Here is a 51762-nt window from a genome sequence, read left to right as displayed (position 1 = left end):
GTAAAGTCCAAAAGGTCTTATTCAAATACTACCTCCTAGGAGGTTTCAAATCTCAAGAAGGCGCACTCAAAAGCCAACAAACAGCTGATGGAGTCGCTAAGATCTTAAATGGCAAGGCTGTCCAAGCCCTCTTAAGGGAGATTAAGTAGAAAGAAAGATCCTCCCCACATTTGAGGGGGGGGGATTTAATGAGATAAGTTGAAATGAGTTGAAATTCCCTTTCTACAAATGGGAGGGGGGTTCAATAAAATTTAGGAGTTTAGAAATATCTTGATATTTAGGGATTTATGAGTTTAAGTATTGTAATCTTTGTTATTTTTATTGTTTTTGTGAGTCTGATGATCCTTTCAGAATCTTAAACCCATCAAGACTCACAAGTAGTTTTGCTCCCCGTTAATACCCAAAAATCCTTTTGAAACCCGTTTACTTGTTTTTCGTAGGGGAGGGGAGCATTTCTTTCTATCTTTTAAGGCGTATTGATTTTAGCCCAATCCTATCCAACCAAAATCAAACAAATCATTAAAATCCAATCCATCAGATATAATCTTATTTGCTAACTATATTGTGCTAAGCAAGGCATATTAAAGCTTAGGCATTGCGTGCTATGAACTTTGTAATCTTTTTACTTTTTTGATAATCTCTCTATTTTTGCTATCTCATCTATCTCATGATTCAATCGCCCTAACCACTCGCACCACTCTTTTATTTCTATACGCCTTGAAAGCCCCCTATGAAAAAAAAGGGGGGGGGGTTCAAGCCCCTCCATATAAAAACCGATGAGCTTTAAAGAGCTTTTAAAGGCTATTTTTTTGTGATAAAAGTATCTTTTTCTACATCATAGATTTTCCCATCGGCAAGATTGATACGATAAATCTCTCTCAAGACATTACCCAAAAATCCGAGCTCTACGATAGACACACTATCAAAATCCACCTTGATGGGCGTTGTAAATGTCGCATTGAAGTCATTTTGCAGTGCTTGCATTGCAGCGATGGTATCGTTTTTGAGTGCGCTATCGCTATAGATGAGCGTTACATGGGGACGATAGAAATTCTCTTTTTTGCCATTTTTGATACGATTGAGCCCGCTAGTCCCGAGGTCTTGGATCTGAGATTTTGCAGCGCTTGAGGAGTCTTGATAGACAAAGCCTGTAGCTCTAGGCACGGGCGTAGCTCGCAAGGGCGCGATGGCTTTTGTGGCTTCAAGGTTATAGGCATTGATGGCTGCATAGCCCAAGGTTTTATCCACGCCAATATCAAACCACCACGGATAGACTGCGTTGGGGCTTGCAGGGGCAAACAAGAAATGTGTGAGGTGTAGGCTAAAGGGCTTAGGGAAGCTTTTGAGCGCAGAGAGCATTTTTTGAGGTGTGGTGGGGTCGGGGTTGTGGATATGGAGCACGGTGATATGGGGGATATTATAGGTCAAGGCTTCTTTGAATAGATTGTGTTTGAGGAGCGTTTCGCGTATGAGGCCTTTGGTGCGTGCGTTGATTTCTTGGACTTTGTCTTTGGGGAGGATAAAGACTAGGCCATAGGTTTTTTGGTGTTTGAGGAGTGTTGTGCTGTTTAGAGATGTATTGTCTATGGCTAAAGAGAGTGAGGGGAGCGTTAAGAATAGCCCTAGGAGAAGACCAAAGATATTTTTAGAAAACCCTTTTTTGATGAATTTTTGGGAGTTTGCTTGTGTTTTGATTTCCATATGTAATTCCTTCATTTTAGATTTTAAAGCGCTAAAAGCTTAAGGTGATGGGGTTACAAATTGATTGCAAAAAGTGCGTGTTTTGTCATCAAGATGTTATAGGGATTTTTTAAGATGTTTGCGTTTAATCTAACCACAAGGAGTTTTTATGAAAAGTTACCTGTCTGTGACACTCATCGCTTTCATCTTTGCAGTAGGGGCAAATGGAGCGCCTGCATATGAGCGGGGTGCTAAGGGGGATATTCGGGATTTTGGCGGGGCTAGGCGCTTTGTGGGGGATCAGACCCAAGCGCTGAAAAATTTTATCAATGACGCGCCTGTGAAAAATGTGATTTTACTCATAGGCGATGGCATGGGGGATTCTGAAATCACGATTGCGCGCAACTACCATAAAGGCGCGGGGGGATTTTTAGAGGGGATTGACGCACTGCCATTTAGCGGGCAATATACGCATTATTCGTTGGATAAAAAGACCCAAAAGCCCGATTATGTTACAGATTCTGCTGCTTCAGCGACTGCGTGGAGCTCAGGTGTGAAGACTTATAACGGGGCTTTGGGGATTGATGTGTATGGCAAGGCACACAAAACAATCATCGAGCTAGCCAAGAGTGCAGGCAAAGCAACAGGCAATGTCAGCACAGCTGAAGTCCAAGACGCAACGCCTGCAGCACAGATGGCGCATATCAATTCTCGCAAATGCTATGGCCCCATAGAAACTGCAGAGCTTTGCTCGAGCTATGCGAAAGAAAATGGCGGTCTGGGCTCAATCAGTGAGCAGATACTCCAAGTGCGCGCTGATGTGATGTTAGGAGGTGGGGGCAGGGCTTTTGAGCAGAAAGTCAGTAGTGGCGCATATGCAGGTGTGCCATTGATCCAAGTGGCTAAAAAGCAAGATTATCAGATTGTAACCAATCTCAAAGAACTCCAAAAGATCCAAACAGCCAATCAAAAACGCCCACTTTTGGGGCTTTTTGCCTCGGGGAATATGCCTGTGCGTTATTTAGGAGAAAAGGCCAGCTACCACGGCAATCTCAAAAACCCTCCAATCCAATGCACGCCCAATCCCAAACGCACCCAATCTATGCCAACACTCGCACAAATGACCCAAAAGGCGCTTGACTTGCTTGAGGGCAATGAAAATGGATTTTTCTTGCAAGTAGAGGGCGCGAGTATCGATAAGCAAGACCATTTAGCCAATCCTTGCGGGCAGATCGGAGAGAGCATTGACTTAGATGAAGCTGTGAAAGTGGCTCTTGATTTTGCTAGCAAGCGCGGGGATACGCTTGTGATCGTTACAGCTGATCACGCCCACTCCAGCCAGATCATCGACCCCAAAGCCAAAGCCCCTGGCCTCACAGCTACGCTCATCACAGAAGATGGCGCATTGATGGGGATCAGCTATGGCAATTCAGAAACAGACTCACAAGGGCATACCGGCGCTCAGTTGCGTATCGCAGCATATGGGCCAGCTGCTCTGAACTTCACAGGGCTTTTGGACCAGACAGATGTGTTTTTTATCATCACACAAGCCTTAGGACTCACACAAGCCAAATAAGGCTACTAAGACTGCCAAGGATACTAAGTTTGCTAAGGTCGCATTGATGTGATGGGGGAGGCTTGCGCGTTTGGATTTAGTTTTGCAGTGGTTTGGATTTGACTTGATTGTGTAAATGTTTTAAGATTGTGTTTAAAACATCATCGTCATCTTTGCTCGGCGCGCTTAGTCTTTCTTGATGGGTTTGGGTGTAAGAGATTGCGATATTTTGCGCGAAATTAGAGATGGTTTTAATTTTTAGGGCATTAGCTAGGATTTTAATCGTGATGATCTGGAGGAATTGCGCGCTCATTGGATCGAGTTTGCCAAATCTGTCTTCGATTTCACTCTCGATTGTATGGACTTGTGTGATTTCTTGACACAAAGATAAGCGCCGATAAAGCTCAAGGCGCAAGCGATCGCTAGGGATAAGCTCGGGGTTGAGATAGCCGCTGACACTGAGTTTTAGCTCTGTGGTGTGCGTGCTGTTTTGGACGTTGTTTTGCGTGCTAGTGAGTTGGTTGATCGCATCTTCTAGCATTTTTAAATACAGACCATAGCCGATATTTTTGATATGCCCGCTTTGGTCTTGCCCGATGAGATTCCCACCACCGCGGATTTCAAGATCGTGATAAGCGATCGCTGCGCCACTGCCAAGATAAGAGTTGCGCTCGAGTGCGAGCAGTCGTTTGCTTGCTTGTGGTGTGATGGAGCTTTTGTCTTGGATCAAAAAATAGCAAAATCCCTCTTTGCTCCCTCGGCCTACGCGCCCTCTGAGCTGGTGCAAATCAGCAAGTCCAAATTTATCTGCGCCATCGATGATGATGGTATTGGCGTTGGGGAGATGGATACCTGATTCGATGATAGAGGTGCATAGGAGCATTTGGTATTTGCCTTGCGCAAAATCGATCATAATATCTTCGCTGGCTTTGGAGTCGATTTGAGAGTGCAAAATCGCAATGTTGAGCTGAGGGAGAAGCTCTTGGATGGCTTGCTTGGCCTCTTCGATGGTCGCGATATTGTTATGGATATAAAATATTTGGCCATTGCGGCGCAATTCTCTGTATATGATTTCTTTGAGTAGGGCAGGGGTCTTTTCTTTTAAAAAGGTTTTGTTAGGCATGCGCTCAATGGGCGCGCTCAAGAGGCTACTCATACCTTTGATTTGTGAGAGTGCCATATTGAGCGTGCGCGGAATAGGCGTAGCAGACATACTCAAAAAATGCAGGTCTTTACTCAAGGCTTTGATACTTTCTTTTTGCTTGACACCAAATTTATGCTCTTCATCAACAACCATCAATGCGAGATTTTTAAACTGCGCATTCAAGAGTGCGTGCGTCCCGATGACTACATCAATGCTCCCATCGAGCAGTCCTTTTTGTATCTGCGCCTTTTGGGTGCCCTTGCTGAAGCGATCGAGTTTGGCGACTCTGAGCCCTAGGGGGGTAAAGCGGGCTTTGAGTGTGTTGAAATGTTGGTTGCATAAAAGTGTTGTTGGGACAATGAGTGCAGATTGATAGCCGTTTTTATAAACAGCAAAGATTGCATTGATCGCTACTTCTGTCTTGCCAAAGCCCACATCTCCGCTCAAAAGTCTATCCATCACCTTGCCACTGGAGAGATCAGCAAAAATCTCAGCAATGGCCTTGTCTTGATCGGGGGTGAGAGTGAAGCCACAGAGGTTTTTGAACGCAACGATTTCTGCGAGGTCGGTGTTGATGGTCTTTCCCTCAAGCAAGTTGCGCTCAGCAGCTAGTTTGATGATCCCCTCAGCGATTTCAAATAGCTTGGTCTTGACCTTTTCTTTGAGCTTAGCAAAGCTCCCTTTGCCGAGCCGATCCACAAGGGGCACGCCCTCAGAGGCAGCGATATAGCGCCCGATGAGATGGAGATTTTCTACAGGGAGCAAAAGCCTGTCTTCGCCTTGATAATCGATACGGATAAAATCCCGCACACTCCCTAAGACACTCACTTGTGTGATACCTCTGAATATGCCGATACCATAGTCATTATGCACGATATATTCACCCATAGCCAGCTCATCGATACCGAGCTGGGATTTTTGATGTTTTTTGGGCTTGGAGTGCGTGTTGAGCGAGATGATAAGCTCTTTTGGAGTGGCGATATTGATGACACAATCAGAAATCTCACAGCGCACATTTTGCGCTTGCGTGTTGATGGTTTTTAGGAGGGCTTGGTTTCTGGCTAAAATCGTGATTTTTTTATGGCTATTGAGCGTGATGAGCGTGTCGATATTTTTTGTATGCACATCAATATCAACACTGCCATCTTTTGGGCTTTCTAGCACCTTGAGGGCTTCAAAATCAGAGAGCTTGATAGGGAGAGAGTCTGCAAAGCTATAGATTTCTTGCACTTCTTTGAGGGCTTCTGGCGTGATTTGCGCTCCATAAGTGCCGATAAAAGGCACACCATATGCGCCCAAATACCAAAATCCTAACGAAGCAATGTCTTTACTGAAAGCTTCAAACTCACCTTGGGTAATGCGCTCTTCAATCATATGATGGGTTTGTGTATCAAGGCTAAAGAGCGCAGGGGGGATTTCTAGGCCCTCAAGTTCTTCTTGGGAGCTTAGCTGCGTGCTAGGGTCAAAGGCGCGGATACTCTCGCATTCTGTGTCAAAAAAGCTTATGCGATAGGGCTTATCAAAGGGGATAAAAATATCGATAATATCCCCCCGAAAGCTCACCTCGCCCTCCATCTCGACAATATCAACGCTCTCATAGCCATAATAAAAAAGCTGTGTTTTGAGTGCTTCAAGGTCATAATGCGCTCCTTTGGCTAGCACAAAGGTTTTTAAAAGCTCTGCTTGGGGCATGGGATAGAGGAGCGTGGCAATCGGGGAGATTAAAAGCGGGTTTGACGTGGCATAAAATATTCTTAATTTGGCTAAAAGCTCACTGAATTCGCTCGAAAATGAACGCATATCATCGCCCATTTTTGCGCGCAATTCAGGCAATAAAATAGGCGTATGGGTTTTGGCAAAAAACTTAGCAGCTTCATAAGCCCCTAGGGCTTCTTTAGCGTCTTTGGTGAGTAGGAGCGTGCTTTTGAACCCTTGCGCAAAGGCAGCATAAAGGCTAGATTGTATCATTGTGCTTGGAGTTTTGGTGTTTGGGATTTTGGACTTTGGGGCTTAGTGTCTTGTGTGTCTTGGGCTTGATGGGAGATGGGGGCGTGATGGGCGAGGGGGGTTGTGGGGCTTTTGTCTTGCTTGATTTTGCTCTCGCCAATAAAAATACCCTTGCGTTCAATCACAAGCTCAGAGCTGATGATTTTTCCATTGATATGCCCTAGGGGGAGGATTTCTACAACTTCACATTCAATCAGTCCTGAGAGTTTGCCACTGACAATGAGTTTTTGCGCATAGATGTTGCCACTGACAAGCCCGCTTTTGCCAATCATCACGGTGTTTTTAGAATAGATATTGCCCTCAAATTCTCCATCAATGTGTAGATGGCAATCGCTGTGGATATCGCCTTTTAGCTTGGTCCCAACAGCGATAATTGTGGCTGGTCCTGTTTTTCCTGCCCCATTAGGTTGTTTATTGTCGTGAGTAAAGAGTGCCATGCGATTGTCCTTTCTTTTTCAAATATAGAGTTAAAATTTTTCATATCCCATCGCACGAAATGGATTGGGTTGAGTGGTTGGTTCAAAAATCTTACTTCATAGTGCAGATGTGGGCCAGTGCTGACCCCAGAGTTGCCGCTATAGGCGATGATTTGCCCTTTTTTGACAAATTCGCCATTTTTGACAGCAATGGTATTGAGATGGGCATAATAAGTCTTAAAGCCAAAAGAATGCGCGATTTTCACAAGCTTGCCATAGCCCCCGTTCCAGCCATTAGCAGCAAAATCGACCACGCCATCAGCTGTGGCATAAATGGGCGTGTTGATTTCTGTGCTAAAATCAAGCCCTGTGTGCTTGTGTAAGATATGCAAGATAGGGTGCATGCGATTGCCAAAGCCTGCTGATATTCTGCGAAAATGGCTCAAAGGGTGTCCATTGGGGATAAACTTCATCACAAAGGCCTTTTGCGCCCCTGTGATACTGGCTAGGTCAATGCGTGTGAGGAGGTCGTCATTGTTTGTGAGCTCATCTTCTTTATTGACCCCCACAACGCCCTCTAAATCATTGACTCGATCGCCTGCAAGCGTGATTTCTTCAAGTCTTTGACTGATTTGGTCGTTGAGATAGAGGTTTTTTTTGAGCATTTTTTGGTATTGTTTTTCAATCAAGATGGTTTTGGTATTGATGTCTTTGATTTCGGTATTAAAAGCGCTGATAGAGATACCCACAAACAGCACAATAGCCAAGATAAAAAGCAAAAAATACAAGCTCAGCTGGCGAAAAATCATACTGACATTGATATGGAAACTGCCATTTTGGTCTGTCACCATCAAGACAAGTCGTTTATCTCCCATCATTGCGCTATCCCAATCATTGTGTTATCCCTGTTTGTGCTTGCGTGTTGGTCTGATAGCTGAGCTTATAGCCTTGCAGCTCGATAATATCGCCAATCGCCCAAAAAAGGCTCTCCCAATCAATCGAGCTATCGCTTTTAAAGACTTCTTGAAAGTTTTGCGCGCTCCAAGCCACATAGATATTGGGGTCTAAGACCTTGCCTAAAAATCTGACTTCATAATAAAGCTTATCGCCATCTGAATCCCCACTATGACCGCTATAGCCGATGATTTGCCCCTTTTGGACAAAGTCGCCTTTTTTCACAAGGGATTTTTCTAAATGCGCATACAAAGAGCTGAAGCCAAAAGAGTGCGTGATTTTGATGAGATTGCCATAGCCGCTTTTGGGGTTGTTACGCACAAGGTCGATGACTCCATCGGCTGTGGCAAATACAGGTGCTCCATTGGGCGTGCTAAAATCAAGCCCTGCGGGGATACCTTTGACTTGTTTTAAGGGGTGGGATCTTTGCGCGCTGGGTGTTTTGGAGGTATATGTTTTTAGAGGTTCGCCATTGGGTATTAAGCTTAAGATAAGATTTTTTTGTGGGAGGGAGAGGCTGTCTAGGTCGATTGGATTTTCTGAAGTATTTTTGTCGGTATTTTTCTTAAAATCAACGATATTTTCTAAGTCTTCGATTTTTTGACTTACGATAGCTAGTTCTTGACCTTTTTGCTTGATTTGGTCTTTGAGGGAGTTGTTTTTTTGGTGGATATATTTGTATTCAGAGAGGGCGATATTTTTTTCAAAAGCAATCGTATCGATCTTTTGCATTAAAAATCGCATCAATAAAATACTTGCGATCATCACTAAAGCTAGGGCAACACAAGAGATGATAATGATTTTTTTGATACTTTTGGGGAGCAAAAACTGCTTAGAGCCCGATTCATCTACGATAGTTACAACGAGTTTTTCTTGCACAGCCTCTCCTCTAAAAATTGCTTGATGACACTAAAAGACCCAAAGACCAAATACTCTTCTTGCGGCATAAGATTTTCCCAACAAAAATCATCAAATGCTATGCCTAAGGTTGCAATGATACTTTTGAGCTTACTTGTTTCTATGATCCTTTCATTTTGCACAGCGATAATAGAGATCTTTTTGGTGATGGGCGCTAAGATCTTGAGTATAGAAAGGACATCCTTTTGCTTGTAGGTATTATACACTAGGTTTATTTTTTTATTGCTAAAAGCTTGGAGCAGACTTTGCGCAGCTTGTGCGTTATGTCCCACATCGATAGTGATATTTGGGGCGATTTTTTGACACCTACCGATTAAATCAAGCATAGGGAGGGACTTTGGGTCAATGGGGCAGTCTAGGTATTCTAAGACACAAAGGGCATTTTGGAAATTTTGTGCTAAAAACTCTGGGAGATGGTGTTTGCTTGCATAAATGGCTGCTTTTTTGGAGCGCTTGGGGCTGATGGGGTAGAGCTTGGCGTTATACTCGTGGGCGATTTGGAGGGCGAGTTCTTTGATGATGGGGTCGTATTGAGGGGCTAAAAATGCGATGGGTGCGATGGCTTTGAGCTTGGTTGTGGCGATATCTTGGATCTGTGTGCCTAAGATTTCTTGATGGTCAAGCCCGATAGGAGTGAAAACAGAAATATCCCGCTTCAAGCAGCTTGTGGAGTCATATTCCCCTCCAAGCCCTGCTTCAAGGACTAAGAACTCTACATCTTGGGCTAAAAAAGTTGCCAAAAAGGTGGCGTATTCAAAGTAACTGCAAGCTTGGATACACGCAAATTGCTGCAAAAACGCATGCGCTTCTTCAAGCATTGTGTCAGTGACTATCTTGCCATTTTTATAAAAGCGCTCATTGAAGCTAAATAAATGCGGGGAGGTAAAATGCAGCACACTTTTGCCCGCACTCAAAAGCCCTAATGTGATAAATCGCCCCGTGCTGCCCTTGCCATTTGTCCCGATGATATGGATTGTCATCGCGGGGGTTTTGAGATGGGGGGCGAGTTGTGTATAGATATTTTTTGCCCTCTGTGGGTCAAAGGGCGCGTATTCAGCTCCCTTGGAGTCTAAAAATTCCCTTAAAGATACTATTGCCATTCCACTCTGTTTCTTCCTAAGTTTTTGGCTTGATAAAGGAGTTTATCAGCACTATCAATCATATCATATTTGCTTTTATGAGAGATTCGGTCTGTCATGCCAATGCTTGTGGTGATGTTGATTTTTTGGCTTTTGAAGATGAAATTACTTTTTTCAATGATTTTACAAATGCGCTTAGCAAAGCCCTTGGCCTTTTCTAAATCGGTGTTTGGCATTAAGATCAAAAATTCATCGCCACCATATCGGCCGATAATATCTGTCCCCCTAGAGTTTTGCTTGAGTATCTCACCAAAGATAGAGAGCAGTCTATCCCCTGCAGTGTGCCCATAGATATCATTGATTTCTTTGAAATTATCAATATCAAAGAACAAAACAGCATAATTGATACCATTGTCTTTGAATTGCCCCTCAAGGATTTGCGCGATATTTTCAATGTATTTGCGATTATAGGTTTTGGTGAGGTCATCGATTTTGGATTGCTCTTCGATGGTTTTGATATAAGCTGAGAGGGCGTTGATTTCATCATAGAGATGTTTGATTTTTTCTTCTTTGTTTTTTAAGGTGGTGTTGATTTGGAGGATTTTGCTATGGAGGTTGTTTGCTGTATCCATCAAGGCTTCTTTTTGTTTTTGGATATTGCTTGTTTTTTCGTTGATGGAGTCTTTGATTTTGAGAATATCTTTGATGTGCTTGTTGTTATCGTGTATGACACCCTCAAGTTCGCTCAAGACCTCTCTAGCATTTGTCCCAATCTCTTTGCTGCTTTTTTTGAGGAGTTTGCAGTCTTCTTGGCGGTGTTTGGCGAGCTCTTCTAGGATTTTTAGGGTATTGGTATCTGTGATGGCGTTTGGAGTGTGGTGGAGGGCGTGTATGATGTCTTTGAGCTCTGGGGCACACTCCATCACGCAAGGCTCAATCAGCATAGCAATGATGGTGGCGATATATTTTTGGATTTTGATATGCTTTTTATCCTCGATGACCTTGCCCCAAGCTTGCATACAAGATTTTGTATCTTCTAGGCTGCGGGGTTGCGCTTGAGAAAAAAGCAGGGGATTTTCTTGCTTGAGATATTCGCTAGAAACTTCTTCAAAGACCTTGATGAGCGTGGTGTTTAAGACATCTACATATTCAAGGAGCGTTAAGGTTTGTGAGGAATTATTGGCGATATTTAAGAGTGAAATGAGCCGTTCGATGAGGTCGTCTTTTGTATGGATATCATAGATAAAGAGCTCTTGAGTGTCTTTGTTTAATAAACGCGTGTATTTGCTGATTTCTTCGTGTTCTTCGGGGAAAAATCTGATTTTTTGGAGGGCTTTGACAAAGTCTTCTATGTATTGTTTGCGGGAGAGATGTTCGCAGGCATCGAGTTCTTTGAATATTTTTTCGATTTGGTGTTTGGGGTCTGGCATTAAAATTCCTATTTTTTATCAGTTTTTGATAGATTTATTTTATCTTATTTCCCTTGATATGCAACTTGTGTGATGAATTTATCAATGGTTTGGTTGATGGCTTGATCGATGGCATAAAAGCGATTGTTATAGGTAACCAAGGGGTTTTCTAAGGACACAGCATAGTCATAGTATCCATTGTTTTCAAAGGTTTTAGACCCTCCTTTTTTGTTAGCATAAGTAAAATCAGCATAAACTGTGGCGCGATAAAAGGTCGTGAAACCTTGCTCATTAGTGGCGATGGAAGTATCGGTGACTTTGGTGATTTTAATCGTGATGATCGAATCGGCATTTTTTTGTGAAGCAAGTCTGTTTTGGAAGCGAGAAATGACAGCTTTGTTTAAAGAATCTTTGAATTGCACGGAGTTTTCGGGATTGGGGAGATTGACAACTAATTGGACATAGACGCTATCGCCTAGTGCCTTTTGGGCATAGTAAGCAGCAGGCAGATACCCACAACCCCACAAAAGCCCCAAGACTCCCAACAAAAGAATTTTTTTCATTGCTTGATGACAAAGTTAATGATTTTATTAGGGATAAGGATTTCTTTGATGATATGGGTATTTTCTAGCCATTTGGAAACAGCTTCTTTTGCAAGGCTCAAGACTTCTTTTTCTTCCATATCTTTTGGGATCTGGATTTGTGAACGTTTTTTGCCATTGATTGTGATAGCAAGTGTGATATTTTCAACCTCGAGCGCAGAGGGGTCGATGGGTATGGGTGCGAAGTTTTTGAGGTCAAAATACATCTGACTGATTTCCCAGCACAGATGGGGGATAATGGGCTCTAAAATATGGAGCAAGATAAAATACCCCTCTGTCCAAATCGCGGGGTTGGATTGTTCATTGAGGGCATTGAGGGCTTCCATACAAGCAGCAATCAATGTGTTAAAAGCATAGCCGCTTTGCTTTTTGCTAAAGATTTCATTGGATTTCAGCAGGGCTTCATAGACCTTTTTTCTAGCGAATTTTTCTTTTGTATCAAGCTGGGTTGTGTCGATGTTTGGCAGAGTTTTTGTGGACGTGATGGATCTTTTTTTATCCCATAGTCGCTTGAGAAAGCGATAAGCCCCCTCAAGCGCATTGTCGTTCCACTCAAGCTCGCGCACAGGGGGCGCAGCAAACAAAATAAACAACCTCGCTGTATCAGCCCCATATTTAGCGATGATACCATTGGGATCAACGACATTGCCCTTTGATTTACTCATTTTAGCACCATCTTTTAGCACCATACCTTGTGTGAGTAGGTTAGAAAATGGCTCGTTGGAGCGTGTGTATCCTAAATCTCTTAAGGCTTTAGTAAAAAATCTCGCATACAAAAGATGTAAGATTGCGTGCTCAATCCCTCCAACATATTCATCAACATCTAGCCAATAATCCAAGCTTTTGGGCTCAAAGGCCTCTTGTTCCCAAAGCTCTTTAGGCGTGGTATAGCGTAAAAAATACCAACTCGATTCGACAAAAGTATCCATTGTATCTGTTTCTCGGAGCGCTTCTTTGCCGCATTGCGGGCAGTGGCAGTGCTTCCAAGTGGGGTGTTTGGCTAAGGGATTGCCCTCCCCATCGATACAAACATCTTCGGGCAAGCAAATAGGGAGATTTTGCAAGGCCTCAGGGATAAGCCCGCAGTCTTTGCAGTGGATTAGAGGTATTGGTGTGCCCCAATATCTTTGTCTGGAGATCCCCCAATCTTTGAGTTTGTAGTTGATGATGGCTTGACCAAGGCGGGCGTTTTCAAAATGGGTAATGATTTTTTCTTGTGCGATTTCTCCAAAAAGTCCATCAAAATCGCCACTATTTTTTAATGTCCCCAAGCCACTAAAAGGGATCTGTGGGGTCGGGTCTGTGGGGATTAGGACTTCTTTTTGTGGGAGGTTGTATTTTTGCGCGAATAAAAAATCCCTTTCATCGTGCGCAGGCACGCTCATCACAGCGCCACTACCATAATCCATCAAAACAAAGTTTGCCACCCATACAGGGAGTTTTTGCCCTGTGAGGGGGTGGATAACAGAGATACCCAAATCGACACCTTCTTTTTGGCTGATGGAACGTTCTTTTGAGCTTGTATTTTGCATTTTAATGATAGCGCTACTGGCTTGGCTAGAGAGTGCGTTTGCGCTCAAAAGTGCCTTGATGATGGGGTGTTCTGGGGCGAGGGCGCAGTAAGTCACTCCATAAATCGTATCAGGGCGAGTCGTAAAGACTTCTATTTCTTTGATCCCTCCTAAAAGAGGCAGGCTGTCTTTATCGATAGCAAAGGCAAAGCGCAAGCCCCTTGATTTGCCAATCCAGTTTTTTTGCATTAGCAAAACTTGTGGGGGCCACTTGCCCTCTAGGTCTTCTAATGATGTCAAAAGCTCTTCAGCATAGCTTGTGATTTTGAAATAATATTGATCCATTTCTTTTTGGATCACTTCCGTATCACACCGCCAGCATTTCCCATCAATGACTTGCTCATTGGCCAAGACGGTTTGGTCGTGGGGACACCAATTCAAATATGCCTTTTTGCGATAGATGAGCCCTTTTTCCCACATATCGATAAAAAACTTTTGCTCCCATTTGCTATAGTCTGGATCGCAAGTAGCAAACTCCCTGCTAGACGCAAAGGAAAGCCCCAAAGAAGCCAATTCTTTACGCATATTTTTGATATTGTTATAAGTCCAAGTTTTTGGGTGGGTTTTGTGCTTGATAGCAGCATTTTCTGCGGGCATACCAAAAGCATCAAAGCCCATAGGGTGCAAGACATTGTAGTGATTTTTGCGATAGAATCTAGCGAGTGCATCGCCAATGCAATAATTCCGCACATGCCCCATATGGATAGCCCCACTCGGATAAGGCAGCATACTCAAGATATATTTTTTGGGTTGTGAAAAGTCATCTGAGGGTTCGTGGGTGTGATGATTTTGCCAAAATTCTTGCCATTTTTTTTCTATTTTGAGAGGTTCATAAGGGGTATCCATCGTATCTTCCTAATAATCTGAATCAGAAGTCTTAGCACTCTCAATCAACAACAACGCCAAAGAAAAGACATTAGCAATCAAAGCACCGATGATAAGCACATAAGCGACATTGAGGTTGTTGAGTACTTGCAAGAATATAAACGCAGGCACCAAGTGAAAATCTGCGACTAAAGAGCTCGCTAAAAGCTCGGGAGCAAGCTGCTTTTTGACACCGATTTTTAGGGTCGTAGAGATGAGATTAGTCGCAAGGGCGATGAATAAAATCACGATATTAGGATCCCATAAAAATCCCGCTGTAGAAGTCAGACTTCCCAAACTAAAAAAAATAAAAATTACTTTGCCCCAATCCATGAATTCTCCTTAAACGCGTCCATTTTCATACATTTGTCGCAATTGTTTTTTTTCTTGCGCTTTTTTGGCTTTTTTGATTTCTTTGGCGTGGTATTTTTCGATATCAAACCCAAAGATAATCGCTAGTTTGGGGGCTACAAACATCGAGCTATAAGTCCCAAATACCACTCCAATCAGCATTGGCAAAGAAAAGCCCACGATGATTTCTCCACCAAAAAGATAAAGAGTCAAGACAACAAAAAACACCGTGAGTGAGGTCAATAGTGTCCGTGAAAGTGTGCTAGAAATCGCGTCATTGATGACTTCTTGGATATTGTTCGTGCGCTGGGTGAGCATTTTTTCACGGATACGATCAAAAACGATGATTGTGTCATTGATTGAATAGCCAATCAAAGTCAGCAGTGCAGCGATGACTTCGAGATTGAGATCGATATCAAAGACAATCACAGAAGCAGCAGTGATGATCACATCATGAACCAAGGCAACAATGCCTGCAAGGGCAAAGCGCCATTCATAACGAAAGCTCACATAAAGCATCATCGCCAAAGTGGCTAAAAGGAGAGATAAAATCCCTTTTTGCCTGAGCTCATTGCCAACTTTTGGACCTACGGTATCGAGCTTACGGATTTCAAATTTCCCTGTGGGCTCTAAAATCTTAGTGATGATGGGCGCGAGATTTTCTTGTGCGCTTGATGGGGTATAGGGTATGCGGATTAGCACTTCATCAGCAGAGCCAAATGCACTCACTTGCACGCCCTTAAACTGCGGGTGGGCTTCTAGGAGATGGCGAATATTTTCAAGCGGTGCAGTTTGCTCGTATTTAATCTGTGCAGCACTCCCTCCAGCAAAGTCAATCCCTGGTGTGAAGCCTTTGAAAAATAAAAGGGCAAATGCCCCAAGGGTCAGAAAAATAGAGAGGATAAGCCCGTATTTAGAATAATGCACAAAATCAAAAATTCTAACCTTTTTGAATATTTCCATTGTTAATCCCTTTTGCTAATGCCAAACCAGAAGTAGAGATGTTTGGTTTGGGCGATTTTGGGGAGGATTGCTTGATAAAAGCCTTGCGTGCCGATGATGGCTGTGATGATTGAAGCAATGATCCCAATCCCAGTGGTGATAGCAAAGCCCTTGATAGCGCCTGTCCCATAAGCATACAGCAAGATAGAGGCAATCAAAGAGGTGATATTAGAATCAAAGATTGCCCTAGAAGCGTTCATATAGCCCAGATGGACTGCCCTAGAGATATTTTCTCCTGCACGCAGGGCTTCGCGGATACGCTCATTGATGATGATATTAGCATCGACAGCTATCCCCACAGTCAGCACAATCCCTGCCATACCCGGCAGCGTGAGTGTCGCTCCAAATATTGCCATCACAGCAACAATCAAAAATAAATTCACGACCAAGGCCACTGAAGCAATCACCCCTGCCATCGAATAATAAACAATCATAAAGCCCACTACGAGCACAAACCCACTCACTAGGGCTATCATAGAAGCTTTGATACTATCTTGTCCCAAACTAGGCCCGACACTTCTTTTTTCTAAAACTTGCATGGGTGCAATCAATGCCCCACTCCTTAGGGCGATGGCTAAATCGCTTGCTTGCTCGACGCTAAAGCCCCCACTGATTTGCCCGCTACCCCCTCCGATACGCTCACGGATTACAGGTGCAGAATAGACCTTGCCATCAAGGACAATCGCCATCCTTTTATTGACATTAGCCCCTGAAAAATCCCCAAAAATTTTAGCCCCTTGAGAATCAAGCGTGAAGCTCACGACAGGTTGGTGGTCTTGGTCATAGACAACTTGTGCGTCTGTAAGCATATTGCCATCTAAAATTGGGATAGCTTTCAAGAGGATTTTTTCGCCTGCTTCCCCAGAATTAGAAGCAAAGGGCAAAATCACATCGCCATATTTTTGCGCTTCCAAATCGCTCATTGTCTGCACGCGTGCGTTTCTGTCTTCATCAACTGCCATCATTTGGAGATGGGCAGATTTTGAGATGAGATCTCTAGCGCGCTGCTCTTCTTGAGCTGTTTTGATACCAGGGAGCTGGACTAAAATATCTTCTTGCCCTTGTTGGGTAACGCTTGGTTCAGCCAGACCAAACTGATCGAGGCGATTGCGGATCGTGCTGATGGCTTGAGAGATTGCGTTTTTTTTGATGGTTTCTATTTCAGTTGGAGTGAGGGTGAGGGTGTATTGATTGTTGCTTGTATCGATTTTGATACCTTCAAAGTGCTGCAATATATCAGAGAGATTGCCCGCTTCATCGGGGTCTAGCAGTTCAAAACTCACGCTTGTATCATCTGAATGCATGCCATCAAGCAAGATATTCGCCCTTTTGGCTTCATAATTGATCGATGAGGCAATCGAGGAGTATTTGCTCTTGATAGCTTCCTGGGTTTTGACCCCTAAAAGGAGGTTAAGCCCTCCTTGGAGGTCTAAGCCCAGACTGATTTGAGGGCCTTTGGTATGGAACAAAGAGGGGATAGACAGCCCCACGCCAAAGATGATAGCAAGGATAAAGATGATCAATCTTGAGTTGAGTGTTTGCTTCATATTAGAATATTACTTTGATTTTATTTTGAGTTGGTATCACCGAGTTTATAGGCAACATATTCTTTAGACAGCTTGACAATCGTATCATCATTGAGCTTGACACTAAAAAATGTATCTTCAGGCTTGATCACCTCACAGATAAAGCCACCTTGTGTAACGATTTTATCGCCTTTTTGGAGATTGGCTAGCATTTCTTTGTGTCTTTTTTGTTGGGTGCGTTGGGGGCGAATAATGAAGAAATAAAACACACCAAACAATACCAAGAGTGGCAGGATAGAAGTTAAGAGCTCTTTATAATTTTGCATCGATGTCCTTTTGTGTTGAAATAAGGGTATATTTTATCATTTGTTTCATTTAATTTCCTTTAGCTTTTAGGGCATGCAATACCATCAGATAAATCACCCCAATCACCCCAGAAATCAATGAGCCTAGCAAAATAGAAACCTTAGATACTTCCATGGATTCAGGGTGAGAAAAGGCAAGATTAGAAACAAACATCGACATTGTAAAGCCGATTCCAGCGAGCATTCCTGCCCCAAGGATATGCCCCCAGCTGATCCCTTGAGGTCTTGAGGCAATCCCTAGCTTTTCGCATAAAAAGGTGATGATAAAAATCCCCACAGGCTTGCCGATCACAAGCCCTAAAATCACGCCCAAAAGGATATGGTCGGTATCAAAGTGGATATCACTCCCGATATTCACCCCTGCATTAGCAAAGGCAAATAAGGGCATGATGAAATAAGCACTCCAAGGTTGGAGCATATGCTCTAGCCTACCTAAGGGGCTTTGGATTGCTTTGGCTTCATCTTTGATGGCATAGAGGATATGGATTTGTTCTTGGTTTAAAAGCGCTTGATTGTGTTGGGAGCTTTTGAGTCTGAAGGACTCACCCAGAGTTTTGATGAGATGGGAGAAGTTTTCGTTTTGTTTATGGGGTTTGATGGGGATACAAAATGCTAGCACCACAGCAGCGATAGTAGCGTGGATACCGCTATGATGCACAGCAAACCAAAGGAAAATACCCAAAATCAAATAAGGAATCAGATTTTTAACACCTATTTTGTTGAGCGCAATGAGAATCACCACAATCAAAGCAGCCACCAATAGCCACATGAACTCTAGCCCTGAGGTATAAAAAATCGCAATGACAACAATCGCCCCTAAGTCATCAGCAACAGCGAGCGTGACTAAAAATACCTTCAAAGCCATGGGGACTCTTTTGCCTAAAAGCATGATCACCCCTAAAGCAAAGGCAATATCAGTGGCCATAGGGATACCAAATCCGTGGTAAGAATCTGTGCCTGCGTTGAGTCCATAATAAATCAAGCCTGGGGCTATCATACCACCAAGTGCTGCGATCGCAGGAAATGCGGCCTTTTTAAAGCCAGAAAGCTCACCAAAGAGCACTTCTCTTTTGATTTCTAAGCCCACCATCAAGAAAAATAGCGCCATCAAGACATCATTGATCCAATTGTGTATAGAAAATCCGACAAAATGCTCTCCAAGCGAGAAGCCAAAATCCATATGCCAGAACTCAAAGTAGTATGCACTCCAAGGGGAGTTTGCTACTACCATTGCCAAAAGTGCACTGATGAATAAAAAAATCCCACCAAAAGATTCACTTTTGATAAAATTCAAAAAAACTCTAGCCAAGCTTGTTCGTGCGGGCATTTCTAATTCAGGCATAGAGCCTCCTTTTTGGGGATTTTGTGCTCAAAAACATCAAGATAATGCCTAAAATCACAGAAATCAAAGAAGCAAACAAGATAGAGATTTTAGAAACATCGATCGCAGCAGGGTTGTTATAAGCAAGGTTTGCTACAAACATTGACATTGTAAAGCCAATCCCTGCTAGAGAGCCCGCAGCAAGGATATGTCCATAATTCAAGCCCTTAGGGCGCACAGAAAGATTGAGCTTTTCGCTCAAATAAGTAAATACCACAATCCCCACAGGCTTGCCGATCACAAGCCCAAGCACCGTTCCATAGAAGATTCCATCGATATTAAATGCCACATCTGCACTGATTTTGACCCCTGCATTGGCAAAGGCAAATAATGGCACGATAAAATACGCACACAGCGGCTGCAGGGCTACTTCGATACGAATAAGGGGGTTTTGGGCATATTTGGAATATTTAGCGATGGTATCGAGCATATGGACTTGTTTGCTGATTTTTTCCATATCGATTTTTTTCTCGACATCTTCACTGGAGCGTATGAAATTTTTGATATTTTTCCACGAAGCCCTCAGAAATCCCATTTTCCCCTCAATGGGATCGATATGGATATCTCTGCCATTGTTGGTCATGAAATTGATTTTATTCCATTCTTCCATCATATTCATGAAATATGTTTTGGTGATATTGGATCTTCCAGGTATGGTGAGAGCTAAGATCACAGCTGCTACGGTGGCGTGGATACCACTATTATGCACAGCAATCCAAAGCAAAACTCCCACGCCCAGATAGCTCGATAGGTATTTGGTGTCTGTGTAGTTGAGATAGATGAGGACACAGATAAGACCCAAAGACACATAAAGCCAGCCCAAATGGAGCGTGTTGGTATAAAATAGCGCGATCACACTGATAGCCCCTAAGTCATCAGCAACAGCGAGTGTGACAAGAAAAATCTTAATCACAGGAGGCACGCGCTTGCCTAAAAGCAAGATCACGCCCAGTGCAAACGCTGTATCTGTGCTCATAGCCACGCCAAAGCCGTGGGCTGATGGGGTATTGTGGTTGAAATAGATATAAATCAGAATCGGGACTACCATACCTCCAAGTGCCCCAAAGACAGAGAAGCCGACTTTTTTAAAGCCTGCTAGCTCGCCATATAGCACCTCTCGTTTCATCTCTAACCCCACCATCAAAAAAAACAATGACATCAAAACATCATTGATAAAGGCTAAAAGTGTCACGCCACTGCTTTTGTTGCCGATGAAGCCGCCAAATTCTAACTGCCAGATACCAAAATAGATATTAGAAAACTCTGAGTTGGCAATGATGAGCGCTAGCACCACGCAAAAAAACAGCAGCAATCCACCAAAAGATTCGTGCCCGATAAATGTATGCAGGCCTCTTTGTAGTTTGTCTTTGATGTAGTAGGTGGAATTTTGAGCTTTTTGATCTTCTTTAGAAACTTTCAATATTTCTTCCATTTTTCTCCTTATTGTTCTCCTCCAAAACGAAGCTATATCACAGGGATAAACTCTATGGGGTCACGCACATATAAAACATAAGCTTTTGTGGGGTTATGTGCGAATTGTGTTTGGGTAAATTCCAAATATTTTTTGACTTGTTCGATATGTTTTTCTTTGTTTTTGATACCACTTTTATAATCAATAATGATGACTTGGTTGTTTGCATCTAAAATCAACCCATCGATACGATTGAGCGTATCACGATACAAATATGAAACCTCCGATTTTATCGAACTTTCTCTGATGATTGATTGAAATGTTGCATTTTTTTGGAGATTTTCTATGAGTTCAAAAATGCGTTGGATACTTTTTTGTGGCAGGTAGTAGCCAAATTGATTGTTGATTTTTTGGGCGATTGTGTGTGGGGGGATATGGTGGCCAAGTTTGTATTCAAGGGCTTGGTGCAGGGCTTCTCCAAAGATAGCGTCTAGGTGGCTGAAGTCTTGTGTGGGGGTGTCTTGTTTGATAAAATCAACTTGCTTGCCAAAGTTTTGCTGCTGGATATATTGAGGAATTTGGGTGGGTTGTGAAATATGGGCGATGGGAGGGGTGGAGATTTTGCCATATTCTATGGGTTTGAGATCAAGGGAGGTGAAAGCGCTTTTGCTTTCTTTTTCTGTGTCTTTATAGATGATGATAAGTCCCTCTTTAGCGCGTGTGAAGGCTACATACAAGACATTGATTTTTTCTGTGGCTGCTTGGGAATTTTCTCCCTCTAGGGCTTCTTGATAGATGGGATCTACCATTTCACGCGTTGTGCTTTCAGCAGATAGGGCTTTATAAAATATTCTTTTGAGCTCGATACCTTGATATTGGAGGAAAAATTTATTGCGGTCATAGGTGGGGTCTTTGATACGATCGCACAAGAGGACATAATCAAATTCTAATCCCTTGGATTTATGGATTGTCATGATTAAAAGTCCTTTTTGGGCTTCAGGACTGAATTTATTTTCGCTCCGATTGAGCCCTTCTTTGAAATCTTCAAGATTGTCATAGGCAAAGGAAGCTTCTAGCATTTGCTGCGCTGCTTTCCCATAAAGCCCAAAGGTTTCCATCACTTCAAGGACAAATTTCTGCGGGGATTTCACAGCAGTGTATGTAGGCATTATAATATCGGTATCATAGGGCAGTCCAGCTAGTTTGATGGCAGATTTTTTATACAATTCAAGCTGGGTTTGTGCAAAGTCTATGGCGTGCAAGATGATTTTGGATTCATTTTGCATACAGAGCTTGCTCGTGGCTTCTGTAAGGATTTGGAGTGTGGGGTTATGGAGTAATAAAAATTCTTTGAGTGCATCCACATCGGCATTGTTAAAGCACAAAACAGCGATTTTTTCCATAGAAATGTTGTTTGCAAGCAGCGTGTCGATATGGGTTTTGATAGCAGTGAATACTCTTTCTCTATTATCATTTTTGTCTTCTCCTATCGCTACAGGGCAGGCTTTGATATAGCCTTGGGTGGTGCTTTTGTCTGGAGGGGTTTGCTGGGGGATATAGTTAGGGATTTTGGGGGCAAAAATCTCATTGACATAATCGACTACAAGACTCGAGCTTCGGTAGTTATAGGGCAGATTTTCTTGTTGGATATTTCTGGATACTTCATCAAAAAGCTCGCTATTGCTCCCTCTGAAGCGATAGATACTCTGTTTACTATCCCCTACAAAAAAGACACTCCTCTCTTCAAATCGCCCTTTCCCTGCATAGATTTCATCGATCAAGGGCTTGAGGATTTTGTATTGGATTGTGCTGGTGTCTTGGAATTCATCAATAAGGATATGTGTGATGTGTGCGTCCAATCTGAAATAGAAAAAATCCCGTTCAAAATGCTCTTGGAGCAATTCATAGGTCTTGAGTGTGATGGCTTCAAAGCTCAGTGTGCTTGTTGAGATTTTTCTTCTTTGTTTGTATTGCTTAAGAAAGTAGGCAAGTTCAGAAAATATAGCATATTCTTGAGCGTCAAAATACTCTTGGAACATATTTTTAAACTCTTGTATTGTGTGTGCGATGGGGGTTAGATCGAGCTTTTTGAAAAAGCGATAATCTTCTTTGAGCCACGAAAGTTTGCTTTCAAGGAGTGTTTTGAAACTTTCATTTTTGATAGCCTCTTTTGCACTAGCAGAAGCATTTTCGAGTCCGCTGATATAATTTTTGATCGTTGTAGCAGTGTGTAAAATATCTGCTTGAGTTGGGGAGTTTGTGGGTTTGTAGAGATGGTCATCGATCTTGAAATGTTGGGCATTGAGCTGAGCAATCAAGTCTAATATAACCTGCGGGCTGATGGAAACATCAACACAAAAGTCTAAAAATCTTTTGAAATCTTTTTGGCAGAGCGAGGATAGGAAGTCTTCAAAAATTGCATTTTTATCTTCAAATTCGACCTGAAATCCGTGGCTGACCCCAGCATACCAGCAGAATTTTTTGAGGATAGAGTTCAAAAACGCATCGATTGTTGTGATTTTTGTATTGGAATCTAGGAATTTTTGATAGACTTTATCAATATTTTCACGGATACTTGCAGCTGTAATGCCATAGCGGGCTAGCTCATCTTTGAGGGCTTGGGCGTTGCGATCGTTTTTGAGCTCTAAGAGATTTTTTTGGATCCGTTTGCTCATCTCTAGGGCAGCTTTTTTGGTAAAGGTGAGGGTGAGGATTTCATTGGGATTAGCTCCACGCAAAAGCAAGCTGACATATCGCATTGAAAGGGCAAAGGTTTTCCCACTTCCTGCAGAAGCCTTGAGGGCAAGCCATTGTTTAGAGTTCAAAACTACTCCTTAAGCATTGGATTTTAGCGATGTTAAATATATCTAATTTTTGCCGATTTTTGTAATAGAATTTCAAATCTCTTTACAAAGGCTTTAGAGTGAAAAAAATATTATTTGTATGTGTGTCTATAGCAATGCTTTTTGTCAGTGCTGAGGCTGTGGCTAAAGATCCTAGAAATCCCAAAAGCACACTCAAGAGTGTCCAGAATAATCGCAATGGTGTGTTGCGCCAATTCACCAAAGGTTCAATTGTCAGCGGCACCAAGGCTACAGGCTCTGTGCGAAGGTGGTATTTATTCAATGAAGGGAGTATCGGGAGTTCTTATACAATGCTAGGACGTTCCCAATATGTTTCTGCTGATTTGGCTTATAGCACCTATATTCGGAGTATTGAATCCCTTTTTGGGGGACTGAGCTTGATGGCAGGGACTGAGCTGAGCGTTCCTATCTATTTGATGATACGAGGGAGATCCAATGTCTTGAGCGACCATCGATTGCTAGAGGTTCAAGAAACTGAGGGCATAGCAGGCTATGGTATCCAGCTGCCTTTGATGTTGGGGCTTGAATACAAGGGCTTTTATGTTGTGGGGCTTGTGGGCTATACTTGGTTGTTCATGAAAGACACTTATATGGCGACAGGGCGTGGGGCCAATCCCACGATTAGCACCAATTATGATGGATTGATCTATGGAGGGGGGTTGGGCTATAAATTTAGCAATGTCGTTAATCTAGGCGTTCGCTATGTCACAGGCTCATTGACCAATCGTGCAGCACAAACACATTTTGATGATAGGGCTATCGCAGAGGGGCTTGATACTTTGAGTATCACACGCGCGAGGGGTAGAGATTTGTTTGGTGTGGATTATCAAAGGTTTTATGCATTTATTTCTTATATCTTCTAATATTTTTTAATATCTTCTAGTATTTTAACATTTTGCCCCCTAGCTTTGCTTTTGCAAGAGAGAGAGGGGGTTTTTTCATAGAGAGTTTTTAAAGGTGTGATACAAGGCTTGCCAAGGGCTTTAGAGTGCGAATTGTATCTTAGGGGCTTGCAATGACCTTGAGTGCAGTTTTGAGCGCAGCAGCAATGGAACTGCCGTGGGTTTGATGGGGGAAAGAGATAAATGCTGCATTGACTCCTTGCTTGCGTAGCTCTTGTGTGAGTGTATAGGCGTTAAAAGGGGCTTTAGAGGGCTTGTTTTCTAGCTCGCCTAATGTGATGGTGAGTGAGTGGGGGAGGGATTTGATAAAGGGCTTGTGTGTGGGGATAATGACTCCATCGCCCCACCATAGCGAGGGAGAAGCAGCGATATAGTCGTTAAATGCCTTTGGGTGTGTGAATAGTGTGTATAAGACAAATAGCCCACCAAATGAGTGTCCAAATAAGGCTTGTTTGTTTGTGTTGATGGGATAGTGGCTTGTGATGGTGGGCTTGAGTTTATTTTCTATGAAATGATAGAACTCCTCTGCTCCCCCACCTTGTGCATATTGTTTGCCCTTTGCTTTGGGCGTGTAGTCATGAGTTCTAGCAGGAATATCATAGCCCAGATGTCCCAAATAGCCGATGGCTACTATCAAAGGGGGCGAGCTTATGGGCGTGTAGAGATTGAGGAGCATAGGGAATTGTTTGTTGCCATCGAGCATATACAAGACGCTATAACCCTCTTTAGGGGGCGGGGTAGAGGGGATAGCGAGGAAAATTTTATATTTTCTGCCTTGAGCGCTGCTTAGAGTGAAGTTTTTGAGCTTGAAGTGCGTATAGACTTCTTTTTTGATGGGCGGGATATCTTGATTGGGCTTGGCCTCAAGCCATAAAGACAAAAGACCTAGCAAGACAAAAAGAATCATTTGCATTTCTAGCCCCTTAAAAATCCATATTCAAGCTGACAAAATAGCGCCTGCCCTCATGGACATAAGCGTAGTTGTTGTATAGACTTGTGCTTACTTTTCCGCCTTTGCCTCCATTATTGATATTGCTATAATCAATGAAATCATGGTCTAAGAGATTATACACACCGACATTGACTCGGATTTGGGGTGTGATGTCATAATTCCCGCCTAAATGGAGCAAAAAGTAAGGTTTGAAATACCAATGATCTGGGTTGAGTGCCCTAAAACTTTGGAGGTCTGAGAGTTTAGAATACCCACGCCCGACCTTGAATATCTGATGTGCTCTGTATTCGCTCCTTAGGTAGAAGCCAACTTTTTTGAACGTGTAGTTGAGTTGGGCGTTGAGATTGTGTGCGGGGATTTCATTTAAAGGCAGTCCCTTGCCCTCTCCTGAAGTGATGAGTGAGCGTGTGAAGGCGTAGTTGAGATTGAATCCGATATTGCCAAAGCCGATATTGAGGGGCTTTAGCGTGAAAAATACCTCTGCGCCATAAGTTTTAGCACTATCAGCATTGATATTGTATTCACAGCCACCACTGCCACTTGAGATTTTATGCACACAGATTTCTCCATCAGGGAGCAGGGCTCCTTGATCTTTTGTGCCTGCAGAGGTGATTTTGTCATTAAAAAGATTATAAAACCCCGTGATACCTGCGTCTGTATAGTCTGTTTCACTCAAGATAGAAGCTTCAAAGTTGATAGAGCTCTCTGGCTTGAGCGAGGGATTTCCATAGATGAAACGCCCATTTTTGCCATAGTTATACACGCCTTTTACTGCTTGATTGATCCCTGGAGTTTTATACCCCGTAGAAACACCACCTTTGAGCGTGAGATAATCTGTCGCATTATAGACCAAATACGCTCTGGGCGAGGTATTGAACCCAAAAGATGAATTCCAATTCTCCCTAATACCTAATGTGAGAAACAAATCATCAGTAATGGCCAATTCATTTTCAGCAAACAAGCTCGCATTGTGTTGATAAATAAAGCTTTTTTGCACCAATACACGATCGTTCATACTGCTAAACCAATACCTCCCACCCAATGTGAGCTTGCTAGATGTTAGCCCCATCACAAGCTTAGAATCAACAAGCACATCATCGCCTCTCAAATCCCTATCTCTAGGGTCTGTCTTGAGGTCGATAGGGCGGCCGTGGAGTTGCGTGGAGTTGTATTGTAATGAGGTATCTGTCTTGCCAAATGAATAATTCCCCAGATGGGCTAGAATTATATTTTGCCTGAGTGCGTGGAGTTTTTTATTCGCACTCAAGCTGTAGATAGGGCGATTGTTATTGAGATATTGATCGGCCCAAAAGGCGTCTAAATAGGTGTAGTTGTTGTTATCAGGGCGATAGGAGAGCCGAGTGCCGATATTGTAGTTGTTGGTTTCTATAGATACTTTGCCATCAGAGCCATTGTAGCCTGTTTGTGTGGGATTGAGTCCTTTGGTGTCTTTGAAAACAGACATATTTTTGAGTGGCACAAAGGCACGATACCACTCGCGTCCACGCAGCGATATGCCCCATTTTTTGGCTTTATCAAGAGGGCCTGAAGTATAAAAGCTTCCTGAATAGATATTACCCAGATATTTTTTCTCTTCAAAAGTGCTCTCCAAAGAGAAGCTAGAACCCCATTTATCGAGATTTTTTTTCGTGATGATGTTGATGACCCCACCGATGGCATCACTCCCATAGAGCGTGCTCATTGGCCCTTTGATGACCTCGATCCGTTCGATCATTGCTAAAGGGGGCATGAAGCCTGAGAAAGTCCAATCTCCATAGCCATTAGGGAAAGCTGCTGAGGTGACATCTTGCCTTTTGCCATCGATGAGTATGAGCGTATAAGCAGCGGGCATTCCTCGGATAGAGATGGGATAGGCGCCGTTTTGCCCTTGATTGGTATCGATACTCACCCCTGGGACTAAAGACACAGCTTCACCGATGTCTTTAAAAGGGCGGCTTTCGAGTTGTTGTTTTGTGATGACAGATATTGAAGCAGGCGCGTCTTTGAGGTCTTGGGCGAAGCCTGAAGCTGAAACGACAGATTTATTGAGTGTGTAAGTCTTTTCTTGGTCTTGTGCAAACAAGGAGAGATGATAAGTCAGTAAGAAAATAAAAATTTTTGAGGGGGATTTGATACACAAGATAGGATTCTTAAAATATAAAAGTTGCATAAAAAGTCCTTGAATATTGAAATAAAAGGCATTATATAGCAAGGATTATTTTAATAATATTAAAAATTGTTGTTATTTTTAAAATAACTCTAAAGAGTGGGGCGCGTGGGAGTGGGGGTGCTAGAGTGGGTTGTTAGAGAGCATTGATTTTGTGCTTGGGCTAAAATATGAAGAATATGTGATGATTTATTTAGATTAAGGTATTAAACTTGCCCCTAAAATTGATTACCATTGAAAGGATTTCAGTATGAAAAAAACAACATTGGCCTTGATGACAAGCATTTCGCTTGCATTGACAAGTTATGGTGCTTCAGGGCATTCTGAAGATAAAGTGTCTTTGAATTTCCACTATCAAGTCAAAGACAAACAGCAAGAAAAGAACGGCTATAAGGTGATTTTGCTCTCTCCAAAGATTTCTTTTAGCAAAAATATTCCAGCAGAGTATCAAGAAAAGTTTGATGCAGCACTCCAATCACAGATCAAAGAAATCCTCCAGACTGAGGGCTATGAGATCATTCCCACTCAAAATGAGAATACTTTAAACGCACAAGAGAAGCAAGCAGGGTATTTGGCGTTTCGTATCAGCGGGCATATTGATATTTTAGAAGAGAATCAGATGGATTATAAAAACAATCAAAAATCTCCTCTCCAAGAGGGTATGGATATGTCTTCGGGTATTTTGAGATTTGATTTTTTAGAGCCTTTGAGCGCAGAAGTGTTCCATACTTTTAGTATCGACCTTTCTAAAATCCATAGCAAAGAGCACTACATCAAGAGAGTGCGTAACCACTCAGGTGGGTTCATGACAGATAAGGTCGTCCATACAAGCGATACATACAGCTATGCAGATAGTATCAGAAAGATCCTCAATCAAGTGTATGCAGAGAGTCTTGAGAAAATCGACAAAGAGTTGCGTTTCCATAATGTCAAATATTACCAAAAAGATATCCAAGCTTTAAAAAGTAAATCAAATAAATAATTATAATCAAAATTGTTTGGTGATACTTTGGAGCGAGGAGGGGGCAGGGGCAATGCCTTGCTATGGGGCGTGGGTGGAGTTAGTATTTTTGAGTGCTTTTGGAGTGTGATTTTGATTTGATTGAACGCTATAAAGCCCTAAATAACGAGCTTTAGCCTTTCTTTTTTGAAAACCATTTTTTGAGCCATTTTTCATAGATGAAGCCATCAATACTTTCAATGGGAGCTTTGATACCAAAAAATACCCACAAGATAACAATGAGTGAAAAATACAATACTCCAGCAAAGAAATACAGTCCAATGATTTTAATGCCTAGATTATTCAAGCCCTGATTTTCGGGCAATAGCAGAAAAAATACGACAAAAAATATCCCTCCAATAAGGGTTGTTTTGATCATTTTGGGTTCCTGTGATTCCTGTTGGGGTCTTTGCAAAGATTCTATCTAAAAAAAGTTAAAAAATAAGTAATTATACAATAAGAAATTTATTTTTAGAGATTATAGAGCCACTTTTGTGCAGTTTGTTCGAGTGCGAGGGGATTTCCAGAGGCATAAAAGTTTATTTTGGTCTGTATTTTTTCTTTATGGGGGGTGATGTGGTAGTTGTTTTGTAGGTGGGTGATGATGGCATCTCCTGAGTGGATCAGTATGCTTTGGTGTTGGAAAAATGTATCGATAGCAGGTGCGATTAGGGGGAAGTGCGTGCAGCCTAAAATAATAGCTTTAGGGGGGGTGGTGATGGGCGCAAAATAATATCCCATCACAGCCTCTAGGACTTTTTTGTCTATAATCCCCTCTTCGACAATGGGGACAAAAAGCCCTGTAGCAAGACCTTGTATGTGCTGATAGCCTTGGGTTTGGAGTCTGTTTTGATAAGCGCCAGAAGAGATAGTCGCAGCAGTGGCAAGGACTAGGATAGAAGCTGTTTTGTCTGTGATTTTGTCTTGGAGGGCTTGGATACCGGGCTCTATAACGCCCACGATAGGGACAGGGCTTTGCGCACGCATTGCCTCAAGGGCATAGGAGCTAGCCGTGTTACAAGCGATGATGAGAATATCAATATGGTGTGGGGCGAAAAAATCGAGTGCTTGGAGTGAGAAATTGATGATAGTTTGCTTGTCTTTGACACCATAAGGGACTCTGGCTGTATCCCCATAATAGACAATCTCATCAAACAAGCCTGCTTTTAAAATGCTTTTTAAAACCGTAAGCCCCCCCACGCCACTATCAAAAATGCCCGCTTTCACCCATCACTCTTTTTCGTTCATCATATTTAAAAATTCTTCATTGTCTTTGGTTTTTTGCATTTTTGAATAGATAAAGGTCAGGGCTTCAATATCGTCCATTTGCTGCATCACATTGCGTAGCATCCATACTTTTGTGAGCTTGTCTTTGCCTAAGAGCAAGTCATCTTTTCTTGTGCCTGATTTGAGGATATCAAACGCAGGATAAATGCGCCGATCAGCGATATTTCTTGCTAGGACAATTTCGCTATTGCCCGTGCCTTTGAATTCTTCAAAAATCACTTCGTCCATGCGCGAGCCTGTTTCAATCAAAGCTGTAGCAATGATAGTCAAGCTCCCCCCTTGTTCAATATTTCTGGCCGCTCCAAAAAATCGCTTTGGTTTATGCAAAGCATTAGCATCAACCCCACCACTTAGCACTTTTCCACTTGATGGAGTGATGGCATTATAAGCTCGCGCTAAACGCGTGATAGAATCAAGCAAAATCACGACATCTTTTCCCATTTCTATGCGCCTTTTTGCTCGCTCAAGGGCTAGTTCTGCGACACGAATATGGTTGGCTGAGGGGAGGTCAAAAGTAGAGCTGAAAACTTGCCCCTTCACGCTCCGCTGCATATCAGTCACTTCTTCAGGGCGTTCATCGACAAGCAAGACAATGAGTTCAATCTCTGGGTGGTTATAGGTAATGCCGTGGGCGAGTTCCTTCATCAGTTCAGTTTTTCCCGTGCGGGGTGGGGCTACGATGAGGGCTCTTTGCCCTTTGCCAATGGGGCTAAAAAGATCGAGCATTCTGCCTGTGACTTTGATGGGTTCGTATTCGAGCTTGATTTGTTCTGTGGGAAAAAGGGGGGTGAGATTGTCAAATAAGGGGCGATTTTTGATTTCTTCAAGCGAGAGGTAATTGACTGCTTCGATTTTAAGCAGAGCATAGTAGCGCTCTTGATCTTTAGGCGAGCGCACTTGCCCTGTGACAATATCGCCTGTCCGCAGAGCAAATCTTCTGATTTGTGATTGGCTGACATAAGTGTCGTTTTGGCTATCTGTGAAGGTTTCATCAATCCCTCTTAAAAACCCATAGCCCTCAGGAGTCATCTCCAAAATCCCCGTGAAAAGGATATAGCCGCCTTGGCTCACTTGAGTTTTTAAGATCTCAAACATCAAGTCTTGGCGCTTGTATTCTTGGGGGTTTTCTATCTCGAGTTTGTTGGCTATTTCGATGAGCTTTTCCATCGGCTTTGTGCGGAGTTCTTCGATACGATAGCCATCTACAGGGGTGTGGGTTCGGGTTTTTGAAGTGCTGGGATTTTGTTCTGTGGTCATCTCTATCCTTGGAATTTTCCTCTAATCAAAGCACATTGCGATGAGATTTGGATATTTGGAGTCATCAAATGAAAATGTAAGGTTCGTATTCTATACAAACCTTAGCACTAAAGTCAATAATTTCAGCGATTAATTGTCTTTGATGGTGATATCGGGGTGGATTTTATAGACCTTATTTTTGATTTTAATCAAAAGCCCCACTTCAATGAGCTGTTTGAAGGTCTTGACAATCGTGGGCTTGGATACATTTAAATGCGAGATGATGTCTTCATAAGAGCCATAATAGACGTGGTCTTCATCGCAGTTTTCAAGCAAAAATTTGATGATTTCTATCTTTTTGCCCCCGACAAACGCAGAGATTGCATTGATGAGGAGATTTTTTGATTCTAGTTCAAGGGCTTGGAGTTTGGGGAGCATTGCTTTTTGCAGTGCGTTGAGTAGTTCATCGACATCAAGGGGCTTGAGAATATAGCCATCAACTTTCAGACTGATCGCATCGAGCAAATAAGGGACTTCAGTGTGTGCAGTGGTGAAGATTACGGGGCAATAGGGGTTTGTTTTCCCATTGCGGATTGCTCGGATCAGTTCGATACCATTGAGTTTTGGCATTAAAATATCTGTTAAGATCACATCAACATTATGGGTATCAAAGATATTGAGTGCCTCTTGACCATTTTTTGCTAGAATTAGCCTCCCTACATAATCCTCAAGCACAATAGATGTAATGCGTTGGGTATCTTCATCATCTTCGACATATAAAACGGTGAGGTTCTTGAGATTTTCATATTTGTCCATTTTTATCCTTTTGTTGATTTGTTCTTAGGGGTAATTCTATCAAAAAAATTGCTCCATAGTAACTTTCTGCAGAAATTTTACTGATCCAATTGAGATTAGAAGCCGATATTGTGCCTTGCATTTGTCTTTCTATGATCTGTTTGGTCATATACAGACCAATGCCTGTGCCTAAGGATTTGTGCTTGGTGGTGAAGTAGGGTTCAAAGATTTTATTGATATTTTCTGATTTGATCCCTCCAGCGTTGTCCTTGATAGAGATACAAGCACAAGTATCTGTGATATAGAGAGTGAGCGCGCACACGCCGTGGTGGATTTTGCGTTCTGAAAATGCGTCATAGGAGTTTTTGAGGAGATTTAAAATCACTTGTGTGAAGGCATTTTCGTGGCCATAAAATTGAGTGTCATTGACAATATCAAGCTCGATAGTGATGTTTTTTTGCTGCAAGGTGGGCTGGACTATTTTGATGGAATCTTGGATAGCTTTTGCGATGGAAAAGGAGCTTTTATCGCGGTTGAGCTGGAAAAAATTCCTGAAATTTTCAATTGTCATTGACATATTTTTGGCAATCCGCAAGGCGTCTTCTGTCTGGGTTTGGACAAATTGTTGATCGAGCTTACCACTATTGAATTTGATTTTAAAGCTTTGTATGAGTATCAGGAGTGAATTGAGGGGTTGGCGCCATTGGTGGGCGATGTTTTGGATCATTTCGCCCATTGAAGCAAGACGCGCTTGCTGATACATGATTTGATCTTTTTTGCGGGATTGTTCGACTTCATATTCGATCGTTTTTTGGAGGTTGAGGTTGATTTCTTTGAGTTCTTTGGTCTTTTGTTCGACAACATTTTGGAGTTCTTGGTTGGTGTTTTTGATATAGCCTAAGACAAGATTAGAAAGGAAGAGTGTCATAAAAATCACGATAAACATAAAAATTGTCAAGATAACTAGAGTGATTTTATAGATCATATTTGTTGTAGAATTTTTGAGCATAGAGATTTTGAGGTCTAATCCGATGATATTTGAGATGGTGTCATTGATGGTGACACTTAGGCTGATGAGGGTTTTGATATCTTCTTGGTAGTGCTTGGATTGTTTGTGGTAGAGCTTGGTGAGTAGTTCGTTGGTGCTTGCGATGATGGTATCGACTTTTTGGATTTCTTCGATTTCTTGTTGGTGGTATTGGCGGATTTTGATGTAGTCATCTCTGGCAAATTTTTCTTGATAAAATCTCTTGAGGAGATGGGAGAAGTTTGTCTTGGGTTCTCGGAGATTTTTATAGTCGTTCCAGAGGGTGAGCATTCGGTTTTGATTGGTTGAAATATCGGCTTTTTGGTTGATGTAGTTCATGATATCGATGATATAAAAATCTTGGATTTGCTTGAGTTTTTGGATTTCTTTGATGGGTCCTGGGAAATTGAGGTCATAGTCATACTTGAGCCCACTGAGCGCTAAAAACGATGTGATACATACGAGCATAAAGCCCATAGTGATTGTGGATATGAGCATTTTAGTCTGGAGTTTGAGGTTTTGGTCGCGGTGCGTTGTTTGGGCTTTAGTGTTCAATCTTGAGATCTCCTATGGCGTTTGAGAGGGCATTGATGAGCATATTGTATTGGATAAAAATGATTTGATGGTTTTCTGTTTCTTTTTCTATGTCTTGTTCTAGGGCTTTTTGCCTGCGGATAAGCTGGGCTTTTTGGACTTTTGTCGCATTATTTTCTTCGTTGAGAGTTTGGATCGCTTCAAGCAGGGATTTTTTCTCTTCAAGGCACTTTGCTAGGCTCGTGCTGATAGTTTCTTTTTGGATTGTTTCTTCATTTTTAAAATCTAACAACGCCTTTTTTTTCTTATCATAGAGTGCATCAAGAGAGTCTAGGAGCTTGGTTTTTTCCGAGATTAAATCTTGGGTGTGGCTCGTGAGCGCGTCAATATCGGCTATTTCTGCGTTGGTGTCTTTTATTTTATCATAGAGGCTATCGATGGTTTGTTGCACACTGAAACGTTCAGAAGTGATACTTTCTATTCTGCTAATATCCCACTCTTCGCCCTTGATATCAGCAATGATGGGGACAGAAAGCTGATAGTCTTTTTCAATATCAATACTCTGTCCATTATAGAAAGCGATAAACTCCCTTGCTCCTTTGGAGTGCTGATAGATGAGTTTGAGGAGTTTGTGGGCTATGGTTTCAAAAATCAGGCTTTTGTGTGCGCGGATTCTTTCTTCGATAAAACAAGTCCTTAAGATACTAGGGATTGCTGTATCAAAGACTTTATCAAGCTCTAAACGCAGCTCTTGCGCAAGGAAAAAGAGGAAATTTTTAGAAAAATCAATATTTGTGGTGGTTTCTAGGTCGATTTTAGTGCTCAAAACACGATCGATACCTTCTAAGATGAGCTTTTTGAAATCGATTTTTTTCAAATAAATATTCATTTTGAGCTTGTCATCATCATTGAGTAATCGCGCTGTATTGAGCTTTTGGACACTGCGGATTTCATTGCTGATTTGGACAAAGTTGAAATCAAAGATTTTAAAAAATATCCCGAGTTTGGAGAAAAATAAACCATCTCTGGGGTTGAGATTGAGCGTTTTTTTGATTGCACTGCGGATCACTGAGCGCAAAAGCATATTGTCTTCAAAATCGATACAACCCTTGGCATATTCTAAGATCAAATCAAAATTTTTATGCGAGAGTGTGTCTTTGCCATCAGCAGTTTTGGTCTGAAATGTTTTTTTGTTTTTTTCCAGCCATCGGCTCAAAAACAGCACGCAAAGATTGTTGTCTGTGTCTTTGATGGCTGTAGAAATGTGGATTTTTTTAGCTCTATCAAAGACCACAAAAGCGCTCATGCCCTGCTTATGATAAAAATCAATGATAGCTTGGCGGATATATTCTTGAGAGGTTTTGTCATCGGTATTGATGGGCTGGGTTTGCAGGGCTGTTTGGATATGCTCATGGAGTTTGGCAATAGTATTTTCGTTGAACTCAGCGAGGTTTTGAGAGGAACTACAGCCATCTTCGAGTATATTCATCGTGATGGCATACAAAGATGAGCGATCCATCAAACACCTTTTTTGTGGTATTTATTTGATTTGGGAGATATTATAACAAAAAAGCAGTCCTTTGCCCTAAAAGATTCATTTCTAATCTTGAGTGCTAGTGTTGTGTGCGTTTGTGGGCTTGCTTTGGGGTTTATGCTTAGAAGTGTTGTTTATGGGCTATTTTGTGATAGAATTTGATATGGATATAAATATGAGAATCAATAGGCAAAATATAGAGCCAATCACAGCAATGATGACCAGAAAGGATAACTCCCATGCAGCAAGCAGAACACCGTTGGGACTTGAGTGCGCTTTTTAAAGATAATACCCAGCTAGATAAGGCTTTAGTGCGATTGAAAAAAAACGCCCAAGCCTATGAGAAACGATACGCCCATAAACTCGATCAATTGCCTATTGCAGATACTCTAAAGGCGATTGAGGGCTATGAGGGGATTATCGAGGAGATTTCAAAGGCAATGACCTATGTATTTTTGGTCTTTGCTGCAGACACCACTCAAGGGGATTTTTACGCCAAATATGAATTGAGTATCAATGCAATCCAAGAACATATTGTGTTTTTTGAGCTTGAATTTTGCTCCCTAGAAGCCCAAAAGCAAAAAGAGTGGATCAAGCACGCAACAAAATACGCATATTTTCTGCAAAATCTCATCGCAAAAAAATCCCATCAACTCTCTTTGGGCGAAGAAAAAGTCTTGCTTGCTACCTCACCTGTAGGAGTGGGGGCGTTTTCAAGATTGTTTGATGAATATCTCTCCTCGCTTAAAATCCCCCATAACAGCAAAGAACTCAGCGAAGAAGAAATCCTAGCCCTTTTACACCATCACGACAGAAAAACAAGAAAAAAAGCACAGAAATCTTTCAGCAAAGTGCTAGAAAAATCAAGCTTTTTGCTGACTTATATCTTCAATATGGTGCGTAAAGACTTGCATATCCAGACCAAATTGCGCCATTTCAAAAACAAAGAATCGTTTCGCCATATCGATAATCAAATCACGCAAAAAAGCGTTGATAGTATGATTGAGATTGTCAATGCGCATTTTCCTTTGGTGCATCGGTATTATGCCCTCAAATCCAAGCTCCTCTCCCATCAGCTCAAAGACTACGATCGCTACGCCCCTATCGCGCAATCTGGCAATGGCGTGAGCTATGAAGAGTCCTTGGAGTGGGTGTTGAAGGCTTTTAAGGAATTTTCTCCGATGTTTTTTGAGATTGCGCAAAAAGCTATCAAAAATGGTTGGATCGACTCCCACCCTAGAGATGGGAAACGCGGCGGGGCATTTAGCCACGGGGCAGTGCCAAGTGCGCACCCATATGTTTTGCTAAATTTTACGGGCAATCGACGCGATGCTTTTACGATTGCACACGAATTTGGGCACATGATCCACCAAGAGCTCAGCAAGCAAAGAGGCTGTCTGAATATGGATACACCTCTGACTACTGCAGAAACAGCTTCTGTATTTGCTGAAATGTTATTGTTTGAGAGCTTGAAGAAGAATCTTTGCCCCAAAGAGTTGCGAGCTATTTATGCTAGCAAGCTTGAAGATATTTTTTCGACTCTTTTTCGGCAAGTGGTCATGACAAATTTTGAGCGCAGGATACACCAAGCAGAGGGCGAGCTTAAAACTTGCGATTTTGATAAAATCTGGAGAGAAGAGAATCAAAAAATGTTTGGCGAGAGTTTGAAATTGACTAAAAACTATAGCCGTTGGTGGAGCTATATCCCCCATTTTATCCATTCACCCTTTTATTGCTATGCATATAGTTATGGGCAGTTGCTTGTTTTGGCTTTATTTGGTCTGTATCAATCATCTCAAAACAAGGATTTTGTCGCTGTTTATACCGACTTTTTGAGTAAAGGTGGGAGTCAGAGTCCTAGGGATTTGGTCGGGGCATTTGGCTTTGATATTGAAGATAGCGCTTTTTGGAAGATTGGTATTCAAGAAGTTGAACGTATGCTCTTAGAGTTTGAAAACTTGGAGGTTTGATGCATATCACAGATCAATACACACAGCTAAGCAACAAGTATTGTTTAGAAAATATAAAATTTTTGGTTGCTAATGATCTGAATTTTTGTATTTTATGCGATCTTGAGAGCGTGGGCTTTGAGCCTTTGTTGCCCCGTGAGATTTTTGCAAAATTTGGCCCTTTTGTGTTGTTTGTCCTTGCGGGCTATACTTTGGAGAGTTTGGAGGTTTTTGGGGATAAAATCACCTTTGAAGCAGGCTTTGGGAGTGATAATATTGCTAGTGTGGTTGCAGTGCGCTTAGAGGGGATTATCCAGATTGCTATCAAGGATAAAAAGGGCGATGATGCAGTGCTTTTCCATCGTTGTGATATCGCGCAGATTTTTGGGAATCCCATAAAAGAGGCCATGCAAGACTCCATAGAGGCGATTTTATCCAATCCACGCAATCAAGAAACCATCAAAACATTGAAAAAAAATGAAAAAAACAAAAACAATTGAAAGCATAAAGTAATGAATATTTTTAGTTTTGTGTTAAAATCAAGATTCAAAGCCGAAAATAAGGGGTCGTTAAATGAGTGTCTGTAAGCTTGCATTGAGTGTTTTTAGATTTGATGCCCAAAAAGACTACAATCCTTTTTATGAAAAATGTGTTTTTGAATATCAAGACAATACTCTGCTCTCTGAAGTCTTGCAAGCATTGCCTTTGAGAGATTTATCCTATGACACTAGCATTGCTTTAAAGATCAACAACATAGCTGTTTTTAGCAATCGCACAATCACGGAGTTGGTCGGGCGATTTGGTAAAGAGTGGGTGTTAGAGCCTATCTCAATCCGATATGCCCTCAAAGACTTGCTAATTAACTCTCAAGAAGCCTTGAATTTTTATCGTTCTTTTATGAAAAGTGGGGAATTTTTGACCTCGAAAGAAAAGGCTGAGCTTTCAAAATTTATCAATATCAACTTTATCTCCCCACAAAAAAACCCCGATTATTTTGGCGATGGCTTTTTCTTGTATGTCAAATGGCTATTTACTCGCCACCCCAATCAAATCAAACGTTTGCTCGAGAGCGTGTCAGATCCCAAAAATGGCGTGATGAATTTTGTGAGCGTGGCTGATTTTGTCTATCCTAAAGATGAGAGTATCGACCAAGAAATATTTGGTATGCAAAAAATGCTCACACAAGTTTCTAAATGCCCTTTTGCAGGAAGTGGTTGGGTGGATTTTTCTAAAGATATTCAAAACAAATTCCAATTCCCAACCACAGCCCCAACTATTGAGCCCATAAAGGCACAAAATGGCACCTATGCGCTCTTTAGTGGTTATGATAAAAAATGGAATTTTGAACCTCTGCTTATCAGCGCTGCTGCATGGCTTGAAAAGATGGGATTGATGGGCGTGCGTTTGGATTTTTGTTATGATGGGGGGTATTGGGGGAGTTTTTGTGATCCTGAAAAATTTTTACTCGCTAATGCTTATAATATGGCACTTGCGCACAAAAATAACACGACTTTGCTGCTGTGTGATCGCGATGCTTATGCTAATGTGTTGCAGGCTAAAAAGACCTTAGATACAGATCAATCTTTGCGTGATAAAATCAATCAATCTCTAGCGCGATATGGGCTAGTTTATGAAGAAAATATACAGATAGCATATCTCAATGCATTGATTGCAGATACCTTGCAATGGGAAGTTTCGCAGTCTTTTGATGGCTTTAGCACGATATTTTTCAAGGGCTCTTCAAAGCTAGAAGAACAAGAAGTCTGCTATGGAGAGATTTTTAAAAAAATCGCACTCAAACGCTATGAAATGCCATTACAAAATGAGTCTTATGCCCATCTGTTTGCAGTCAATCCCGACTCAGCCCTCAAGCAATCAGGGGCGATTTTATATGAGGGGATCGATCGGGGTGTTGATTTTATCATGAGTGCTTCTATGGGGCAGTTTGAGGTGTTTGATACCCACGCTAAAAAGACTGCCAAGCTCTATAAAAGGGACTTGATTCCCACCCCGACTTTGTTTTTGCCTCAAGTTGTTTTGCTCGCGCTCGGTGAAAAAGATTTGAAAAAAATCGGCTTGCATTTGCATAAAAATAAGGTTAATTTTATATAATTGATACAAACCATAAAATTGACTCAAGAATCAAGGTTGTTGATGAAAGGTTTTTTAAAATTCTTGATAGCTTCGCTGATTGGGGGTATTTGGTATCATATAGGCGGAGAAAATTCTGCTGTGGTGGCATTGATTTTGTTTGCTTTTGTGCTGTTTATTTTGCTGATGCAGCCCATTTCTTTCCAATCCCCCCAAAAGCGAGAGGACTATATGCAGCAGATCAAGAAAAAGCGCGAACGCAAGCTAGCACTTGAAGCCAAGCAAAAAGAAGAAGAACTCCGTTTGCATAAGGCAAGCAAGGAGCGAGAGGAACGCAGGAAGAGGGAGTTGAAAAACCACCTCAGAAACCACTAAAGGAGAGATATGGAAATCATTTTATTAATACTAGCAGGTGTCGTTGTTTATTATCTCTATATCACATTACAAGAATACCTAAAAAACCCCATCACTCCCCAATCAAGAGATACAAATATCAAAATTGAAGAATATGACATCTCTCAAGATCCCTATGTCCAAGCCAATCCACTCGATAAGATAAAAAAGAGTGAATTTGGCATTATGGCAGCGATTGTATCTAAAATCACTCCAAGCAAAGGTGCTAACTCGATAGCGCAAACTCCAATACAAACAGCACAAGCAGCGATGATAGATGGCCTATTTGCCTCAATGCGTGCGTATGCTAATGGAGCAAATAGTATGATCTCTGACCTCAAAGAAATCTATGCTTCTTCAGAAAATACAGACCTAGAGCAGCTTTGCAAAGACTTGCTCCAAGCCACCTATGGCGAATATAAAAAGCGATTGAAATTTGTGGAGTTTTTATTTGCACTTTGCTATATTTCAGGGACATTGAGCGATACAGATAAAGAAAATATCATCGATGTGGCCGCATTTTTGGAGCTAAGCAATGAAGATTTTAATAAAATCTATGATGATTTTTCTATCCAAAATCAAGCAGAGATAGCTATGGATAATTCTTTGGCACATAAGATTTTAGGCGTCCAAGAGGGGGCTTTGCCTGAGGTGGTGCTTGAGAAATTCCAGACATTGATAGCAGAGCGTGAGCTAAATATTTTAGATACAAAAAATCTCAACAAAAGCCTTGCAACAGGGATTTTTATCGATTTGCGTCAGCTCACTTTAGCTTTTGAATTTTTGAGCAAACCACAAGGTGCTTTATGATGGTATGATTTTTGCTCATTTCTTGATATTGCTATCAGGTTTATCAAGGAGAGCAGATGGAAATCTCAAAAACGCCCATAAATTTGCAGAGTGCTTTCTCTCAAAATATCACTCCCAAGCCCTCGTTTATCTTTGATACCTTGCCCTCTGATGATACCTCTACCCACCCCTCTCTCCAAGCCCTAGGAAATATCCAAGATGTTTTTAGCCCCTCAAGGGAGTATTTGCAGATTTTAGAGATCAAAGACAAGGCAAAAGGAGGGCTCAAAGATACAGATACTTTTATGTCGATGGCCCAAATGCTTAAAGATGAAAATATTATCGATAGCGATATGATGATGGCTGCAGATTTTTTGGCTTCCCATAGTCCTAAGCTGAGTTTGGATGCGTTCAATCAAATAGCCCAAACAGACCGCTTGAGTTTAGAAATGCGCGGACTCATTAGCGAGCTTATCCAGAAGCTTGCTGTGATTGATTATGCTTCTAAAGGCGGGATTGTCGCATAATCAATGGTGGGATTTATAGGCTTTTGGGGTCAAGCAATGTGCTTGCGGGTTGGTAATATTTGCCATTGCGGCCAATATTTTTGAGCGTGAAATTCAAATCAGGGCGATAGATTGTGTCATCGATAAAGCATTTTTTGGCCTCTAGCAAGATGGTTTTAGAGCTTTGAGAAATCTCTAGCACATCATAAAGCTCGCACATAAACGCCAACAGACTCCCTTGTGCTATCGGAGGGTAGTTGGCTTCGATGAGGGCAAGTTCGATTTGAAAGGCTATGGCTTCACTTTTTTCATATTCTAGCTCTGCAGATGTCTGATGGAGGGCTTTGAGGTTTTTTTCATCACACATACAAATAGTCGCTTTTTTGGTTTCTAGGATATTTTTGAGTGTGTCTTTAGGAGTGCCATCGCTTTTGGGGGTCAAGCACACAGAGAGAATGATAGGATCAGAGCTGATAGGGCCAAAGAAGCTAAAAGGTGCTAGATTGATGACACCTTGAGGGCTGGTGGTGCTGATCCAAGCGATGGGTCTTGGGGTGAGGGCATTGCTGAGTATTTTGTATTGCATCAAGGGGCTTGAGGTGTTTAAGTCGATTTGCATACAGGGCTCCTTGTGAGTAGTTGGTCGATTTGGGTGATGACTTCATCGGGCGTGATGAGTTTCATACAATTATGGTGCCCAAGGGGGCAGATACGTTTTTTGCAAGGTGCACATTTGAGGTTTTTATTCAAAATCAAAGCCCCTTGATGTTTCCACGGGGCAGTTTCTTGTGCGTTGGTAGGGCCAAATATAGCAATCAGTGGGATTTGCAGTGCGCTTGCAATATGCATGGGGCCACTATCGTTGGTGATGAATAAATCCAATCTGGCAAGCTCTGTGATGAGCGTGGAGATAGTTGTTTTTCCGGTGAGATCGGTGATATGATCAAAAACTTCTTGTGGCAAGGGAAATTTTTTGACAGCTTCAATCATTGCAGCAGCGTCTTTTGCGTCATTGTGGTTGCCAAACAAGATGACTTCATAGTCTTTTTGTATCAGATATAAGATTGTTTCGACAAAATATTCTTTGAGCCATCTTTTTGCACTGCCATAAGCCCCACCCGGATTGATACCTATTCTGATTTTATCAGAATAGTGCTTGTGTGTGGGGAAGTGGAGCTTGAGATTTGGGACATTGTGAGAGATTTGGTCTAGGGATTGCCCATAGATAGGGGTCAAGAGATTGCAATAAGCAAGCACCTGATGGACTTTTTTCAAAGGTTTTAAGGCGTGGGTCAGACAGAGTGAGCGTAAGTTTTTTGCATAGCCTATTCTGATGGGGCTTTGTGTCCAAAGGAGCAAAAGAGCTGCATAAAAATTATTGGTTAGAGTGATTGCTATATCGTGCTTGCCGATTTTTTTAGCCAGTTGATAGGTCGCAAGGAGCCTACTTTTGCTGTTTTTGGTGTCATCGATAAAAAATGCTTGGATACGCGTATCTTTCTCAAACAAAGCCCCCACGACAGCTGGGGCTATGATACTCAATGAAGCCTGTGGAAAAGCCTCTTTGAGGAGCTCAAGCATTGGAGTTGCCATCACCCCATCTCCGAGCCAATTTGGCAAACGCAGCAAGATTTTCATCAAAGACCTTTTGGATTTATAAACTCTTTTATCATCACTCTACCATCGCCCCTCCTCCACCCCACCTCCACCCCACCTCGCTATATCGCTTTGCTTTAGCTTTTTATGGCTTTTGGGGGCGTGATTTTAGGTGAGTTTTGGAAATTAATTTTACCATTGTTTGTTATAATTTTTTGGCATTAACTAAAACTAAGGATTTATATGGAAAAAATTATTTTTACTACAGAAACTTTTGAGGGCGTGAAACCCACTTTACTCTGCGAAACTGACTTCACAAAAGAAATTAGAATCACTATGGCAAAAGGCGCTGTGATGAAAGAGCATAGTGCCCCTGCCCCTATCATCGTGCAAGTGCTTGAGGGCGAGATTACATTTGAAGTCAATGGAGAAGCGATCAAAATGGGGCGATTGGATTTAGTGAGCTTGAAACCTAACGTGCCCCACTCTCTAACTGCCTTGAGTAATGCGATTGTCAGACTGAGCTTGCATAAAAGCGACCACCAAAATCGCGTGATCGATGCGGCCAAACGCTAAGGGTGCATGGACTTAATGATTGATTGATTTTATTGATTCTGCATTGATATTCAAAACAAGGGGGTGTAAAGCCCCCCTCCTTTTTTTCTTCTTGATTGATTTGACATATTAACCTTTAATTGAGAAAATTACACTATTTAGGGCGATACGGGATTTATCAATCGTTGTGATGGATTGGAATGTCTGATGAGCCAAATTCAAGCTGTGCAGGCTAAAATCTGGAGAAAAATATGTTGGTTGTTCCTAGAACTTTAAGTGGTTTCAAAGATAGATTGCCCAAAGAAGCAATGGCAAAGGCAAAGCTGCTCGCCAAGGTATCGCAGGTATTTGAAAGTTTTGGTTTTGTCCCCATTGAAACCCCCCATCTTGAATATGCTGATATTCTCATCAAGCAAGGGAGTGAAGAGATCCAAAAAGAACTCTATTGTTTCAAAGACCACGGCAGCAGAGATGTGGCTTTGCGATTTGACCAGACCGTGCCTTTAGCACGATTCATCTCACAATACCACAATGAAGTGGGCTTGCCCTTTAAGCGCTATGTGATTGGTAATGTTTTTCGTGGGGAGCGTGCACAAAGAGGGCGATACCGCGAATTCACGCAATGTGATTTTGATTTTATCGGGAGTCAGTGCATTGCTTGTGATGCAGAGATTGTCCAAGTTGTGTATGCTTCTATGGTCGCTTTGAATATCGAAGAATTCACTATTTGGCTCAACCATAGAGATATTTTAAATGGGATTTGTAAATACTTTGGTATCACCGATTCTAAGGGGATTGAAGCGACTTTAAGGATTATCGATAAACTCGATAAAATAGGCAAAGAGGGCGTGTGCGCTGAGCTCAAAAAAGAACTTTGCCTCCCTGATAAGAAAATCGAGGGCTTGCTTGAGGCGATGAGTATCAAGCAAATCGGTGCTGCTGAAGAGTTTTTTGCTGAAATCAATCATCTCAAAGACTGGAATACAGAGCTTAAAAAGGGCATTGAAGAGTTAGAAAGACTTTTTGAAATCCTCTCAGGTTTAGAGATGGATCGGGATACTTATCGTGTGAATTTTTCGATTGCTAGAGGGTTGGGGTATTATACAGGGATTGTGTATGAAACGACACTCAATCGCTTGAAGAACCTAGGGAGCGTGTGTTCGGGGGGCAGATATGATAATTTGACACGCACATTTTCTAAGGAAAATATGAGTGGTGTGGGGGCGTCCATAGGGATCGATCGGCTTTTGGCGGGGCTAGAGGAATTGGGGCTTTTGAGTGCGAAATCTACAAGTGCGCGCATTTTGATTATTTGCATGCGTGAGATGTATTTTGGCTTTGCTTATAAGCTCGCAGAGTCGTTTAGACGCAGTAAAGTTGCCACTGAGGTTTATCCTGAAGTCAATAAACTCAAAAAGCAATTCAGTTATGCTGATTGCAAGGGGCATGAATTTGTGGTGGTGATTGGCGAAGATGAATTCAAGACACAAACCATCACGCTCAAAAATATGACTTCAGGCATGCAGCTTGATGGTCTGAGCTTTTTAAAGGCTCTAGAGATTATCAAAGAATAATCCACGCCCCCCTCTTTTTTGACATCTTTTACCCTCTTTTAATTCTTTTTGGCTCTTTTTGCCACCCTTTTTAGCCTTTTTGACCCCCTTAATCCCTTTAGCCCCTCTTTTGGTGCTTTATGATCTTTCTACTCCAATCACTTTGGCAAGAGCTGGATAGAAGTGATTTCTGCGCGTGTCCCTACACGCATTGGTGGCCCCCAAAATCCTGTGCCTTGGTTGATATAGAGATATTGGTCTTCACAGAGTTTGTGTAATCCCATCAAAAAGGGCTGGTCTAAAAGCACAGCAAGACCAAAGGGAGATAATTGACCCCCGTGGGTGTGGCCGCTCAAAATGAGATTGATGGCTTTGTCTTGGAGTTTTTTGATGATTTTTGGCTGGTGGGAGAGCAGGATTGTAGGCAAAGAAGTGTTGATACCATCAAAGGCTTGATGGATATCAGGGGGCAAGTAATCCATACGCTCTCCCATCAGATCTGCAAGGCCTATGATGGTGATGAGGGGGGTGTTGTCTTGGGATATTGTGATGTTTTGATTGATGAGTGTGTGGAAGCCCAGTGTTTGGATTTGTTCGATGATATTGGGCGTGTCATAGAAGTATTCGTGATTACCCAGCACATAATAAACCCCATAAACTGCTTGGAGGTCTTTGAGCGCTTGGAGGGCAGCACAAGCATTGTGTGCATAGGTGTCGATAATATCGCCTGTAAGCACGATAATATCGGGCTTTTGTTCATTAACCATTTGGACAATTTGGCAGATATGGGGCTTTTGCATTAGCTTGCCGATATGGATATCACTGAGTTGTATGACTTTTAGGGGGATTTTTAGGTGCGGAATTGGCAGGGTGATTTTTTGTAAAAATGGTCGCGCACGGCCTTTATAGATCCCATAGATGACATAAATCATGGATAAAGCAATGATAATGAGTTGCAAATATCCCAAATAAATATTTTCTTTTCCATTGCTAACTTGGCTAACTTGCTCACTGCTAATGATCCATCGCCCCAAAAGAGCTAAAAACTGATAAAAAATCATGAATACAAAGAGTGAAAAAATCACGCCCACAGAAATAGAGAGCAGGAGATAGAGCCATTGGGGAATGATGGGGGATTGTCTGAAAAATATATAACAAGCAGTGGCTAAGAAATTGAGGCATATAAAGATTTTTAGAGCATTTTGGACGCCGACAAAAGGGCTTGATGTCACCAAAAGCCCCCAATAAACCAATAGATGGAAGAGCAAAAACACAAGAGTAGCCAAAAAAGGGAATAAATAAGTCCGTTTTCTAGCATAATGGGGGCTATGGGTCATTATGAACCTTTAGGATTTAAATAATTTTTGTATTATACTAAAAAGTAGTGGAGGGTCTTGTGGTGGTGATAAAAACAATGGCTAGAAAATGTAGGAGAAATAGGAGAAAAAGTGAAGATTTTATTTGTATGTTTGGGTAATATCTGTCGTTCACCCTTAGCTGAGGGGATTGCAAGGTATCTAGCCCTCAAATGGGAGCTAGAGCTAGAAGTCGATAGTGCAGGGACTTCAGGCTGGCACGATGGCGAGAGCCCGTGCGAGGGGTCTGTGATGGTGGCTAAAAGGCACCATATTGATATTTCTAGTCTGAAGAGTCGGAAAGTGAGCCTGTATGCTGATGATACTTTTGATATGATTGTTGCTATGGATAGTGCAAATGTAGCAGCCTTGATTGCTATGGGCTTTGAACCCTCTAAAATCCATAAGTTAGGGGCATTTGGTCTGCAAAATGCTGATATTCCTGATCCTTATCATTATCGCAATGCAGATGGATTTGAGGAGGTGTATCGTATGATTGAGATGGGTGTGGAGTGTTTGATAAAAAAATATTTTAAATTATCTATTGGATAAAAAATGCTAGAATATCTAAAGAAAAGGCTATCAAAATGAGGTTATTTGGGATTAAAAATTGTGGCAGTGTCCAGAAAGCTCGGCACTTTTTTGATGTGAGAAATATTGTTTATGATTTTTGGGATCTCAAAGCCCACACCCCTCCTTTGAGCGATATTGAGCGATGGGTAGCGATTTTAGGGATTGATGTGGTTTTAAATGCCAAAGGCACGACTTATAAGAAGCTAGAACTCAAACACATGGATTTAGATCAAGCAGCCAAGATTGCTTATTGCCATCAATACCCATTGTTACTCAAACGCCCTATTATTGATGGATTTGATGGCGAAAAGGTCATAGTGGGCTATGATATACAAGTGTATGAAAAAATTTTTGGTGGGCTATGAGAGTTGTTATCTCTTTTTTGGTTGCATTATTATTCATCGGTTGTGCGAGCAAAAATGCTCCTTTGGCTGATTTGTCTATGCCCCAAGATGCGAATTTCTATCTCTTTGAGCACTCAAATATCACACTCCCTCCTAAGGTCTTAACAGAATTAAAAAACAACTATCTCAAAGTGTGGTTTTCGCCTTGGACAACGATGGAAGTCGATCGCAATCAAAATGAAGTCTTTTGGGTAGCCCCCTCTTTGCTTAAAAACCCTGGCTATGGGGAAAATCTCAAGAAAAATTCTTTAGAATACACACGCGCAATCTATGCAGATATGGATATCGAGCATTATCCGAGCGCTGCTTTAAAGGCTATCATCACTACAGATACAAATGTGCGTGCTGTGCCTACTGATAAGCCCCGCTATAGCTCGATGAGTGGCTATCCTTTTGATCGTTGGCAGAATTCTTTGATTTTTCAAGGCACGCCTGTGCTGATTACGCATTTTGATCTCTCCAAAGAGTGGGCGCATATACAGAGCAGTTTTGTGTATGGGTGGGTCAAGGTCAGTGATGTGGCAAAAATCCACCCTAAAGATATGGATTATCTGCTCTCGCTCAAAGATTATGTTGTCCCCAATCGGGATAAAATCCCGCTTTATAGCACTCAAGGGGAGTTTTTGACACGAGCTAGGATCGGAGAGATTTTCGCGCTCAAGCCCCCACCCCAAGCCAAAGAGTCTAAAGGAGTCAAAGCAGATAAGGCGGTCAAAGAAGCCAAAGAATCTCAAGCAGCCCAAACCCAGCCCAAACAAGTGTATGTTTTTAAAAAAAATATTGATGGCTATGCTGTGCTGATTACAGCCCCTATTGAAGAAGCAGAATTTAGCTCTTTCCCCAAAAAAATAGACAACGAAGCGATGGCAGGTATTATCAATGCGATGATGGGGCAGCGCTATGGCTGGGGAGGTGCGTTAGAAAACAGAGATTGCTCAAGCTTCACTCGCGATAGTTTTGCAAATTTTGGAATCCTTTTGCCTAGAAACTCTGCAGCACAGGCAAAATACGCCAACAATATGGTGGATTTGAGCCATTTATCGGCTAAAGAAAAGGAAAAATACATTATTCAAAATGCGACCCCTTTTGCGACTATTTTATGGCTCAAAGGGCATATCATGCTTTATATTGGCAGCTATGAGGGCAAGGCGATAGTTGCACATAGTGCGTGGAGTGTTGCAACTTCAAGGTTTTTTACCAAAGAGCAGAATATATTAGGCGGGGTAGTGATCACCACGCTTTGGGTCGGGAAGGAAAAAAATGGTATTTTTTCTCACTCTAAATTGCTCATTGATAGGGTCTTGGGAATGTCTGATTTGTATGATTATGCTTTGCATTTAGACCCATCAGATCCAAAGGAGGAAAAATAGTGCTAGTGTTGCGTTGGATTGTGTTTGTTGTTGTGTGTGCAGGTCTTGTTCATGGAGCTGGCAAACTCAATATTATCGTGAGTGTCCCCCCTCAGGTTTATTTTGTCAAAAAAATCGCAGGAGATGGAGTCAATGTCATTGCGATGGTCCCTGATGGCAGGAGCCCAGAAACCTATGAACCCCGACCGAGTCAAATGGGCGATTTCAAAGACGCTTCTATCTATTTTGGCGTGGGAATGGAATTTGAAAAAGTCTGGCTGGAACGTTTCATGAGTATCAATCCACAAATTGATTTTGTTGATTTGTCTGATGGGCTAGAACTTTTAGCCTATGACCATAGCCACCACGACCACAGCCATCACGGCAGATACGACCCCCATATATGGCTATCTGTGAAGCTCTCAAGTATCCAAGCTCGTAAAATCTATGACACACTCAAACGCCTTGACCCCTCCAAAGAAGCATTTTATAAGAAAAATCTTGAGCAATTTCTTGAAGAAATCAAACAGCTTGATATAGCCATCAAGGCGATATTTGCAGCACCCAACGTGCACAAGGTTTTTGTTGTCTATCACCCAGCTTTTGGTTATCTAGCAAGAGAATATGGCTTAGAAGAAATCGCACTTGAAAATGAGGGAAAATCGCCTAAGACAAAAGAAATGGTAGCCCTAAGGAATCTCATCGCACAAAAGCATATCCAAGTCATCTACATACAGCCGCAATTTTCTAAAAAACGGATCGCTTCTTTGGTTGATGATTTGGGGCTTAAGGTCGAAGTGCTCGATCCTTTAAAGGAAGATTGGAGGGAAAATATTTTACACATATGCCGCACAATCGCCACGCAAGGGGGGCTAGATTGAGCCAAACGCTACTTGAGGGCAAGGGATTGTATTATCGCTATGATACCCATTATGTGCTAGAAAATATTCATTTTTCTATCAACCAAAATGATTTTCTTGCCCTCATTGGTCCTAATGGTGGGGGCAAGACGACTTTAATCAAGCTTTTGCTTGGCTTATTAAAGCCCAATAAAGGGCATATCCTCTATCCCAATCCTTTAATCTTTGATGCACAAAGCTTGATAGGCTATGTCCCTCAAGATACCACTATCAATAGTGATTTTCCCATACAAGCTATTGATGTAGTCAAAATGGGATTTTTAAAGCAGAGGATTTTTGGCTGCCATTTAGGGAAAAAAGAAACGGCCAAAGCCCTAGAAATGCTCGATCGCTTAGGGATAGCCCATTTGGCCTATAAGCGGATTTCTCATCTTTCTGGAGGGCAAAGACAGCGGGTTTTGATCGCTAGGTCATTGTGTGGAGATCCCAAATTGATTATCTTAGATGAGCCCACTTCTAATATCGATATCCAAGCCCAAAAAGAAATTTATAAAATATTAAAGAGCTTTAATCTCAATCATACTATAATTGTAATCAGCCACGATATATCCATACTTTTAGGCTATGCATCACGGGTGCTTTATGTCAATAAAGAAGTCATCAGTCATGATGTCCCGAGTTTGAGTTTGGATATGAGCCAGCATATATGTGAAGTTGATTTGCTTGATAAATTTGTAATCTAAGGAGTAAAACATGCAAAATGAGTTTGATGTAGTCATCATCGGTGGTGGTGTATCGGGCTGCGCGGCCTTTTATGCGTTGAGTGAATATAGTGATATCAAAAGGATTGCTATTGTAGAAAAATGCGATAAGCTTGCAAAAGTAAGCTCAAGCCCCAAAGCAAATTCCCAAACAATCCACGATGGCTCTATTGAAACAAACTACACTGCTGAAAAGGCCAAAAAAGTCAAGCTTTCTGCGTATAAAGTCAGACACTATGCCTTGCGAAAAAACTTGCAAAATAAAATCATCTTTGAAAATCAAAAAATGGCTATTGGCGTTGGTGATAGCGAATGTGAGTTCATGCGTAAGCGTCACGAGAGCTTTTTAGAGATTTTCCCACAGTTGGAGTTTTTTGACAAAGCTAGAATCAAGGAGCTAGAGCCTAAGGTGATTTTGCGCTCTGATGGGAGTGATCGGCCTGAAAATGTGGTCGCTTCAGGCTTTCAGAAAGATTGGTGTGCGATGAATTTTGGGCTTTTGAGTGAGCATTTTGTCCAAGAAGCCAAAACTCTCAATCCCAGCAATGAAGTCTTTTTAAACTTTCGGGTCAAAAAGATAGAGCCGCGCGCAGGGGGCTATGCGCTCATATCTGAAAATTCTGATGAAATCTATGCAAAATTTGTGCTTGTCAATGCGGGCTCTTATTCTCTCCCTTTGGCTCAATCGATGGGCTATGGTATGGATTTGGGCTGTTTGCCTGTTGCAGGGAGTTTTTATTTTGTGCCTGATTTGCTCAAAGGAAAGGTCTATACCGTGCAAAACCCCAAGCTCCCATTTGCAGCTGTGCACGGGGATCCTGATGTGGTGATCAAAGGAAAAACTAGAATGGGTCCTACAGCCCTCACAATGCCTAAATTAGAGCGTAATAAGCATTGGTTTGGGGGGATCAGTATGGAGTTGTTTAAGATGGATTTGAATAAAGAAGTCTTTAAAATTGCCTTTGATCTCTTCTCAGATAAAGAAATCCGTGATTATGTGTTTAAAAATATGATTTTTGAATTGCCTTATTTTGGGAAGAAAAAATTCCTCAAAGATGCACAAAAAATTATCCCCTCTTTGCAGCTTCACGAGCTTGAGTATGCAGAGGGCTTTGGAGAGGTGCGCCCTCAAGTGCTTGATCGGAGCAAGAAAAAGCTAGAGCTTGGTGAGAAAAAAATCGCTACCAACAAAGGGATTACATTTAATATGACGCCCTCTCCAGGGGCTACTAGCTGTTTGCAAAATGCCTTAGTGGATGCCCAAGAGATTACAGCTTATTTGGGTGGGAAGTTTGATTTAGAGAGATTTTTTCAAGATCTTTCCCCCGAAGAGCTCAAGACTCTCTAAAGCGATGTGATGGTAGAGCTTTTATCTTATTCTTTTATCCAAAACGCACTGATTGCTTCGTTTTTGGTGAGTATTTGTGCGGGGGTGGTGGGCTCTATTGTTGTGTCGAATAAAACGGTGTTTTTGACTGGTGGGGTTGCCCATAGTGCTTTTGGGGGCGTGGGCGTGGCTTTATATTTTGGCTTCAATGCGACTTTGGGAGCCTCGCTTGCTGCTGTGCTGATGGCGTTGTTGATGGTGTATGCGACCTTAAAGCATAAAGACAAAATCGATACCTTTATCGCAGCGAGTTGGGCGCTTGGTATGGCAGTGGGGATTATTCTGATTGATTTGACTCCTGGTTATGGGAGCGATATCACGAGCTATCTTTTTGGCTCTATCATCGCAGTAGCTAAGGGCGATATTGTGAGTATTGCGGTGTTTGATGTTGTTTTGCTTGTGTTTGTGGGGTTTTATTATCGTGAATTGTTGAGTATTTTTTATGATAGTGAATTTTGTCAGCTCAAAAAAATCCGTGTTTTGCTTTTCAATACGATTATTTTTATCCTCGTTTCTTTGGGCGTGGTGATGAGTATGGGTGTGGCAGGGCTGATTTTGGTGCTTTCGATTTTATCGATCCCAGCTTATATTGCTACAATGTTTGTATCATCGCTGCGTGTGCAGATGGTTTTGGCTTGGTTTTTGTCGTTGGTTTTTATGTGGGGGGGATTTTTTGTTTCTTATGTTTATGATTTGAGTGTGGGGGCGTGTATCGTGGTGATTTCAGTTGCGGGCATGAGCTTGGCTATGCTGTTTAAAAAGATATTTTATAATTTCAGAATCCTATAAGGAAGGCTAGCCCTATCAATGAAAGAGTCCGAAAAAGAAAATCTCGCCTTGCAAGCAGCTAGAAGGGCTGTGCGGATTGTGATTTTTATCGGTATGTTTGCTGTCTTGTTGGTGATGATTGATATTTATGTCTTGCTCAATCAGATCACAGCGACTGCGCACATGAGCAGAGAAATCCATACTTTGCAAAATCAAATCAAAATTTTGGAAGATAAACTTGATCAATAAACTAAAAATATTCGGTGCGTTTGTGTTTTCTATGTGCGTTTTAGAGGGTCAAGATTTTTGGTGGTTTAGACCTTATGGGACTCTTTCGATG

General features: G+C 41.9%; 47 protein-coding genes (1 of these 47 running past the window's edge). 20 read left to right on the top strand and 27 right to left on the bottom strand.

The window, feature by feature from the left end; translation table 11 throughout:
• Window positions 1–801: 801 nt before the first annotated feature.
• The gene (locus BKH46_RS02465) at window positions 802–1701 is read right to left on the bottom strand and encodes a hypothetical protein (protein WP_095225245.1); all 900 of its coding nucleotides are present in this window, start codon (window positions 1699–1701) and stop codon (window positions 802–804) included.
• 148 nt (window positions 1702–1849) lie between these two features.
• Between BKH46_RS02465 and phoA the strand changes: the two genes are divergently transcribed.
• On the top strand, window positions 1850–3256 hold the full coding sequence (gene phoA / locus BKH46_RS02460; RefSeq protein WP_095225244.1) for an alkaline phosphatase: 1407 nt from the start codon (window positions 1850–1852) through the stop codon (window positions 3254–3256).
• A 76-nt stretch (window positions 3257–3332) separates the two neighbouring features.
• On the opposite strand, the gene mfd is transcribed toward phoA, so the two are convergent.
• The 15 genes from mfd to BKH46_RS02385 are packed head-to-tail and all read right to left on the bottom strand — an operon-like array spanning window position 3333 to window position 23060.
• Window positions 3333–6347, bottom strand: a complete 3015-nt coding sequence (gene mfd / locus BKH46_RS02455) for a transcription-repair coupling factor (protein WP_095225243.1) — start codon at window positions 6345–6347, stop codon at window positions 3333–3335.
• Window positions 6344–6823: a polymer-forming cytoskeletal protein gene (locus tag BKH46_RS02450; protein ID WP_095225242.1), complete on the bottom strand. Its 480-nt coding sequence runs from the start codon at window positions 6821–6823 to the stop codon at window positions 6344–6346. The genes mfd and BKH46_RS02450 overlap by 4 nt, the downstream gene beginning before the upstream one ends.
• Window positions 6736–7680, bottom strand: coding sequence for a M23 family metallopeptidase (locus tag BKH46_RS02445; RefSeq protein ID WP_095225241.1), 945 nt, complete (start codon window positions 7678–7680; stop codon window positions 6736–6738). Before BKH46_RS02445 ends, BKH46_RS02450 begins: the two co-directional genes overlap by 88 nt.
• Window positions 7681–7693: 13 nt before the next feature.
• On the bottom strand, window positions 7694–8635 hold the full coding sequence (locus tag BKH46_RS02440; protein ID WP_095225240.1) for a M23 family metallopeptidase: 942 nt from the start codon (window positions 8633–8635) through the stop codon (window positions 7694–7696).
• On the bottom strand, window positions 8614–9774 hold the full coding sequence (locus BKH46_RS02435; protein WP_253248275.1) for a Mur ligase family protein: 1161 nt from the start codon (window positions 9772–9774) through the stop codon (window positions 8614–8616). Before BKH46_RS02435 ends, BKH46_RS02440 begins: the two co-directional genes overlap by 22 nt.
• Window positions 9765–11183, bottom strand: a complete 1419-nt coding sequence (locus BKH46_RS02430; protein ID WP_095225239.1) for a diguanylate cyclase — start codon at window positions 11181–11183, stop codon at window positions 9765–9767. Before BKH46_RS02430 ends, BKH46_RS02435 begins: the two co-directional genes overlap by 10 nt.
• A gap of 44 nt (window positions 11184–11227) precedes the next feature.
• The gene (lptE, locus tag BKH46_RS02425) at window positions 11228–11725 is read right to left on the bottom strand and encodes an LPS assembly lipoprotein LptE (protein ID WP_095225238.1); all 498 of its coding nucleotides are present in this window, start codon (window positions 11723–11725) and stop codon (window positions 11228–11230) included.
• A complete protein-coding gene (gene leuS, locus BKH46_RS02420; protein ID WP_095225237.1) occupies window positions 11722–14181 on the bottom strand; it encodes a leucine--tRNA ligase in 2460 nt (819 codons plus the stop codon). The genes lptE and leuS overlap by 4 nt, the downstream gene beginning before the upstream one ends.
• Window positions 14182–14190: 9 nt before the next feature.
• Complete coding sequence (locus BKH46_RS02415) at window positions 14191–14532, bottom strand: DUF6394 family protein (protein ID WP_095225236.1); 342 nt, start codon at window positions 14530–14532, stop codon at window positions 14191–14193.
• A gap of 9 nt (window positions 14533–14541) precedes the next feature.
• On the bottom strand, window positions 14542–15513 hold the full coding sequence (gene secF / locus BKH46_RS02410; RefSeq protein WP_095225235.1) for a protein translocase subunit SecF: 972 nt from the start codon (window positions 15511–15513) through the stop codon (window positions 14542–14544).
• A 2-nt stretch (window positions 15514–15515) separates the two neighbouring features.
• Complete coding sequence (gene secD / locus BKH46_RS02405; RefSeq protein ID WP_095225234.1) at window positions 15516–17099, bottom strand: protein translocase subunit SecD; 1584 nt, start codon at window positions 17097–17099, stop codon at window positions 15516–15518.
• A 20-nt stretch (window positions 17100–17119) separates the two neighbouring features.
• A complete protein-coding gene (yajC, locus tag BKH46_RS02400; protein WP_095225233.1) occupies window positions 17120–17404 on the bottom strand; it encodes a preprotein translocase subunit YajC in 285 nt (94 codons plus the stop codon).
• Window positions 17405–17453: 49 nt separating this feature from the next.
• Window positions 17454–18770: a sodium/proton antiporter NhaA gene (gene nhaA / locus BKH46_RS02395; RefSeq protein WP_095225256.1), complete on the bottom strand. Its 1317-nt coding sequence runs from the start codon at window positions 18768–18770 to the stop codon at window positions 17454–17456.
• A gap of 7 nt (window positions 18771–18777) precedes the next feature.
• A complete protein-coding gene (nhaA, locus tag BKH46_RS02390; protein WP_095225232.1) occupies window positions 18778–20256 on the bottom strand; it encodes a Na+/H+ antiporter NhaA in 1479 nt (492 codons plus the stop codon).
• A 32-nt stretch (window positions 20257–20288) separates the two neighbouring features.
• The gene (locus BKH46_RS02385) at window positions 20289–23060 is read right to left on the bottom strand and encodes a RecB-like helicase (RefSeq protein ID WP_095225231.1); all 2772 of its coding nucleotides are present in this window, start codon (window positions 23058–23060) and stop codon (window positions 20289–20291) included.
• Between the two features lie 98 nt (window positions 23061–23158).
• Here BKH46_RS02385 and BKH46_RS02380 point away from each other — a divergent pair, with 98 nt between their 5' ends.
• A complete protein-coding gene (locus tag BKH46_RS02380) occupies window positions 23159–23962 on the top strand; it encodes a hypothetical protein (protein ID WP_095225230.1) in 804 nt (267 codons plus the stop codon).
• 139 nt (window positions 23963–24101) lie between these two features.
• On the opposite strand, the gene BKH46_RS02375 is transcribed toward BKH46_RS02380, so the two are convergent.
• Window positions 24102–24914, bottom strand: coding sequence for an alpha/beta hydrolase-fold protein (locus tag BKH46_RS02375; protein ID WP_216358692.1), 813 nt, complete (start codon window positions 24912–24914; stop codon window positions 24102–24104).
• Between the two features lie 10 nt (window positions 24915–24924).
• Entirely contained in the window at window positions 24925–27123 is a 2199-nt protein-coding gene (locus BKH46_RS02370; protein WP_095225229.1) for a TonB-dependent receptor, read from the bottom strand.
• 247 nt (window positions 27124–27370) lie between these two features.
• Here BKH46_RS02370 and BKH46_RS02365 point away from each other — a divergent pair, with 247 nt between their 5' ends.
• Entirely contained in the window at window positions 27371–28102 is a 732-nt protein-coding gene (locus tag BKH46_RS02365; RefSeq protein ID WP_095225228.1) for an HpaA family protein, read from the top strand.
• A gap of 151 nt (window positions 28103–28253) precedes the next feature.
• Here the strand turns inward: BKH46_RS02365 and BKH46_RS02360 are convergent, their stop codons facing one another.
• The 6 genes from BKH46_RS02360 to BKH46_RS02335 form a co-directional block, all read right to left on the bottom strand.
• Window positions 28254–28499, bottom strand: a complete 246-nt coding sequence (locus BKH46_RS02360; protein WP_095225227.1) for a hypothetical protein — start codon at window positions 28497–28499, stop codon at window positions 28254–28256.
• A 92-nt stretch (window positions 28500–28591) separates the two neighbouring features.
• Window positions 28592–29347 (bottom strand): glutamate racemase, encoded by a 756-nt coding sequence (gene murI / locus BKH46_RS02355; RefSeq protein WP_095225226.1) that lies wholly within the window; start codon window positions 29345–29347, stop codon window positions 28592–28594.
• A 3-nt stretch (window positions 29348–29350) separates the two neighbouring features.
• A complete protein-coding gene (gene rho, locus BKH46_RS02350; RefSeq protein WP_095225225.1) occupies window positions 29351–30664 on the bottom strand; it encodes a transcription termination factor Rho in 1314 nt (437 codons plus the stop codon).
• Between the two features lie 129 nt (window positions 30665–30793).
• The gene (locus BKH46_RS02345) at window positions 30794–31459 is read right to left on the bottom strand and encodes a response regulator (RefSeq protein WP_095225224.1); all 666 of its coding nucleotides are present in this window, start codon (window positions 31457–31459) and stop codon (window positions 30794–30796) included.
• On the bottom strand, window positions 31446–33020 hold the full coding sequence (locus BKH46_RS02340; RefSeq protein WP_095225223.1) for a HAMP domain-containing sensor histidine kinase: 1575 nt from the start codon (window positions 33018–33020) through the stop codon (window positions 31446–31448). Before BKH46_RS02340 ends, BKH46_RS02345 begins: the two co-directional genes overlap by 14 nt.
• Window positions 33010–34518 (bottom strand): hypothetical protein, encoded by a 1509-nt coding sequence (locus BKH46_RS02335; protein ID WP_095225222.1) that lies wholly within the window; start codon window positions 34516–34518, stop codon window positions 33010–33012. Before BKH46_RS02335 ends, BKH46_RS02340 begins: the two co-directional genes overlap by 11 nt.
• Window positions 34519–34772: 254 nt before the next feature.
• Between BKH46_RS02335 and BKH46_RS02330 the strand changes: the two genes are divergently transcribed.
• The 6 genes from BKH46_RS02330 to BKH46_RS02305 all read left to right on the top strand — a co-directional run bounded on the left by BKH46_RS02330 (window position 34773) and on the right by BKH46_RS02305 (window position 40282).
• Window positions 34773–36503 carry a M3 family oligoendopeptidase gene (locus BKH46_RS02330; protein WP_095225221.1) on the top strand — a complete coding sequence of 577 codons (1731 nt, stop codon included), beginning with the start codon at window positions 34773–34775 and terminating at the stop codon, window positions 36501–36503.
• A complete protein-coding gene (locus tag BKH46_RS02325) occupies window positions 36503–36982 on the top strand; it encodes a hypothetical protein (protein WP_095225220.1) in 480 nt (159 codons plus the stop codon). The genes BKH46_RS02330 and BKH46_RS02325 overlap by 1 nt, the downstream gene beginning before the upstream one ends.
• Window positions 36983–37055: 73 nt before the next feature.
• A complete protein-coding gene (locus BKH46_RS02320) occupies window positions 37056–38594 on the top strand; it encodes a DUF5644 domain-containing protein (protein ID WP_095225219.1) in 1539 nt (512 codons plus the stop codon).
• 42 nt (window positions 38595–38636) lie between these two features.
• Entirely contained in the window at window positions 38637–38948 is a 312-nt protein-coding gene (locus BKH46_RS02315; RefSeq protein WP_095225218.1) for a hypothetical protein, read from the top strand.
• A 9-nt stretch (window positions 38949–38957) separates the two neighbouring features.
• A complete protein-coding gene (locus tag BKH46_RS02310) occupies window positions 38958–39776 on the top strand; it encodes a hypothetical protein (protein WP_095225217.1) in 819 nt (272 codons plus the stop codon).
• A 56-nt stretch (window positions 39777–39832) separates the two neighbouring features.
• Window positions 39833–40282, top strand: coding sequence for a hypothetical protein (locus BKH46_RS02305; protein ID WP_095225216.1), 450 nt, complete (start codon window positions 39833–39835; stop codon window positions 40280–40282).
• A 13-nt stretch (window positions 40283–40295) separates the two neighbouring features.
• On the opposite strand, the gene BKH46_RS02300 is transcribed toward BKH46_RS02305, so the two are convergent.
• A complete protein-coding gene (locus tag BKH46_RS02300; RefSeq protein WP_095225215.1) occupies window positions 40296–40880 on the bottom strand; it encodes a flavin reductase family protein in 585 nt (194 codons plus the stop codon).
• The gene (waaF, locus tag BKH46_RS02295) at window positions 40865–41899 is read right to left on the bottom strand and encodes a lipopolysaccharide heptosyltransferase II (protein ID WP_095225214.1); all 1035 of its coding nucleotides are present in this window, start codon (window positions 41897–41899) and stop codon (window positions 40865–40867) included. Before waaF ends, BKH46_RS02300 begins: the two co-directional genes overlap by 16 nt.
• Before the next feature lie 201 nt (window positions 41900–42100).
• On the opposite strand from waaF, the gene BKH46_RS02290 reads away from it, so the two are divergent.
• Entirely contained in the window at window positions 42101–42433 is a 333-nt protein-coding gene (locus BKH46_RS02290; RefSeq protein ID WP_095225213.1) for a cupin domain-containing protein, read from the top strand.
• A gap of 233 nt (window positions 42434–42666) precedes the next feature.
• Window positions 42667–43986 carry a histidine--tRNA ligase gene (gene hisS / locus BKH46_RS02285; protein ID WP_172402540.1) on the top strand — a complete coding sequence of 440 codons (1320 nt, stop codon included), beginning with the start codon at window positions 42667–42669 and terminating at the stop codon, window positions 43984–43986.
• Window positions 43987–44123: 137 nt separating this feature from the next.
• Here hisS and BKH46_RS02280 read toward each other — a convergent pair whose 3' ends face one another.
• Window positions 44124–45302, bottom strand: a complete 1179-nt coding sequence (locus BKH46_RS02280; protein ID WP_095225211.1) for a metallophosphoesterase — start codon at window positions 45300–45302, stop codon at window positions 44124–44126.
• 111 nt (window positions 45303–45413) lie between these two features.
• Between BKH46_RS02280 and BKH46_RS02275 the strand changes: the two genes are divergently transcribed.
• The 9 genes in view from BKH46_RS02275 to BKH46_RS02235 are tightly spaced (at most 35 nt apart) and all read left to right on the top strand, a layout consistent with a single transcriptional unit that may run on beyond the window.
• On the top strand, window positions 45414–45872 hold the full coding sequence (locus tag BKH46_RS02275) for a low molecular weight protein-tyrosine-phosphatase (RefSeq protein ID WP_253248274.1): 459 nt from the start codon (window positions 45414–45416) through the stop codon (window positions 45870–45872).
• 35 nt (window positions 45873–45907) lie between these two features.
• Window positions 45908–46258 carry an ArsC/Spx/MgsR family protein gene (locus BKH46_RS02270; RefSeq protein WP_095225209.1) on the top strand — a complete coding sequence of 117 codons (351 nt, stop codon included), beginning with the start codon at window positions 45908–45910 and terminating at the stop codon, window positions 46256–46258.
• The gene (locus tag BKH46_RS02265; RefSeq protein ID WP_095225208.1) at window positions 46255–47667 is read left to right on the top strand and encodes an SH3 domain-containing C40 family peptidase; all 1413 of its coding nucleotides are present in this window, start codon (window positions 46255–46257) and stop codon (window positions 47665–47667) included. Before BKH46_RS02270 ends, BKH46_RS02265 begins: the two co-directional genes overlap by 4 nt.
• Window positions 47667–48527 carry a zinc ABC transporter substrate-binding protein gene (locus BKH46_RS02260; RefSeq protein ID WP_172402538.1) on the top strand — a complete coding sequence of 287 codons (861 nt, stop codon included), beginning with the start codon at window positions 47667–47669 and terminating at the stop codon, window positions 48525–48527. The genes BKH46_RS02265 and BKH46_RS02260 overlap by 1 nt, the downstream gene beginning before the upstream one ends.
• Complete coding sequence (locus BKH46_RS02255) at window positions 48524–49249, top strand: ATP-binding cassette domain-containing protein (RefSeq protein ID WP_253248273.1); 726 nt, start codon at window positions 48524–48526, stop codon at window positions 49247–49249. Before BKH46_RS02260 ends, BKH46_RS02255 begins: the two co-directional genes overlap by 4 nt.
• Before the next feature lie 10 nt (window positions 49250–49259).
• Window positions 49260–50615 (top strand): FAD-dependent oxidoreductase, encoded by a 1356-nt coding sequence (locus BKH46_RS02250; protein WP_095225205.1) that lies wholly within the window; start codon window positions 49260–49262, stop codon window positions 50613–50615.
• A gap of 9 nt (window positions 50616–50624) precedes the next feature.
• Entirely contained in the window at window positions 50625–51443 is an 819-nt protein-coding gene (locus BKH46_RS02245) for a metal ABC transporter permease (RefSeq protein WP_095225204.1), read from the top strand.
• An 18-nt stretch (window positions 51444–51461) separates the two neighbouring features.
• Complete coding sequence (locus BKH46_RS02240; protein WP_095225203.1) at window positions 51462–51671, top strand: DUF5408 family protein; 210 nt, start codon at window positions 51462–51464, stop codon at window positions 51669–51671.
• Window positions 51661–51762 carry the 5' end (the start) of a hypothetical protein gene (locus BKH46_RS02235; RefSeq protein WP_095225202.1) on the top strand. Its footprint extends 729 nt past the window's final position, so 102 of the gene's 831 nt are visible here — the first part of the coding sequence; the start codon lies at window positions 51661–51663; the stop codon falls past the right edge of the window. Before BKH46_RS02240 ends, BKH46_RS02235 begins: the two co-directional genes overlap by 11 nt.

It is taken from the genome of Helicobacter sp. 12S02634-8 (assembly GCF_002272865.1).
Classification (GTDB): domain Bacteria; phylum Campylobacterota; class Campylobacteria; order Campylobacterales; family Helicobacteraceae; genus Helicobacter_J.
This window is presented reverse-complemented; position numbering and strand designations above follow the sequence as displayed.

Excerpts from the sequence above, each read along its gene's own strand:
- BKH46_RS02430 (WP_095225239.1), bottom strand. The coding sequence starts at position 11,183 with ATGCCAGACCCCAAACACCAAATCGAAAAAATATTCAAAGAACTCGAT.
- phoA (WP_095225244.1), top strand. The coding sequence starts at position 1,850 with ATGAAAAGTTACCTGTCTGTGACACTCATCGCTTTCATCTTTGCAGTA.
- nhaA (WP_095225256.1), bottom strand. The coding sequence starts at position 18,770 with ATGCCCGCACGAACAAGCTTGGCTAGAGTTTTTTTGAATTTTATCAAA.
- BKH46_RS02450 (WP_095225242.1), bottom strand. The coding sequence starts at position 6,823 with ATGGCACTCTTTACTCACGACAATAAACAACCTAATGGGGCAGGAAAA.
- secD (WP_095225234.1), bottom strand. The coding sequence starts at position 17,099 with ATGAAGCAAACACTCAACTCAAGATTGATCATCTTTATCCTTGCTATC.
- BKH46_RS02315 (WP_095225218.1), top strand. The coding sequence starts at position 38,637 with ATGAAAGGTTTTTTAAAATTCTTGATAGCTTCGCTGATTGGGGGTATT.
- nhaA (WP_095225232.1), bottom strand. The coding sequence starts at position 20,256 with ATGGAAGAAATATTGAAAGTTTCTAAAGAAGATCAAAAAGCTCAAAAT.
- lptE (WP_095225238.1), bottom strand. The coding sequence starts at position 11,725 with ATGAAAAAAATTCTTTTGTTGGGAGTCTTGGGGCTTTTGTGGGGTTGT.
- BKH46_RS02325 (WP_095225220.1), top strand. The coding sequence starts at position 36,503 with ATGCATATCACAGATCAATACACACAGCTAAGCAACAAGTATTGTTTA.
- leuS (WP_095225237.1), bottom strand. The coding sequence starts at position 14,181 with ATGGATACCCCTTATGAACCTCTCAAAATAGAAAAAAAATGGCAAGAA.
- BKH46_RS02465 (WP_095225245.1), bottom strand. The coding sequence starts at position 1,701 with ATGGAAATCAAAACACAAGCAAACTCCCAAAAATTCATCAAAAAAGGG.
- BKH46_RS02300 (WP_095225215.1), bottom strand. The coding sequence starts at position 40,880 with ATGCAAATCGACTTAAACACCTCAAGCCCCTTGATGCAATACAAAATA.
- BKH46_RS02320 (WP_095225219.1), top strand. The coding sequence starts at position 37,056 with ATGAGTGTCTGTAAGCTTGCATTGAGTGTTTTTAGATTTGATGCCCAA.
- BKH46_RS02245 (WP_095225204.1), top strand. The coding sequence starts at position 50,625 with ATGGTAGAGCTTTTATCTTATTCTTTTATCCAAAACGCACTGATTGCT.
- secF (WP_095225235.1), bottom strand. The coding sequence starts at position 15,513 with ATGGAAATATTCAAAAAGGTTAGAATTTTTGATTTTGTGCATTATTCT.
- BKH46_RS02375 (WP_216358692.1), bottom strand. The coding sequence starts at position 24,914 with ATGCAAATGATTCTTTTTGTCTTGCTAGGTCTTTTGTCTTTATGGCTT.
- BKH46_RS02345 (WP_095225224.1), bottom strand. The coding sequence starts at position 31,459 with ATGGACAAATATGAAAATCTCAAGAACCTCACCGTTTTATATGTCGAA.
- BKH46_RS02370 (WP_095225229.1), bottom strand. The coding sequence starts at position 27,123 with ATGCAACTTTTATATTTTAAGAATCCTATCTTGTGTATCAAATCCCCC.
- BKH46_RS02365 (WP_095225228.1), top strand. The coding sequence starts at position 27,371 with ATGAAAAAAACAACATTGGCCTTGATGACAAGCATTTCGCTTGCATTG.
- waaF (WP_095225214.1), bottom strand. The coding sequence starts at position 41,899 with ATGAAAATCTTGCTGCGTTTGCCAAATTGGCTCGGAGATGGGGTGATG.
- BKH46_RS02445 (WP_095225241.1), bottom strand. The coding sequence starts at position 7,680 with ATGATGGGAGATAAACGACTTGTCTTGATGGTGACAGACCAAAATGGC.
- BKH46_RS02360 (WP_095225227.1), bottom strand. The coding sequence starts at position 28,499 with ATGATCAAAACAACCCTTATTGGAGGGATATTTTTTGTCGTATTTTTT.
- BKH46_RS02305 (WP_095225216.1), top strand. The coding sequence starts at position 39,833 with ATGGAAATCTCAAAAACGCCCATAAATTTGCAGAGTGCTTTCTCTCAA.
- BKH46_RS02240 (WP_095225203.1), top strand. The coding sequence starts at position 51,462 with ATGAAAGAGTCCGAAAAAGAAAATCTCGCCTTGCAAGCAGCTAGAAGG.
- BKH46_RS02280 (WP_095225211.1), bottom strand. The coding sequence starts at position 45,302 with ATGACCCATAGCCCCCATTATGCTAGAAAACGGACTTATTTATTCCCT.
- BKH46_RS02415 (WP_095225236.1), bottom strand. The coding sequence starts at position 14,532 with ATGGATTGGGGCAAAGTAATTTTTATTTTTTTTAGTTTGGGAAGTCTG.
- BKH46_RS02265 (WP_095225208.1), top strand. The coding sequence starts at position 46,255 with ATGAGAGTTGTTATCTCTTTTTTGGTTGCATTATTATTCATCGGTTGT.
- BKH46_RS02310 (WP_095225217.1), top strand. The coding sequence starts at position 38,958 with ATGGAAATCATTTTATTAATACTAGCAGGTGTCGTTGTTTATTATCTC.
- yajC (WP_095225233.1), bottom strand. The coding sequence starts at position 17,404 with ATGCAAAATTATAAAGAGCTCTTAACTTCTATCCTGCCACTCTTGGTA.
- BKH46_RS02290 (WP_095225213.1), top strand. The coding sequence starts at position 42,101 with ATGGAAAAAATTATTTTTACTACAGAAACTTTTGAGGGCGTGAAACCC.
- BKH46_RS02330 (WP_095225221.1), top strand. The coding sequence starts at position 34,773 with ATGCAGCAAGCAGAACACCGTTGGGACTTGAGTGCGCTTTTTAAAGAT.
- BKH46_RS02270 (WP_095225209.1), top strand. The coding sequence starts at position 45,908 with ATGAGGTTATTTGGGATTAAAAATTGTGGCAGTGTCCAGAAAGCTCGG.
- BKH46_RS02435 (WP_253248275.1), bottom strand. The coding sequence starts at position 9,774 with ATGGCAATAGTATCTTTAAGGGAATTTTTAGACTCCAAGGGAGCTGAA.
- BKH46_RS02250 (WP_095225205.1), top strand. The coding sequence starts at position 49,260 with ATGCAAAATGAGTTTGATGTAGTCATCATCGGTGGTGGTGTATCGGGC.
- rho (WP_095225225.1), bottom strand. The coding sequence starts at position 30,664 with ATGACCACAGAACAAAATCCCAGCACTTCAAAAACCCGAACCCACACC.
- BKH46_RS02335 (WP_095225222.1), bottom strand. The coding sequence starts at position 34,518 with ATGGATCGCTCATCTTTGTATGCCATCACGATGAATATACTCGAAGAT.
- mfd (WP_095225243.1), bottom strand. The coding sequence starts at position 6,347 with ATGATACAATCTAGCCTTTATGCTGCCTTTGCGCAAGGGTTCAAAAGC.